The following is a 53,930-nucleotide window of genomic DNA, read 5'->3' on the forward strand; positions in this document are numbered from 1 at the left end:
TAGGTCGTTGCCTTTCTTTATAAACCTCATTACTTGATGTAATGAGGTTTTTTGTTTTATATGATTACTCTACTATTGCAACTAAAAAAGAGCCTATTTTAAGCCTTTTTTTATCCTCATATACCCAATCCTTTATTGTAAAGTCTACTTAGCTTAGAAAACCTGTTTGAATGATAAAATTTCATAAAAAAAGATTCCAACGAATGAGGAATTGGAAATTGCCAGACAGTCGTATGCGTTGTTAGAAAAATAAACTCCAAAGAAATTATAAGATAAATTAATAAAGTCAAAGACTTAAGTTGATAGCTTGTAACAAAAAGTACAGCTAAATATTTATTGATTAAGCTTGTGCTTTTAGCATTGCTATTATATGTGTATATCAAAGTTTAAACTTTGATTCTTTTTGTATGTCAAGATGAAATACATTAAAAAAATTAAGAGATTTTTACGCAAATATAGAACCATGTAATGGAGGTGTAGTTATGACTGTTAGTTTTTTTGACTAAGGTTCGATATTTCCACTTAAATTAAACATCAAATGATATATTTTTAACTCATTGTTATCTTTATCCGTATGAACTGAACTATAATGATATTCGAAGTCATTAATGAAAGAATCCTTAGTGATTTCTTGTCTTGTGACAATAGAAGAAAATGATGTCGTCAAAAGTGTATTGATGTTTTTTACATTTTCATCAATTTTTAAATCTTCAACTACAAAACCAATCATTCCATTCACTCGGTAATAGGACGAGTAATATTTAGTGATAAATCTATTAATCCCGTTCTCTATGTACTTAGCGTTTAGTCCACTAGTTCCTATTATATTGGTGTTATCCAATCTTTTGCATTCAAGGATATAATATGCTTCCTGTTTTTCGAATGTGTTTGGAGAGATTACTTTAATATCTGTTCTTCCAATGGAATGATCTTCTTGCACTTCTCTTTCGAAATGCCATTGAAGTAAGTCAACTTTTCTTCTGATTTCATTATTCTTGAGATAATTAAGTAAGAGAAGATCTCTAATTTTATTTTCATCATTTTCCAAAACAACTTTATCGACCTTCATTAATTGATAGCAGACACAAATCTTCGATAAGATTTCTTCAAATTCATTATCGTAAAATGGAACGGAGCCACTAAAGTGTGATGCATCTAAACTACCGAACATTGAATGTGTGTTTTTTGCCAGCAGTTAAAATGGCATCAGTAAATTCATTTAAATCAAGATGAGCAATTGCCTTATGCCATAGTCTTTTCTCGTTAGGCTTGACTATGTAAAATCCATCTTTTTCAAATCCTCGAATATCTTTTTGTATAAATAAACGGTCTGTTATTTTTTCATTTCCAAGAGTTGATAGTCTTTCTAGGACTTCATTATTGTTGGTGTTAACATAATTGATTTGTTCAATTTGTTCTTTTATTGGAACGAGTTTGAAAAACAACCCAATAAGTTGATTTGTATGATGAATTTCAACGATTAATTTGTGGTTATTTTTTTTAAATGAATCATTGAATCTATTTAAAAAAAGATTGATGTAGTTTTGAAGTGCCTGACTACTTTCAGGTAGAGGGTTGAAGATTTGTTCAAACCCTTTATGCTTCATTAACATAGGAATGACAATATCGTTTGCATAGTTTACCAAATCCTTTTCCTGATCAATTAAATGAAGTTCTGAAAGAATAATTTCATCTAATTCCTTAATCGACTTATCAATTGATATTTTGACAGTTGTATCTAATAATGAGTCAGGTGATAAAAATCTGTTTTTAAGTTCGATTATCTCAGATACTTTATTTACAATTCGCTCATTATCAATGAATGGAATGTTGAATTTTTCCCTGTCATGAGCTTGTTCTCTTTCGATTCCTGAAGAGCTAAATGTTTGTAAGTTCAAGTATGAAAAGAAAGAAGAATTGAGAAGACCGCAAATTTCAAGCAAAGTATCAATGTCATCAAAGCTTTTGGCTTTAATAGATGTTAATGCGTGTTTAAAAAGAATATCCTTTTTACAAACTGCTGAAACAGAACGAAAGTCATTTTTAACACCTGTTGTAACCAAGAGCATTGGTGCTTTAAAAAGATTTGCATTTCTAGGTCTATGAACTATTGGGTTATCCCAAACTGAGCGAGAATTCTCATTTACCCAAAATGGATCGATATCTTTTCTTGAGTCTAAATATTGTGATCCCACATAGTGAGAAACATCATTTTGATTTCCTCCCCCAACTTGAATACCCTGTCCTACAATAAATTTCTCTTCATTTTTTATAATTTCATTGATTGATTGATGTCGTTCTTTTACAGTTTTGATTAAATTAAAGTCCAAATAAGTACCATAAACCAGTACTTTCCATAGATAATCGAATTCCTTTAATCTGCTTTGGACTACTTTCTTATAATCCCCTCGTTGAATCGTAAAAACTTTGAAAAGAGAGAAGAATCGACTTGGTTTAAGTGTGATATGCTCGACAATATTTTCGTCTGTGGTTTTGTCAAAAGCGAATTGATAAAATAATACTACTGCCGGGGCTACGGCTTTATCATTTGACTTGTCAAAAACTTCCTTTCTCACAGGGGCAAGTTCAAAGACTTTTTCAATTGTAAACTGGTCTAGTAAGTACTTTCTAAATCCTTGTGCATTTAGATTATATAAGACCTTACTCGTAGCAATAAAACCAACCTTAGTCATCTCTTTACTAAAATCACTTACTCTAAGAATAAAGGCTTGTGCTATTTCACTATTGCTAATCTCTATTTCATTCGTGTATTTACCACTCTCTAGTTTCTTCCTTTTATTTATATATTGATCGAATAGAGGTTTTTTTTCTCCTTTTCCTCTTCTCCAAGGTGGATTACCCAAAATGAATTCAAAAGAAACTTTTTCAAGTTGTGTATTAAAATCAGCTTCTGTGTTAAAAAAATCTTCGGAGAAAAAGTTTCTATTGTATAAAAGAGGAAACTTGAAAGACTCAATATCTGATGGCTCTTGATAATCTAAGAGAGTCAGGTAAATTGAAAAAATAGCAACATTTACCGCATTTTGATCTTTGTCAATTCCAAAAATATTGTTAGAAGCTAACTGTTTTAACTGTTTCTTGTATTGATCCGGATTGTCTAAATATGCTGAATTATTTAACTGAAATTGCTCTATTATTTTTCGTAAGCTTTCAACCAAAAAAATACCAGATCCGCATGAGGGGTCAAGTACTTTACAATCATATGATGTTGGTTGAGTTCTAAACTTTTTCCCTACTGTTTCGGAGAGGATGTAATCAACTAAGAATAAAGGAGTATAATATGCTCCTTGATTTTCCTGTTGGTCTTGTCCAATGAATAATTCGTAAACATTACTAATAAACTCTACAGGAATAATAGAGAAGTCGTAAAGGTTGAATAATGATATTTGCCCAGAAGCGACTTCATCTCCTGATAACAATTTTACAATTATTGAAAGACTACTCGCAGAGACAGAATCAATGTCGTCATCAGATATTGGGAATAAATCTCCGTTAAACTTATTTTTTAAATACTTAAAAAATGCTTTAACATCTTGCTTGTCCGATAGCAGATTACAAAATTCGGAATTGGTCCATTTACGAGATGTACCTTCTTTTTCGAAATCTAATTTTACTTCTCGGTCAATTAGGTAACGAACGAAAATGACCTTTCCTAATAATGAATTTGTTAGTTCAATGGATAAGCCGTCAGCAATTAGCAAATCTCTTGCGGCTTTAATATTGTTTAAAAGATGGTAATCAATTCGATTACTATAGCTAAAGTCTTTTTGATACTTTTCCCAGGTCTTACCTGTTACTAGTTCAAAGTAAGAAAAATCGTTTAGTTGTTCTGTTTTACCAAACAATCTCAGCGAGTCTTTCTCCGTAATGTATTCGAATCCATTATAGATCTCTAATGAATCCCCTTCTGAAATAATGATAATTGGTGATTCATTAAAGTTCCAGATTTCTTTGAGTTTTTCTTTTTTATTCTCAGGTGAGTCAAAAAATAAAATGAATGGTTTATTATCAATAGAGAAAAATGCATCTGGTTTAATGATATTATTCAATAGTCTTTCTATACGATTTGAAAACAAACCTTTCCAGTTGTTTTCATTCGTAATAAAAAGTCCATTTCCTTTTGAAAGCTGGAGCTTATTAAATATTTGCTCTAAGTGTCTCAAATCAAATTATTATTTTTCAAGACAAATGTCTATTGGTAAATAATTTTTTATGTTTTGTCATTTGTTGAGATTAGCAATAGCCGAACATCAATTTCAAGTACTTTAGCTATATGGAAAAGGGTCTCAATTCTTGGTTGCATATCGTTTCTACACCATTTAGAAATAGTAGTTCTATTCATTTCCAGTTGGTCAGCTAACCAATTATTTGTTTTACCTTTTTCAGCCAAAACCGCTTTTATACGGTTGTAAACTTGTTTTTCCATAATGCATTAGTGCTTACGAAACAAATATACATAGTTGAAAATAAACTCCCTTAACATAAAAATATGCTTAAAAGTATTCATTTGAATGTTTTTATTATCTTTGTTATGCTTTTAAAGCGTAAAAATATACTATAAAAGTTTTTTTTGAATATTTAAAAATTAAAACATGAATAAAAGATACACGAAAGCAGATTTAGAACAAATTGTGTTTGTTCAACTGGAAAACCTAGACGCTATGCACGACCTTTTAAGTATTATGAAGCATCAAAACGAGCTATTGAAAAAGGCTAATAAGAAATTGAAAAGTGAAATCTCAGATTTTGAACAAAAGTTATATCCAATAGGTAAAAGAAGTCTTTAGTTATAAACTTCGCCGACATCGCTGAACGAACTATAGTTAATATAAAAGCTTCGCCGATGTCGCTGAAAGAACTATAGTAAGTATAAAAGCTTTGCCGATGTCGCTGAAAGAATTATAGTGTGTATAAAAGCTTTGCCGATGTCGCTGAAAGAATTATAGTGTGTATAAAAGCTTCGCCGATGTCGCTGAAAGAATTATAGTGTGTATAAAAGCTTCGCCGACGTCGCTGAAAGAATTATAGTGTGTATAAAAGCTTCGCCGACGCCGCTGAAAGAATTATAGTGTGTATAAAAGCTTCGCCGATGTCGCTGAACAAATTTTCCTTCGGGTTATCACGAAGGAGCGGTAACTAATAAGGTAATCTCTCGATTCAAAGAGACTGTCACAGCAAAAGTGTTTGCTTCGCAGTGACGGTGTTATTTTACAAAACGGAAATTTGTTCTACACTTTATCCTTCAATCTCTATGAAAAGGAGATTTTTGATAACGGTTTATTTACGAGGCGTTTAAATGTTAAATAATTGTTATTTTGTTTAGATGTTGGTTTTAATGCTATATATTTAAACACAGGTAGATAGCTAGGGTTTTAATCCAACTAGGCTTACCTAAAAAATATGCTATGTGCCTAAGGACACTCCGAATATTGCATCGGAGTATGTATAATCAAAAATTATAATTGTTATGTTTATTTCAGCATTTTTACAAAATTACAGGTTAGAAGAGTATATTCAGTTTATGGATGATGTGAGACAACTCTGCATAAACAATGATGTGGCAGCTTTGCAATTAGGAAAACGGTTTGAAGATTTTTCAACCCAATTTACCTTATTAGAAGCGGCGTATGCAAAGCCTAAACGTCATGAATTAACGGTAGTTATTGAGGAATTAGATGCACAACGCGATCGTCTTTTTTCACAAATCAATTTTTACTTGAATGCAAATTCGTTAGAAACCGATAACGAAATATCTCTGCCCGCCAGTCAATTACTTCAAAAGATTACAGATTACGGAGGGGTGGCAGAAATCAATAAATTAAACTACCAAGCTCAAACGGCAGCCTTACGAAATTTAATAGATGATCTTTTAAAAATGCCTCAGGTAGATCAATTAAGTACGGTAGTGAATTATCGTTTAAAATTAGAGGCTTTACAAAGTATTAACGAGGAATTTAGAATTACGTTTGTAGAACGTACACAAGACCGAGGTACGTTGAGTAACGAGGAGGCTTCGGCATTGTTAAGAGCACCAATGAACGAGGCTTATTACAAATTGTTGTTTAGAATTCAGGCATCGGCTGAATTGAACCAAGAACAGGAAACACCATTACCCAATTTTAAGTTAGTGGCAGATGGGGTTAACGATGCTATAAAAAGATTGAATTCATTAGTAGAAAGCAGGAAAACTCCTTCAGCAGGCAGCGGTGATACTTCGAATACTACAGGCGCATAATTATAGTAGGTACAATTTATACCTGGTACCAATGAAAAGCCCTCACAAGATTTTTAAATCTTGTGAGGTTTATTTTTTATAATTATTTTTCTTTTAATTTATAAACATTTTGGTTTTATCTCAGTTTGATAGATTAGTAATATTTTAAGTAATGTTTTTTGGGATAGTTTTTATTTATCCTTCAAACATCTACAAGAAAAGGCATTTTTTTTCACAAAAGCAGCATTATTTGAATAAACAGCTTTATCGCCTGGTCTAAACCAAATAGACATTCCATAATCAGCGAGCTTCCCTCCATATTTATCTCCAAATGCAGAATATAAACTTTTTTCCTCTTCTAGAGTTCCTTCTTTTTCAGAGCTTGTCCAATAAAAACCGTTCATTTTATAAAATTCACCATTTGGTTTTCTATTACCGGCAATTAAAATATGAAATTTACTTTCACCACCTTTGATTAGTTTAGCGTATCTTTTTTTATTACTTGGTAATAATCTGTATTTGGAGATTCATTTTCATTTTGAATTTCGTTAAGCATTTTTTCCCATTCTTTTTTACTGGGCAGATGCCATCCTTTTGGACAAGCTGTTAAAGAAGATTTCCAAGTGTATAACCTACCATATTTATTGCCGTTAACTTCTTCGTTTTCCAAGCAATAAGATTCATCGCTTTTAAAGTTTAGATTTGTAGCCATCCACCAATCATCTCCAATTTTAATAATAGGATATTCTTGGGAATCATGTTCATCAATTATGGTCTCTTTTTGGGTTTTGTTTTCATTTGTTGGCTTGCAAGATGTGAATATTAAAAAAATAAAAAAGAATGTAAAATTTAGATTCATGATGGTTCTATTAAGTTATAACTAGTGATAAAAATTTTATATTAATTTTACTCCTAAATTTTCTTCGCGAACTTAAAAATTAAAAAGCTTCTTTTATATCTATTTTTATGTTGTCTTTACCTCTTGTGCAACGGTTACTTTTGTTAGCAAATATTTTCTAACTCTTCTATAATTGATATGTTAGTCAAGTCAATAGAATTATTTTCTTTCCAATGACTAATATAAACATCGTTATCTTTTGTGATTAAAATAGTAAAAGACAACTCTTCATTATTTGAATATTTTAGAACAATCTCATTTTTACTATTAGTTGTTTTATTTGTTAAAATTGGTTTATAATTATTATAAGTTTTCCTTTCAATATTAAGTTCTCTTTTTTCAATAAATTTTTCTAGAGTAATATCGATGTTTTTGTTTAAGGTTCCTATTAGAAAAAAATTACCCGAATCCAATTCTATAGGGAATTTAGCTTTGCTGTTCTTTTCATTTACCGTTTTTTTTACAAAATGAAAAATTAGTGACGTAGTCATTATGCATAGAAATATTATTAAATGTAATTGACTTAGTTTTCTTGTATCTATTACTGCAATTATCAAAATGAATATTACAGCTGCATAAAAGAATGATAAAATTTTGTGTTTTAAATTAGTAATGATAGTATAGCAAAGAGTTAACAAAAACAAAAAAATAATTACAAATTTTTCTCTGAAACTCCTATTTTCAAGATCACTATATAATATTAAATTTGAAATGATAAAAATAACACAGTATATGAATGCATCCCTTATCGCTTTTGAGATTAGACTTATATTAGAATCATCATGCTGTTTTTGGTGCTTATTTTGAGAATTACTTTTTGATATTTCCAAAATATTTTCAATTTTTTCCATCAGTTTTGTTGCTTTTTATAAAGTGAAATAAAAAAGTAAAGAACCATAAAACTCCCTATTAATTGTAAAAAATTAATCAGAAAGCTTGGAATACCGAGAATTCTCCAATTAATTCCATTTAAGAATGAATGAAAAAAATATATAGCCTGAACTAATACAACTATAATACTTCCAATCATTCCGATTTTAGTGACATTTTTAAAATTCATCATTTTTTTAAATTTAGCTTACAACAGGACAAAAGACATATGTCCTTATATATCTTAGTTTATTTAAATAAAAGGAAACCAAAAGCTATTATCAAATATAACAACTATTTATTCCGAGGTACAAAAATAATATTAAATATTAACGAATTTACTTTATGAGTTTCAATATACTCTAAGAGATATCGCAAACTGACTAATTTTCTATGTGTTTTGTAGGAAATATCACTCCCGAGTTTTATGGGGTTAACGATGCTATAAAAAGATTGAATTCATTGGTAGAGAGTAGGAAAACTCCTTCAGCAGGCAGCGGTGATACTTCGAATACTACAGGCGCATAATTATAGTAGGTACAATTTATACCTGGTACCAATGAAAAGCCCTCACAGATTTTTAAATCTTGTGAGGGCTTTTTATACATCTGTTTTTATAATTGACTTTCTTGCCATTTCCATGCGGAATCGAGGGCTTCGTCTAATGTTTTTTCTGTTTTCCAATTAAGTTCTTTGCTGACTAAAGAAGTATCTGCATACGCAGCGGTAATATCTCCGGCACGGCGTCCTACAATTTTATAAGGTAATTTTTGTGAAGACACTTTTTCAAATGATTTTACTACGTCTAATACCGAGCTTCCTTTTCCCGTACCTACATTAAAAAACTCGAAGTTGTTAGCGTTCTTTTTATCCAACAAACGTTGCAATGCTGCTATATGTGCTTTAGCCAAATCTACCACATGAATATAATCTCTAATAGCAGTACCATCATGCGTAGGGTAGTCATCACCAAAAATGGATAATTCTTTTCTAATACCGGCAGCTGTTTGGGTAACAAAAGGAATTAAATTTTGTGGAACTCCTAATGGAAGTTCTCCAATTTTAATACTGTCATGTGCACCTATTGGGTTAAAATAACGTAAAGCAATAGCGTTTAGATTGTGAGCATTACAGGCTTCTTTAATAATTTCTTCTCCTACTTGTTTTGTATTACCATAAGGTGATTCTGCAGGTTTAATAGGTGCATTTTCAGTTATAGGTAATTCATCGGCTTGGCCATATACGGTACATGATGAACTAAAGATAAAATTATCAATATTTCTATCACGCATTTCTTGTAATAAATATACTAGGCTTCCAATATTATTTTCATAGTATTCCAGTGGTTTTTCAACACTTTCACCTACTGCTTTAAAAGCAGCAAAATGAATGATTCCATCAATTTTAGTATGATCAAAGAAATTTTTAACATCAGATTTAACGCGTAAATCTAATTGATGGAAATCAGGTTTTTTATGGGTTATTTCAGTAATACTGTTTAATACGTCGATTTTTGAATTGGATAAATTATCAATAATGACAACTTCAAAACCTTCGTTTTGTAATTCAACAACAGTATGTGAGCCTATAAAGCCTAAACCACCTGTAACTAGTATTTTTTTCATTTTTAATTTTATTTACTACGGATTAAAGATTTTTATTAGGTAGTTAGTTTAAAAAGTCGATTATCGTTTTTGTAATGTATTCCAGTTGCTCAGTATCTAATTCGGTATGCATAGGTAATGAAATCACTTCATCAATTAATTGATTGGTTACTTTGAAATCATTTTCATTATAACGTTCATCTTGATATGCTTTTTGTGCATGCAAAGGCACCGGATAATAAATAGCGTTTGGAATGTTTTTGTCTAATAAATGCTGATGTAATTCATTACGTTTTCCATTAGTAATTCGTAAGGTATATTGATGAAAAACATGTGTTGTAAACTCACTTATTGTAGGAGTTATAACACTTGGATGATTAGCTAACGCATTTGAATAATAGGCGGCAGCTGCTCTTCTGGCATCGCAATATTGATCTAATAATGGAAGTTTGGCTTTTAAAACAGCAGCTTGAATACTATCTAATCGAGAGTTTACTCCTACCACATCATGGTAATATCTTTTATACATACCATGGTTTACCATGCCTCGTAAGGTATGTGCTAGCGCATCATCATTGGTAAAAATGGCACCACCGTCACCATAACAACCTAAATTTTTAGAAGGGAAAAATGAGGTAGTTCCTACATGTCCCATAGTACCGGCTTTTTTAACAGTACCATTTGAAAAAGTATAATTGGCTCCAATGGCTTGAGCATTGTCTTCAATTACAAATAAATTATGTTCTTTAGCTATGTTTAAAACGGCTTCCATATTGGCGCATTGTCCAAATAAATGAACAGGTACAATGGCTTTTGTTTTAGGTGTAATTGCTTTTTTCAGCGCATTAATATCTATATTAAAAGTATCCGGTTCTACATCTACTAATACCGGAGTAAGGTTTAATAATCCAATTACTTCAACAGTAGCAGCAAAAGTAAAATCGGCAGTAATCACCTCATCACCCGGTTGCAATCCTAATCCCATCATGGCAATCTGTAAAGCATCTGTACCGTTTGCACAAGGTATTACATGTTTTACATCTAAATATTTTTCTAAGTCTGATTGAAATTCATGTACATAAGGACCATTAATATATGCAGAAGTGTTTAAAACTTCCTGAATAGATACATCTACAATATTTTTTATTTTTTGATATTGACTCTGTAAGTCAACCATTTGTATTTTTTTCATTGTACGAGTTTTGTCTTTTCAAAAATACGACTATAATTTATTATAAGAAGATTCATTTGACGAAGTTATTAATGTATATAATATGATAAACCTACATTTAAGGAATTTGAATAGTATAAGTTTTGTTGAAATAATTCTCCGTTAAGATGAATCGTAAAATACTTTTGTAGTTGAAAGTTAATTTTTGCTCTAAATCTTGAAAAGTATTCTGAGTAACTATCATAAAAAAACATACCGTCTAATAAAATATATGTTTTGTCAATATCTGTATTTAATTGATACTGTATTCCTCCTCCAAGATAATGTCTGTTTTTGGTCATCCAATATGGAATACCGTTTACGTTTGTACTTCCTATAGAGTAGGAGCTTTCTAATGATGTTCTTATTGTATTGGTATTGTATTTAAAAATTGGATAATTAGCAGTAAGCGATATGGTAAAATCTGCATTGTGATCTGTGTAATAATTACTTTCAATATAGGTAGCTGTATTGAAGTTGTTTTTAAAGTTTTTTTCAAAATAGACTCCTAAAGTATTTTGGTATAAATAATTTTGAAAGGCAGCAGTGTTTTTTACAGGATTGGCTTCATAACTTACAGATAATAATGTATTGTTTTGGCTATAACTACCCTTAACTCCTAGGGTATAAAAATATCTGTTATTATCGGTTTCAAAACCAACTTTTCCGGAGTATCTGAGTTTTTGATCAAATGATTTTGAGCTTATAAACTCATAATTAATTCCGTATAAATTAATGGCTTCTCCGTTTTGATTTACAATATTATTAACCAGTGAGTTTGATAAAGTGAAATTATGAACCTGATTTTTTTTAGAGATATGACTATAGGTGAAAGCTTTATCAAAAGTAGCAATATCGTTTCTGTTGGTGTTTACAGCAGATGTTATAGTGTACGAACTATTTTGTTCTAACATTATAATTCTTTGAATACTATCTTTTGTTTTTTCAAATAAAAAAGCAGGTTTTTCAGTAAGTATGTTTTTCTGTGTTTTTCTGTTTTGATAGATGAAAAATGTGTTTAATTTTTTTCGTATACTCTCATATTCATTATGAGTTTCCGGAATTGAAGAAGCCAAATCCCATGCTTTTAAAAATTGATTTTTAGCAAGGTATAAATCTATCATGGTTTTTTTAGCTTCAAACTCATCTTTAAAAGAAGTATAGTTGTAGTTTTTATAATACTCATCTAATTCTTCATATTTGCCTGCTTCAAATAACCAATATAATTGAGTTTCAATGGGTATTTCTTTTGAAAGTTCTGCCCACGCAAGTGCTTTGTCAATATGTTTGTTTTCATAAAAATACCAAGTAAGTTCTTTAGCGATAGCTTGGTAATCTTTGGTTACAGGTAAAATGTTAAGAACAGCAAATTTTTCAGGTTCATCTTTCCAAAGATAAGTGGCTATAAAGGCTACTTTGTTTTCAGGAGTGGGTTGTATTTCTGAAATTTCACGTAATTTATTGCGAATTTCTTTGCTGTTATTTTCGTTATTATAATTTTTTAAATATTCTTTTAAAAGTTCCAGTTTAACGGTTACATCGGTAGCCGTTAAAATTTGTCGTTCTAACCAAATTAGTTTGCTTTTTTCTGAAGGATACCAAATAATATCGGCCATTTCTTTTGCTAATAAGGCTGCTTCATAATTTTGTTTCAGATAATAAAAATGCTCAACATCTTCCCAAAATTTTTTTTCGAGTTTAGCCCAACTACAGTATTTAGCATACTCTTTCCAAATTTTAATAGAAAATGGATTTTTTCCGAATATTTTCTTACGAAGCATAGACAATTTATCAGATAAAATATCTTCCGGAGTTTCTTTAAAGTTTAAAAACTCGGAATACGCCGCTAGAATTTCAGATGTAGAAATAGTTGTAGATGCTGTATTGCTAAGAGGTATTTTTATTTGAGGTTTTTTTGTTTTGATATTTACCAAATATCCGTTTTGAAATGGAATTTGTGTGTACTGGCTTTTTTGGTTGGTTAAAAAATTAAAAAGGGTTGCTGCATGATTTTCATTGATATATAAAAACCAATTTTGGTCATTATGATAAGCTCCGGTATTAGTTACCTGATAAAATGAGCTGTCTTGCTCATGTTTAAAACTGCTGTTTCTTAAGTTAGCAACAAGTTTACCTCCTTTTTGTACATTTGGAAATGTAGCAAGAGGGTAATTTTTTTTATGTTCTTTAATAACTTTTTCAAATGAATTATACATGCCCGGAAGGTTGTTTTTGTTCGTTTTCTTCCAGTTTAGCTGAAGTTCATTTCTATAACTGAAATCTCCTTTAGCGTGTAAGTTATTTTCGTCAGGAATTTGATAAATATCATCCGGATGAAGAAAGTGTGTCCAAATTCCGGTATATAAGTAAATAGATTCCTTTTCATATTTTTTTAAATCATCTAAAAAAAAGCCGGAAGTAATTCTGGGAAAATCAAACATCGTATTAACGTAAGGTTCCGGATTAAATTCACGATTTCCACCGGAAGCAAACTCACCAAAATATAAACTACACATGTATTTTATAGAAGGGAGCCCTTGGTGTAAAGAATGTATACCTAATTTATCAATATAATTAGAAGGAGGAATGTAAGAAACCGGAAGAGCTCCGTAATCACTAACTCTCCAAATATTTTTAATGGTATTAAGGGCAATGTTAATATCTTCTTCATACCAATTTTCTTTCAGTAAAGAAACGTGATTATATCCATGAAACCCTAGCTCGTGGTTTTGTTTTAGTACATCTTTAGTGATAAGATGTGATATAGGGATGAAATTTTCTCTGGCTAAATTCCATTGTTTGTAAGAAAAAGGAGGTTCCGCATTTTCATCATAATCAAATATGATGGTTGTTGTGTATTTAATATCATACTTTTTAGCCATTGAAAGCATATCCGGCCACCATATGTTTTTTACAAAATCTTGGCTGGAAACATTGTATTCACTCAAAACAGGCTCTTTTATAAATGGGTAAACCGGACTAGGAAAATCATCAAGAAAAATTGTATTTATGTTGGCAACAGGATAAGGAATTCCTTCTAAGGTTGGGAGCAATGATGAAAATAAGACACCTCTTTCATACTTTGATATTTCTAAAGAGGTATTGTAGTATAATACATTTCCTAACCCTATATTTTTTTTGATAACAACCGGATAATTCTCTTCATTTTTTGCGGTTAAAATAACTTCTATCGAATTATCAAAACTTTTTCTATCGAGTCCAAAATGAGTAAAATTATTATGAATAGATAGGTTATTAAGGTTTGGTATAAAGTTGTTTTTAAACTGTATTCCTTTTGCTGTAGTATTGTATTTATGTTTAGATTTTTCTTTTTTTAAACCAATTAAAAAGTTAAAACGTTCATCGGCAATAGCATTGGTTATAATTAAATTTCCGCCTTTAGCAATAAATGTAATTAACTTATGGATTGCTTTGGTGTTTAACCCGTCTGTTTTTGAAATACAAATAGTTTTTAAAGTTGACGGAAATTGATAATTGGGAGTGTTAATTTCATTTTCTTTAACTATTGAAAATGGAATTTTTGTGTAATCACATAATTGTTTAATGTTTTCTGAAACTTTGTGAGATGACGATTTGTTTTCAGAAATGTAGGTTACAAGCGGAGTGCTACCGGTTAAAAAATAATCACTTTTTGAAAATGATTCTTCCTTACTTTTATTTGTAGCGTCTGTACTTTTGTTTTTGGGTAAAAAGCCATACGTAGAGCAAAAAAATAAAGCAAGTACTATAGATACTTTTAATAATTGGTTAATTCTTTTTTTCATAATCTTTTATCATAAAACAACATTTGGTCAACGTTGCTACTATTTTCATGATTAATTATTTTGTAAACCCTAAGTCTGTCTGTGTTTGTATAGAGTACAATTTCTCTATTTCTAGACTTTAAAATTTTTAGAATGCTGTCATTTTTTTTCAGCTGATTTTTATTCGTAAGAAAGCCTATTCTGCTCACGTTTTTGTCAACTCCCAATATTTCAAATAAAAAAATGCTATTAGGGAGGATTGCTTGTGGATTTTTTTTAAAAAAATCTTTTTCTTTTTTATTGAGATGAAAAACAGAATCTTTTTCTATGTAGCTTTTATTTAATTCTTTATAGTTTATAAAATAATGATTGGTTCTACTAAATACCATTGCTTTTTGATGGTTGGTAACCGCATAACTGTAGGGTAGATGGTTGGTAATAATTTTATCATAAACCGCAAGCAATTGCCTGTTCGTTTCATTAGAACTTTTAAGGTTTTGTAGAGGAGTCTTTTGAATATATATAAGCGAAAAAATAACAAAAACAAGCGCTAAGAATGCGGGATATTTTACCTTTTTAGAGGGTAACTTATTCATGACTAATTGAGTCATTGAAATTCCAATAATGATTGGAGTTAAAACACTAAAAATTAATAAGAATAAATTTTCATCAAACAAATAATAGTTGGTTTGGTATAGGGCTGATGTAGAAAGATATAATGAAGATATTACAACAGAAATAATGTTAATTTTTGTACTTAAAATATTTATGATAATAACCAACGTAGCTAATAAAGACGATAGTTTAATGATGTTTTTATAGGTAAAGTATTGGTTTTGTATTTTGGTAAAGTTTGAAACTTCAATAAAACTATTTTTAAAAAAGTAATTTAAATTAAACTGCCCGTAATTAAATAAAATAAAAAATAGAATAAGAGTACAACTTGCTATGAAAAAGGGAGATAGTATTAAAATTCCTCTTTGTTGTAACGTTTTAGATCCATCATATAAGAAGATAAATAAGAAAGCAGGAAGGATTAAAAAACCAAGACTGGAAAAGGCTAAAAAAGATATCGCAAATAAGGCTAAAAAAGTATAGATTAAATGTATTTTGTATCTGTAAAAGTGCTGTTTTTGTGCTAAACAAACTAAAACGGGTATAAGTATAAAAAGAACGGTAAATATTTTACGATGTTCAAATATAAAGGTAATGTCTATGGGAGTTATTACAAAACCACCTAAAAAAATTATGGCAGACAAAAGTGGAATTAAATTTTTATCCTTAAGGCTTACCGTTTTTACTACCCAATAAATAAGCATAGATAAAATAATGCTTTGTAAAAAACCAAACATTTGTAAACTCATTCCTGAACTTACTTTGAAAAAAAGGCTGAATAAACTTATTAAAGCATATTCTCCCATTTCAGTATAATCAATAGTAAACCATTGCTGATTTAAAATTTGAGTAACCTTTTCAAAGTCGTTAAACCAACTTTCAGAAAATAAAAATAAATCGTTGGTGTAAAATAGCATTCGAACAACAAACGAAGCCATAATAATAAATAGAATGATACTTAAATCATATAGTTCATTTGGAGTCAATTTTTTGCTTGAGAAAAACTGACGTATAATTTGTTTTTTATTTGGAGCCTCAATAAAACTAACAGATTCTATAGTAAGTTTTTCAAATGAGTTTTTTATTGAACTGTAAATAACTTTAGGAGAGTTGAAATTATATAAATCGAAAAGTAAAAAAACAGAAACTAAACTTAAATAATTAAAAAGATTATACGATTTGAATTGTACCAGTAAAAAAACAATTAAAATACTTACAGAGGCATATTTACTAATATTGATTAGTAAAAAGTCTGAAAAAAAATAATCCTTTTTGTCTTTTGAAGCTTTCTTTATGAAATAGAAAAAAACACCTATTAAAATAAACCGTACTAAAGCGTAAAGAAAACTGGTTTCATGTAATTTCATGGTTTACTATTTAAAAGAAGGTTTATTTTGTAAATCAATTTGTCCTATAAAAATGTTCCACTTGTATTTTCGTAACTTTCTGGAAATTTTATTATAGTCTCTTTTTCTATTAGCATATTCAATAATGATCAAAGGAATGTTGTACTTTTCTTCTATAGTTTTTAATTGACACACTTTTTGATTACATTCTTTTTTATCTCTAAACCTATATTCTTTGTCATCAAAATTGTAGTTGGTAACTATCGATTCTATAGCTATAGAATTAATATATTGATGAGTATGCTCAACTATTTCTAGTCCGGCATTTTGCATTAAATAAATAGAAGGAAATTGATTTTTAATAGAATGCAATAGCTTAAGAAATTCGTTTTGTTGGTGTTTTTGCTTTCCATAAGTACAGTAGTTGTCTACATTATCCAGAAAAAGACCATCAAATCCGTTCATGATTACTTTTTGCTTAATATCATTTAGTAAAATTTCATGTACAGGTTTTTGACTCAAATCTAAATAGTAACTATTCCATATGGTATTTTTACCTGAAAGGGCATAGTTTTTAGCACCTTCATAAAATGAAGTATATGTATTAAATTCTCCTAAAGAAAGGTAGCATAAAACTAATTTGTTGTTTTGCTTTAACACTGCTACTTCACTTGCTGAGTAATGACTAGCTTCAAGAATAACATATTCATAATTTATAATTTCGTGTACAGGAACTTTTCCATAGCACAAAAACACGTTTTTAGAATTAGCGGTTAATTTTGTTGAAAAAATAATACCGGCTAATACTATTAAATACTTAAAGTGTAGCATAGTAATCTATGTTTTTATAAATATTTAGATTTTCTTTTAAGGTTAAATAAGTAAATGCAACAGAAGCTATTAACATACCATAAACACTATCTTCATAAGAAAAAAGTCGGCTAATAATAAAACCTGATGAAATATTGAGTACGCATGCCAGCACTAGAATTTTAAGAACTTTCTCATGTCTTTTCATAGAAATAAGATAAGAGGAGTTTAGCATACCAAAGCATAAAAACAAATAGCCTAAAACGCCAATGTTTGCTATTTTAATATTGATGCTTTTTAAAGGTTCTGTAAAAAAATAATTATACCCCCATTGCCCGTAAAAAATATACAAGATCACCATATAAATAGGAATAGAGGCTAAAAAAATTACAGAGATATTTTTAATATATAGACTTAAAATCTTTTTTCGATACTCTTTTAAATTGGTTAAAGAAGTATACTTCTTTTCGGTATTTAAAAAATTAAATAAAGAGTTGTTACTATGTTCAAGAAAACCGGCAAGTAGTAAAAAGAAAATAATAGATAAATCCATGCCAATTTCGTAGTCTTTTTCATAATAAACCGGTAAGAAAAAATTACTGGTTTCATTACTTGACCAAGCAATAATTCTATCTATAAAAAAGAAAAAATTAATTAAAAATCCATATAGAAATGGGTAGATATTATTGTAAAACAGTGATCCTTTTTGAAAGGTAACATTTGAAGAAATACTAATTTTTCTTTTTCTTTTAAAATAGAAAATTAAAAACAATATAACTGAGCCTATAGCTGTGAATAATCCTAAAAAGTGTAATTGATAAATATTTACAGAAGTATTATTAATAAAAGGCAAACAAATTAAGGTTGCTGCCAACGTAGATAAAAAAATGACTTTTCGGTTTCTAATCACATGAAGTGGCGAAAAAACTAAAAATAATAAGCCTACACCAAAAGCATAAGAAACTATTAACAGCATAGTTTTATACGGGTAAATAGGAATTATTAAGTTTAAAACCATAATTACCAATAGGGTTAGAAAAATAAATACAACTCCTTTTTTAAGAAGAAAAAATGTCATTTGTTCTACTAACCGATAATCTTTTAAATAAAAATGTTTAGATACCTGGTTGCCGATAACTTGTATAAAACCACCGCTAATAATCATTCCAATGATAATACCTAATACAACTACGGTAGATTGTACATGATTGAATCCGGTATATACATATATAGAAAAACCATAAACAATTATTGACGTTAATTGTATGGCAAAAGCTAATAAATAGGAGGTGCTAAAGAAATATTGTTTAACAAACAAATAAGAGTTAAGTAATATTTTTTTAGGTTTTTCGGTTGATTTTAAATTGTTCTCAGGCCTAACAACCTTAAGAGGTTTTACAGCCAATTTTTGAAAAATATCAGAAGCTAACGTCCATGAATCATCATAACCAAAATCTTCAGGTACATTTTCACTTTTAATACCTAAAGATTCTAATGTGGCAAGAACTACTTCAACTGAAACCGGGGAACCTATTTTTTCTTTTACATTTTGTAATAATTCACTATTACTTTTTTCAAAGTTTGTTACCATTGTTCAACTACTAAATTTTTCCGTTCAATAATGTTGTTTTTAAATAGTAGTAGGTCGTCGTAAACTTCTTCATAGGATCTGATAATTTTTTCAATAGTGAAATTTTCTAAAACTCGTTTTCTTGATTCTTCTCCCATTTTAATTCTTGCATCATGATTTTGTAATAAGAAAACAACTTTTTCTCCTAAAGAAGTATAATCTTTGGGTTTGCACACAAACCCTGTTTCTTCAGTAATTGCTTCAGCCACACCGCCCACATCAGTGGCTACAACCGGAACGCCGCAGCTCATAGACTCAATAACAGTGTAAGGAAATCCTTCAGAAATAGAGGTTAAAATTGAAATATCACCTTCTAAAAAGGCTTTATTAGGCTGACTGTGATGTCCGGCCAGAATAAAGTTTTCGGATAATTTTAATTCTTTAATAAGTTTTTCACATTCATATACATACTCTAAGTCAGCTTGTTTATCACCATAGACTAAAAACTTTACATTAGGAATTTTATCCCTAACATAATTACAGGTTTTAATCATTGTAATAATGTCTTTTAATGCAAAAATTCTGGCAATAGCTACAACTGTTGGTGTGTTTTTAAGATGCTCCGGTTTTTCTCCTAAAGAAAATTTGTTTTCATCAACCCCATTGTAAATTACTTTTGATTTAACTTTATCTAAACCATAATGGAATTCCCACTTCGTATTAAACTGATTAACAGAAGTAACCAAGTCAGATTTAGCGTATGCTAATCTTGATACTGATTCAGAGCATTTTATTATTAAGTTTTTAACGAAAAAAGACAATGAAGAACTGCTTATGTTAATCATGTTTTCTCGTATAAAAACACCATGTTCTGTTGCAACAATGGCTGCATTGTACTGTTTTTTAGCTATTAAAGCCGGTAAAATAGGGAGTCCCGCAAGTGTAATATGAGCAATATCTACGGGCGGAACTGGAACAGCAAGTGTTATGATAATTTTATTAATGTATTGCAGAGCAAAAGCAATATCATTTAAAGTTGGTTCATGATCATTTCGCGCATAATTTTCTTCTATAATACCTTTAAATTCATTCCAAACGCTAACATTTTTCATGGTAATATCAAAGTCAAACTTCTGAAAATAATCCCATAGTTTATAGATGCTTTCTTCAAGAATATCTAAATCACGGTTATTACCTATTAAGTTAGAAACAAAGTCTTTAAAAGGAGCTAAGAAGTAATATCTGATATTGATATCGGAAGTGTTTTTCTTCTTACTTGCTATATGTTTGTAAGAGTGTCCATAACTCATAATATCACATAAAGCATAAGGAGCCCATAAAGGAACCTGGATAATTTCTTTTATGTTGGAATGAATGCTGTATTTTGGTTTTTCTTCAAAATAAGCATTTAATGAATAAATGATATAGTCAACCCCTTTTGTTAGATTACACAAGGTATGTGACCAACTTGAGACCCCGCCATAATTATAAGGATAAGTACCCTCAGTTATGAGTAGTACTTTTTTATTTATAACAGACCCTCTTACTTTTTGTAAATCCATAACAAATTGTTATTATTTAATTTTCAAATAAGAGTGAGGGGGTGCACAAATGTATAAAAAAATACACAATGTAGTTTTTTTAATTTTTAAGCACCTCTATTCCGGTAGGTTGTGTATGGTTTTTCCCCTTTGGATATATTTATCCCTCCCTTACGAGCATTAAGACACCTTGTTTATAAATAAGTCACTTTACTGAAGGATTGAAAATTAAACAATTGATTATTTTTTATTACTATATATTATTAATACAAAACCGCTATTTTTGAATAGAAAGAAAAGTAATTAAGAGGTCTTGTTAAGCTAATTATGATTATATGAAAGTTTTTAAAAAAATAATAAAAGTTATACTGGTAATAATTGTTTTAATCTTTTTAGGAGGATGGTTTTTTGCTATGAATCTCAAACCTCAATACAAAGGAGACTTAAATTTAAAAAACATTTCTAATGAAATAATAGTTTCTTTTGATGAAGTTGGTGTTCCGCATATAAAGGCAATGAATCAAAAAGATGCTTATGTGGCTTTAGGTTATGTTCATGCCCAAGACAGACTTTGGCAAATGGAGTTAATGAGAAGAATTGCTGCAGGAAGATTATCAGAAATTTTTGGAAAAGAATTAATAAGAGTTGATAAGTTTTTTTCGGGATTAGGGATTGAAGAAATGGCTCAAAAAAGTATTGAAAAATTAGATAAAAACTCAAAACCTTATCAATTAGCTGAGGCATATTTAAGTGGAATAAATCAATTTATTGAAAACGGAACAACACCCATAGAATTTTATTTAGTAGGAGTTAATAAAGAGAAATACACCTTGCAAGATATATACAATGTTTATGGTTATATGGCCTTTAGTTTTGCGGTAGCTCATAAAACAGATCCTATGCTTACGGAGGTAAAAGAAAAGTTAGGAGATGAGTATTTAGAAGAACTCTTAGGAGCAGAGCATAGCAACTTAACAGTAATAAGAAATGAAAAAAATCCGGAATTAAAAGGGGCTTTTGCTCAAGCAATGAATGAAGTAATGGATAAATTGCCGGTATCTCCGTTTATAGGAAGTAATTCTTGGGTAATTGGTGGAGAAAAAACAAAAAGCGGAAAAGTAATTTTTGCTAATGACCCCCATATAGGATATGCACAACCATCTGTTTGGTACCAATCACATATCAAAACACCTGAATATGAAATGTACGGTTATAATTTAGCCTTAACACCTTTTCCGTTGTTAGGGCATAATAGAGAATATGCCTACGGATTAACTATGTTTGAAAATGATGATGTAGATTTTTATTATGAAGAAGAGAATCCGAACAATACATTAGAATACAAAACCCCTTTAGGGTATAAAAAATACGAATTACTCACTAAAAGAATAAAAGTAAAAGGTGAAAAAGATACACTATATCAGGTGAAAGTTAGCAATCACGGACCTGTAATGAACGGACTTATTGAGTTTATAGATACAGATAAACCAATAGCCATGCAGTGGATTTATACAAAATTAGAAAACCACCTTTTAGAAGTTTCCTATGATTTATCTCATGCCAAATCGTTATCTAATTTTAAAAACGGAGCTAGTAAATTGCATGCGCCGGGATTAAATATTATGTATGGCGATGCAAAAAATAACATAGCATGGTTTGCTTCCGGAAAATTATATAAATACAGAGATAGCTTAAATAGAAAACTTATTTTAAACGGAGCTTCCGGAAAAGATGAAATACTTGAGTATTTAGATTTTGAGCAAAATCCTCAGGCTATAAATCCAACATGGAATTATGTGTATTCGGCCAACAATCAACCCGATTCAATAGACGGTATGTTGTATCCGGGTTACTATCTTCCCGAAGACAGAGCCAAAAGAATTGAAAATTTATTAGATGTAAAAAATGATTTTACAAAAGAAGATGTAGCACAGATGATTTATGATGTTACTTCAGTAACTGCCCCGGAAATAAGTGCTTTTTGGATACAGAGTATTGATAATGATGAACTGTCACCAAGTGAAAAGAAAGCCTTGTACAGTTTAAAAAATTGGAATGGATATTTTGGAAAAGAAGAAGTGGGGCCGGTTATCTATAATCGTTTATGGTATGAGTTTGTAAAAAACACGTTTAAAGATGAGATGGGAGAAGCTTTTGAACAATTTATAAATACACCTTTTGAAGAAAAAGTAGTAGCCTATCAAGTGAAAAAAAATCAATCTATTTGGTGGGACAATATTGCTACTAAAGATAAAATTGAAACCAAAAATGAAATTATAACCCAATCATTTAAAGAAGCTTTTTCTTTTTTACAAAACCAATTAGGTGAAAATGTAGAGGATTGGAAATGGAAAAGAGTAGCTTCAGTAGAATATGAACATGCTATAGGAAAAGCAGGAGGAATACTCAGGAAAATTTTTAATGTGGGTCCTTTTGAAACAATTGGAGGAGATCAGGTTATAAATAATCAGATTTATAAAATTGATAGTACAGGTTATTATAAAATTCATGCAGGTCCTTCAACTCGTAGGGTCATTGATTTTTCAGATATAGAAAATAGTATAACCATTATTCCTACCGGGCAATCTGGAAATGTATTGAGTCCTTTTTACAAAAATCAATCACAAAAATACCTAGATGGAAAGTTTGTTCCAATGAAGTTAAATGAAAAAGCTATAGAGCAAACAGGTAACATTTTAAAAATCAGTCCATCTAAAAAGTAAAATCTTGACATATAAAAATAAAAACGGCTTGTTAAAAATTTATTACTAAAATGCTTTTTGTGTTTAAAAAGTATTAAAAAAGCTGTTTTATTTTATTTTTTATCATAAAAAAATAGAGATAACGTTACTTATATGATAAAAATCAATATTTCCTTTGATTAAATACGTGTAATTTCTATTAGAATATTGGGTTATTTGTAGCAAACAATTAAATTCTATTTTTATGAAAGTTAAGATAACAAATGTTAAGCTTCTTATTGTCATGATTATGATAATGGTGAGTTGTAAGAATGAAACAGAGGTGCTTAATATAGACGCAACTGTTGACCCTCCGTTAAAAGGCGTTGATGTACAAGAGTCTACTTTAGGATATGAGGCAATGGGAAGATCAGAATCTGATTGCCACTTCGAATATGAAGGAGAGTTAGGGCCTGATCATTGGGCTAATTTATGTAGTGGTGTATGGTCTGACTGTGCCGGAAACACTCAATCTCCTGTTAATATTGTAACTAGCAATACTAGAGAAAATGATGATTTAGATGAACTGTACTTAGGGTATAAAAACAGTTATGTGTCTATTTTAAACAATGGTCATACCGTACAATTTACTTATAGTCCGGGAAGTTATAGCTATTTAAATGGTAAAAAGTATGAGCTTAAGCAATTTCATTTTCATACAGAAAGTGAGCACACAGTAAATGGAAAACATTATCCAATGGAAGTTCATTTTGTGCATAAAGATGTTAATAGTTCTAACTTAGCAGTTGTAGGTGTATTTTTTGTAGAGGGTAGAGAGAATAAAGTATTAGCACAATTTATGAATACTATACCAACTCATGCAGGAGATACCTATGATAGCAATTATATATATAATGCAAAAGAATTTTTCAGATATAGTGATGAAGATACTTTTGAAGAGTATTATACGTATGGCGGATCTTTAACTACGCCACCTTGTAGTGAAATAGTTACTTGGTATGTTTTAAAAGAACCATTACAGGCTTCTGCTTCTCAAATTGAGAACATACGAAATGCTGAACACGAAAATAATAGACCTACGCAACCTTTAAACGGAAGAGTTGTTGAGGTTTCTGAAGACTAAGATTTACACGTTTTTAATATTGTAATTAATGTGCATTTTCGTACGAAAATGCACATTTTTTAAATTACTTACAGGAAAATATTGCTTTTATTTCTAACATTTTTAACACAATAATTATGGTGAATATAAATTCAATGTTCCCTTATAAGAGGTTTAAATTTAAAAGTGAAAAAATTTTTGAAGATTTATCAGATGAATGTAAGGGATTAATTTTAAGAGAAAAAACAACTTTAAAAATACCTAAAGGACAATCGTTATTTTATGAAGGAATGATACCTCAAGGAGTATTTTTATTGAAAAAAGGAAAAGTAAAAAAATTTACAACAGGACTGGAAGGAAAGATGTATATATTTCAAATTTCCATAAAAAACGAATTGATAGGTTATCAAGCTCTTATGAGCAAGGCATCGTATCCGTATTCAGCTTCTAGTTTAACAGATTGTGAAATCGATTTTATACCCAAATCAACGTTTATGAAACTAATAGATTTAGATAAGCTCTTTGGGTATAGGCTACTAGAAGTAATGGCTCATGAATTTGGAGTTTTTGTAAATAATATGAAAATACTTTCACAACATTCAGTAAGAGAAAGAGTGGCTCTATCTCTTATTGAATTAAATGAATGTTTTTCTGATATAAATGAAGGGATTAAAATATCAAGAAGAGATCATAGTAGTATGATTGGAACTTCTGTAGAATCTCTTACAAGAGTGCTTCATGATTTTAAAGAAGAGCGTATTATCAAAGTAGAAAAGGGAGAAATTTTTGTGAATGATATGAAAAAGTTAATTAAAGTTTCTAATTATGTATAAGTAAATCAGAAACTTTATAACCCTTATTTTACCCCCACTTTGTTAAAAAACGTAACTGTTTTAATTTTCCTTTATAAGGAGCGTATCTTGTTGGAATGTCTAACCAAGTTCCCCTAGTAACTACTCCTTTATGGTGAGAAAAAGTATCAAAAGTTTTTTGTCCATGATAGCTGCCAATACCGCTTTCTCCAACGCCGCCAAAAGGAAGTCTGTGATTTGCAAAATGAACTGTAGTGTCGTTTATCGTGCCACCTCCGAAAGAATATTTTTCAATAATTCGATTTGCAAACTTTTTTCTATTTGAAAAAAGATACAAGGCTAAAGGTTTGTCGTACTTAGAAATAACGTTGTCAATATCATTTTCGGTTTCATAAGTAATTAAAGGTAAAATTGGACCAAAAATCTCCCCTTTCATTACTTCACTGTCTAATTTAGGATTGTCTATAAGTGTTGGAGCAATATATTTCTCCTCTCTGTTAGTGTCACCTCCGGTTAAACAAGTTACGTTTTCAAGCATTAATGCCAATCGATCAAAGTTTTTGGTATTCACAATACGCGGAAAATCCGGTGAATCTTTTGGCTGGTCTCCGTAAGCAATTTTTAACTCTTCTTTAAAAGAGGAAACAAATTTGTCCTTAACAGAAGAGTGAATTAATAAATAATCAGGAGCAATACATGTTTGCCCTCCGTTAATAAATTTACCCCAAATAATTCGTTTTGCGGTTAGTTTAATATTGGCAGTTTCATCTACAATACACGGACTTTTTCCTCCTAATTCTAAAGTGATTGGAGTGAGGTGTTCGGCAGCAGCTTTGGCTACAATTTTTCCTACAGGAACACTACCGGTAAAGAAAATATAATCCCAACGTTGAGCTAATAGCTCTTGAGAGACAGCTACACCACCTTCAATAACAGAAACATGATTTTTATCAAAAACAGCTTCAATAATTTCTCGGGTTATTTTACTTGTGTGCGGTGTTAATTCAGAAGGTTTTAAAACAACTGTATTTCCGGCAGCAACAGCACCTATTAAAGGAGCAAAAGCTAATTGAAAAGGATAATTCCAAGGAGCTATAATTAAACTTACTCCATAAGGCTCTTTGTGTATTTTTGCTGATGAAGGAAAGTTAAGAATAGCAGGTAAAACACGTTTAGGTTTACTCCATTTATAAAGATTTTTAAGAGTCTTTTTCAATTCAGATAAAACAATGGTAGTTTCTGTCATTACAGCTTCGTATTCAGACTTTTTAAAATCATTATACAATGCGGTAACAATTTCGTGTTCACGATTTATAAGTTCATTTTGAAGTTTTTTTAGCGCTTTTTTTCTGAAAGCAATGCTTTTAGTTTGTTGTGAACTAAAAAAAACTCTCTGATTTTGAATAATTTGTAGGGTGTTCATTGTTTTTAAAGATCTTCAAGTTTTTTATTCATAAATTTAAACCACAGAGGAGGAAACAAGGCCAGTAACATCATTCCCGGATATCCGGTTGGCATTTGCGGACTTTCAGGTAATGTTTTTAAAAGTTGATAATGTTTGCTTCCATTATAATGATGGTCAGAGTGTCTTGATAAGTTAAATAACATTAGTTTACCAATAACATGATCAGAGTTCCAAGAATGGGTTCTTTTCACGCGTTCATATCTGCCATGTTCATTTCTCTTTCTCAATAGTCCGTAATGTTCTATATAGTTTACAGTTTCCAGTAATAAAATTCCAACAATGCAAGCTGCTAAAAAAGCAATGAGCACATTTATGGTAAAGAAAAATAAAATTGACGTAAGTAAAATGCAGTTACAAATTGAATAAATAATCATTCTATTTTGATAATGAAACCAATTTCTTCCTGAATTAAGAAGCCTTTTATTTTCTTCCGTCCACGCTTGGTAATAGCTTTGGAAATGTGAGCGAATCCAGAAAAAGTAAACAATTTCATTTTTTCTTGCAGTAGCGGCATCATTAGGAGTTGCTACATTAAAATGATGTCCTGCATTATGATAGGGTAAAAAATGGGTGTTTAGTGAAGTTAATAGAAGTAACTCTCCTAAAAATTCATCTAATCTATTATTTCTGTGGCCTAATTCATGCCCAACGTTAATACCTATAACTCCGCACATTAACCCCATAGCAAATATTTTGCCTATATAATCGAATGTGCTTAAACCGGGCTCCTGTATAATGATAAAAAACCAGTATAAAAAACCTAATTGAATAGGTATGGTTAAGTATAAAATATAGGTATATAGCTTATTTTGTTTTTCTATTTCTTCTTGTTCTTTTGAAAAATTCATTTTATCCGGAGAAAAAAGAAACTCAACTAAAGGAACGATAATAAAAAAAGTGAAAATAGGTAAAAAGGTAAGCCATCCCTTTTGAGTAAATGAGATATATACTGTTATAGGTAAAATTAAAATCGATAAAAATTTGAGCGCTTTCATTAATTATTAATTTCCCTAAATATACAAATTTAGAGACAAGCATCCCAAATAGAATCTTTTGGAGTTGATGCAGTTACTTTTATAAGCTCTTTACTAACCGGATGTATAAACTCAACTTTACGTGCATGTAAATGAATGCTGCCATCTTTGTTGCTTCTGTTAAAACCGTATTTTAAATCACCTTTAATAGGGCTGCCAATGTTTGATAGTTGTGCTCTAATTTGATGATGTCTTCCTGTTTCTAAATTGATTTCGAGTAATGAATAACTATCCAGTTTTTTAAGAACTTTATAATGTAAAATAGCTTTTTTACTTCCGGGAATTTCTTTGTTGTAAGCAAACGATTTATTGTTTTTCGGATTCTTTTTTAAGAAATTAATTAAGCTGTCTTGTTCTTTTTGAGGTTGGTTTTTAACAATTGCCCAATACGTTTTTTGTATTTCTTTGTCTTTAAGCATTTTGTTTAAACGTTCAAGAGCCTTAGAAGTACGGGCATAAATAACCACACCCGAGGTGGGTCTGTCTAAACGATGAACAGTTCCTAAAAAAACATTTCCAGGTTTATTGTATTTGTCTTTTATATACTCTTTGATAATATCGCTTAACGGGGCATCTCCGGTTTTGTCTCCTTGGGTGATGTCTCCTGCACGTTTATTAACAATAATTAAATGATTGTCTTCGTATAAAACCTGAAGCGTTTCTTTGGTAGAGTGCATTAGAATTATTTAAAATCTTGAGCTACATCTTGATTAACCTGATTAATAAAATTCAAAAACTCATCACGACCTAAACTGCTGCTTGATGAGGTGATAAATGACATAGGTGCTTCTTCCCAGAATTTTAATAACTCTTTTTTATAGCGAGCTATTTGTTGGTTAAGTTTAGAACTTCCAAGTTTATCCGCTTTGGTAAATACAATACAAAAAGGAACTTGATGTTCACCTAAGAATTGCATAAATTCCAAGTCTATTTTTTGAGGATCATGTCTTGAGTCTACTAAAACAAAAGAACAAACTAATTGTTCTCTTTCTTTAAAATAGTTTTCAATAAAACCTTGAAATTTAGCTCTTTTTTTCTTTGAAACTTGAGCGTAACCATACCCGGGTAAGTCAACTAAAAACCATTCATTATTAATTTTAAAATGATTTATGAGTTGCGTTTTTCCTGGTCTTCCTGAGGTTTTGGCTAAGTCCTTTCGTTCCATTAACATATTTATTAATGAAGATTTTCCAACATTTGAACGACCGATAAATGCGTACTCAGGAATGCGCTCTTTAGGGCACTTTGTAACATTGGTATTGCTGATTATAAATTCAGCAGATTTAATTTTCATTAGTAAAAATATAAGTTAAATATTACGTTTAGTCAGCCACTCTTCTAATATAGAATTGAATTCCTCAGGTGTTTCCATCATAGCGGCATGACCACATTTATCAATCCAATATAAATCAGAATCAGGTAACAATCTGTGGAAATCTTCAGCTACTTCCGGTGGAGTTACTGTATCTTGCTTACCCCAAATTAAACAAGTAGGTTGATGCATGTTAGGTAAATCATTAGCCATATTATGTCTAACCGCACTTTTTGCTATAGCAAGAGTTCTTATTAAAGAATTTCTGTCGTTAATAACATCATAAACTTGGTCAACTAACTCTTCTGTAGCAATTTCAGGATCGTAAAAAACATCACGAGTTTTATTTCTAACAAACTCTTTGTCTCCTCTTCTAGGGTAATTATTTCCCATTGAGTTTTCATAAAGTCCGGAACTACCTGTTAAAACTAAAGCAGAAATATCTTTAGGGTACTGTTTTATGTAATATAAAGCTATGTGACCTCCCAAAGAGTTTCCAAGAAGAATCGAATCTTCTAAACCTTTATATTCAATAAACTCATGTAAAAACCTAGCTAAGTTTTTAACATTAGTTTTTAATAAAGGGAGGGTGTATAATGGAAGCTCGGGTATGAATACTTTATATCCTTTTTTTGAAAAATAATTAAAAGTTGCGTCAAAATTACTCAAAGCCCCCATGAGTCCGTGTAAAACAATAATCGGTTTCCCTTCACCTGCTTCTGCGTATGTAAATTTGCCTTCTTTCTTTAAAAATTCAGTCATAAAAAGTTTGATTTGACTTAACGACAAATGTAGTTTTTTTTTACCACTTTTTCATTTTTATTGACTCATAACTGTTTTTGATTGGTAATGAATTGGTATTTAGATATTTAATTGTAATGGTAAAACTTATTAACAAAGTGGTAGAAAGTGGTAAAAGGTGGTGTTTTTTTTGTATTTTTGATGCAAACTATCAATTTATTACGTGATAAGCTTAATTGGGACATATGAGTGTAAGATGGATGCTAAGGGGCGGTTGATGATGCCAACAGCCTTTAAAAAGCAGCTTTCTACTGTGTTGCAAGATGGTTTTGTTGTGAAACGATCTGTTTTTCAGTCTTGTTTGGAAGTGTATCCTATGCAGGAGTGGAATTTGGTGATGGCGAAAATAAATAAATTGAATCGTTTTGTTAAAAAGAATAATGATTTTATACGAAGGTTTACGGCGGGTGTAAAAATAGTTGAAGTTGATGCAACAGGAAGAATGTTGATTCCTAAAGATTTGTGTCAGTTTGCAGAATTGAGTAAAGATATTGTATTGTCTTCTGCTGTGAGTATAATTGAAATTTGGGATAAAGAAAAGTACGAAAAAGTAATTGATGATTCTGTTGTTGATTTTGCTGATTTAGCAGAAGAAGTGATGGGTAATATTGAGTTAGATGAATTATCATAGTCCGGTATTATTAAAAGAGAGTGTTGATGCTCTGGATATAAAAGAAGATGGGGTGTATGTTGATGTAACCTTTGGAGGAGGTGGGCATTCCAGAGAAATTTTGAGTCGATTAGGAGAGAAAGGAAGGTTGTTTGCTTTTGATCAGGATCCGGACGCTCAACAAAATAAAATTGAGGATAGCCGTTTTGTGTTGATAGGAGAGAATTTTAGGTTTATTACTCGCTTTTTGAGGTTTTATGGAATAAAGAAAGTTGATGGTGTGTTGGCTGATTTAGGGGTCTCTTCTCATCAGTTTGATGCTGCAGAAAGAGGGTTTTCAACGCGTTTTGATGCAGACTTAGATATGAGGATGGATCAGAAATCACAGTTGTCAGCTAAAAAAATCATCAATAAATATGAAGAAAAAGAATTGGCTGATATTTTGTTTTTGTATGGTGAGTTAAGAAATGCAAGAGCATTAGCTAAAGCCATTGTGGAGGCAAGGAGTGATAAAGAAATTAAGACAAGCTTTCAGTTGAAAGAAGTGTTACAGAAGTTTCTTCCGAAAGCAAAAGAACATAAGATTTTAGCTCAAATATTTCAAGCAATACGAATTGAAGTAAATCAAGAGTTGGAGGTTTTAAAAGAGTTTTTAGAGCAAATGCCTCAGCTTTTAAATACTGATGGGAGATTAAGTATTATATCGTACCATTCTTTAGAAGATAGATTGGTTAAAAGATTTATCAGAACAGGAATGTTTAGCGGAGAGCCGGAGAAGGATATGTATGGAAATACAGATGAGCCGCTTAAAAAGGTAGGGAAGTTAGTGGTGCCAACCTCTAAGGAAATAAAAGAGAATAACAGGGCTAGAAGCGCAAAATTAAGGGTGGCAACACTAAAATAAATATATGTCAAAAGTTAGAAATAGTATTTATGATGTTTTAAGAGGAGGTTTCTTAACAGATGAAAGCTCCTTGAAAAATTGGAGAATGCTAATTTTTGTAGTGTTGCTTCTACTGGTTATGATTTCGAGTGCTCATAGTGCTGATGCTAAAGTTGTAAAAATAGCAGAGCTAAATAAGGAGAAAAGACGATTGAGAGCAGAGTATATTGATACAAGTACAATTTTAATGCGGATGAAACTGGAAAGCAGCATTAGAGCTAAAGTAAAAAATGAAGGATTGAATCCTGCAGAAAAACCCCCGAAAAAAATAAAAGTAACAATAAAACAAGATTAAAAAATGGTAATTAAAAAAAGCATATTAAATAAACTCTATGTAGTTGTGATTTTAATGACGCTTTTTTTTGTGGTTATTATTTTCAGAATCTTTAAACTTCAATATATAGAAGGAGATAAGTATCGAAAATTATCTCAAGAAAAAACCGTTAAAAACGACACTATTTTTGCTAACAGAGGGAATGTGTATGCTTCTGATGGTAATTTATTGGCTACTTCAATGTCAAAATTTACCATTAGAATGGATGTAATGGCGGTAAAATCAAGTGTTTTTGAAAGAAATATACGAGCGCTTTCTGAATCCTTATCAGGATTGTTAGGGGGAAGTACAGAATCGTATCAGAAAAAATTACGGGAAGCCAGAAAAAGGAATAATCGCTACTTGTTAATTGCTAGAAATGTTGGGTATAATGATTATGCAGCTATGAAAACCTTTCCTATTTTCGAGTTAGGGGTTTATAGAGGTGGTTTCATTGCAGAACAACAAACCGTTAGGGTGCATCCTATCGGAAAAATAGCCGAAAGAACTATTGGGTATGATGATTATAGGGGAGGAGCAGGAATAGAAGGTGCATTTGCTGAATATATGCAAGGGGAAAATGGATGGAGGTTAAAACAAAAGATAGCTAAAGGTCAGTGGAAGCCTATTAATGATGTTAATGAGAAAGAACCTATTGATGGTCATGATATTATTACAACAATTGATGTTAATATTCAGGATGTTACCCATCATGCTTTGTTGAAACAAATGCAAAATTTTGAAGCAGAACATGGTTGTGCTGTTGTGATGGAAGTGGAAACCGGAAAAATAAAAGCAATTTCAAATCTGGGAAGAACTTCAAACGGAAAGTATTATGAGAAAAGAAATTATGCAGTTTGGGAAAGTCATGAGCCGGGATCTACTTTTAAATTAGCAAGTTTAATGGCTGCTTTAGAAGATAAAGTAGCAGATACATCAACGGTGGTTGATTGTGAAAAAGGGCGAATATTTATTAACGATAGAAAAGTTGAAGATAGTAGAGCAGGCGGGTATGGAAAAATTTCATTAGCAAGAGTTTTTGAAGTTTCTTCTAATGTTGGAATTGTAAAAACGATTAAAAAGCATTATGATAAAACTCCTGAAAAATTTGTAAAACGAATCAAGGCTTTTGGGTTAGATCAGCAAACTGGAGTAAAAATTAAAGGAGAAGGAAAGCCATATATACCAAACCCGTCAGAAAAAAGTTGGAGTCCAATATCGTTAGAGTGGATGGCGTGGGGTTATGGAGTTTCCCTAACACCTTTACAAACATTAGCTTTTTATAATGCTGTAGCAAATAATGGTAAGTTGGTAAAGCCGTATTTTGTAAAAGAGTTAAGAGTAGGTAATAAAGTAGATAAAAGTTTTGGAACGGTAGTTTTAAAAGAAAAAATTGCTTCACAAATTACACTGAATAAAGTAAGAAAAGTAATGGAAGATGTAGTGATAAAAGGAACTGCAAAAAACATTTACTCGTCTAACTTTTCTATGGCTGGTAAAACAGGAACGGCTAAAAAATGGATTCCAAGGCATAAAGATGCTAATGGTAAAATTATAGGAGGGCATTATTCAAGTACAAAGTATGTAGCTTCTTTTGCAGGATTTTTCCCGGCAGATGAGCCAAAATATTCATGTATAGTAGTGGTTCATGAACCTAAAAAAGAAAAAGGCTATTACGGAGCTCAGGTAGCGGCACCTATATTTAAAGAAATAGCTCAAAAAATATATACAACTACACCTATAAATAATCAATCGGTAACAGATACAATTTCATATGCAAGTATAGATAAAGAATATGATGAGTATTATACAAAATTGAAGAAATATAAAACAATTATGCCTAAGGTTTTAGGTATGAGTGGTATGGATGCTATTTCTCTGTTGGAAAATATGGGGTTAAAAGTAAGATTTACTGGCATGGGTAAAGTTGTAGAGCAATCTGTTGAAAGCGGAATAAAAGTATCTAAGGGGGCAACTATTTATTTAAGGTTATCATAATTGAAGAATTTAAAAGACATATTATATAAAGTTTCAGTAAACGCTGTTTTTGGAAGTACAGACGTTTGGGTGGATGATATTGAGTTTGATAGCCGTAAGGTAAAAGAAAACAAGCTGTTTGTAGCTCAAAAAGGAGTAACAGTTGATGGACATAAGTTTATTGACAAAGCAATAACGTTAGGCGCTAAGGTAATTGTGTGTGAAAATACACCTGAATATAAGCAGGAAGATGTAACGTATGTTGAGGTAGAAAATTCAAGCTCAGCATTAGCAATTATTTCAGCAAATTTTTATGATAACCCGTCAACTAAATTAAAGTTGATAGGGGTTACCGGAACTAATGGAAAAACTACGGTAGCTACACTTTTATATCAGTTGTTTAAAAAAGCCGGATTTAAATCTGGATTACTCTCAACGGTGAAAATATTAGTTGGAGAAAAAGAATATAAAGCCACACATACAACACCCGATTCTGTAATGATTAATAAGTATTTACATGAGATGGTTGAAGAAGGGGTAGCGTATTGTTTTATGGAGGTAAGTTCTCATGGAATTCATCAAAAAAGAACAGAAGGTTTAGCTTTTGTAGGTGGAGTGTTTACCAACTTATCACATGACCATTTAGACTACCATGAAACATTTGCAGAATATAGAGATGTAAAAAAATCATTTTTTGATTCGTTGCCCAAATCGGCATTTGCTTTAACCAATATTGATGATAAGAATGGGCTGGTTATGTTACAAAACACCAAGGCAGAAAAGCAAAGTTATGCCTTAAAAACCATAGCAGATTTTAAAGCAAAAGTTTTAGAGAAAAGTTTTTCAGGGAGCTTATTATCAATTAACGGAGTGGAGGTTTGGACCAAGTTAATAGGAGAGTTTAATGTATATAACTTATTAGCTATTTACGGAGTGGCAAGTTTATTAGGGTTAGAAAAAATAGAAATTTTAAGACTGTTAAGTGAGTTGGAAAGTGTTAGTGGTAGATTTCAATATACCATCTCTGAAGATCACGTTACGGCTATTGTCGATTATGCTCACACTCCGGATGCACTGAAAAATGTATTACAAACTATTAACGATATCCGAACAGGAAATGAGCAGGTAATAACTGTAGTAGGTTGCGGAGGTGATAGAGATAAAACAAAGCGACCTAAAATGGCGCATATAGCATCACAGCTAAGTACGCAAACTATTTTTACTTCAGATAATCCTAGAACCGAAGATCCACAACGTATTCTTGAAGATATGGAAGAAGGAGTAGCTGCTGAAAATTATAAAAAAACACTATCAATTTTAGATAGAAGACAAGCTATTAAAACAGCCTGTAAACTGTCTAAAACAGGAGATATTATTCTGGTAGCCGGAAAAGGACATGAAAACTATCAGGAAATCAATGGAGAACGATTTCATTTTGATGATTTAGAAGAAGTGAAAAATTGTTTTGAGCAACTAAAAAAACTATAGGGAATGCTGTATTATATTTTTGAATATTTAGAAAAAGAATTCAACTTGACAGGAGCAAGTGTATTTCAGTTTATAACTTTCAGAGCAGCTGCAGCATTTATAACATCGTTGCTGATTTCTATGATTTTCGGAAAAAAAATCATCAATTTTTTAAGAAGACAACAAGTAGGTGAAACGGTTCGTGATTTAGGGTTAGAAGGTCAAGTGCAAAAAGCTGGTACACCTACCATGGGGGGTATTATAATTATTCTTAGTACACTAATTCCTGTTTTATTACTAGCAAAGCTGGAAAATATATACATAGTGATTTTATTAATCACTACCCTATGGATGGGAGTTATAGGTTTTACTGATGATTATATAAAGGTGTTTAAGAAAGACAAGCAAGGCTTAAAAGGAAAATTTAAAGTTTTAGGTCAAGTAGGCTTGGGAATAATTGTAGGAACAATGCTTTATTTTCATCCAGATGTAACCATTAAAGAGCAATTACCCGTTGCACAACAAATCGTTCAAAACGGAAAGAAAAAAGTGTTTGGAGAAGAACATAAATCAACCAAAACAACGGTGCCATTTTTAAAAAATAATGAATTAGAATATGCTAAAGCATTGAGTTTTTTAGGAGAGGGGTATGAAAAATATGGATGGATTGTATTCATTTTCGTTGTAGTATTTTTAGTTACCGGAGTTTCTAATGGAGCTAATTTAACAGATGGAATTGATGGTTTAGCCGCTGGTTCATCAGCAATTATGGTTGTTGCGTTGGCAATTTTTGCATGGATATCCGGAAATATCATTTTTGCAGACTACTTAGATGTAATGTATATCCCAAAATCCGGAGAAATGACCGTGTTTATTTTTGCTTTTGCTGGAGCTTTAATAGGTTTTCTGTGGTATAATACATATCCAGCTCAGGTTTTTATGGGAGATACCGGAAGTTTAACCATAGGAGGCGTTATAGCTGTATTGGCTATTGCAATTAGAAAAGAACTGTTACTACCTGTGTTAGCAGGAATCTTTGTGGTAGAAAACTTATCGGTAATACTGCAAGTATCATATTTTAAATACACGAAAAAGAAGTACGGAGAAGGAAGACGTATTTTTAAAATGTCACCATTACACCATCATTATCAGAAATTAGGATATCATGAAAGTAAGATTGTTACTCGTTTCTGGATTGTTGGAATTTTATTGGCAGTATTTACTGTTGTAACACTAAAATTAAGGTAAATGAAACGGTTGGTAGTATTAGGTGCTGGTGAAAGTGGTGTAGGAACAGCCATTTTAGGAAAGCAAAAAGGCTATGAAGTTTTTGTGTCAGATAAAGGAAAAATAGCAGAAAAGTATAAAAAAGTTCTTTTACAAAATGAAATTCCATTTGAAGAAGAAATGCACACCGAATCTGAGATTTTTAAGGCAGATGTAGTAATGAAAAGTCCTGGTATTCCGGATAAAGTGGCGCTAATTCAAAAAATAAAAGAAAAAGGGATTCCGGTTATTTCTGAAATTGAATTTGCCTATGAATATACCAAGGCAACTCTTGTAGGTATAACAGGAGCAAACGGAAAAACCACCACCACATTAATTACACATCATTTGCTTAAAAGAGCAGGGTTTAATGTAGGACTGGCAGGAAATATAGGTGATAGTTTTGCAGAACAAGTTGCTAAAGAAAACTATGATGAATATGTGTTAGAGCTAAGCAGCTTTCAGTTAGATGGAATTAATGAGTTTGCCCCTCATATTGCTATTATAACGAATATCACACCAGATCATTTAGATCGATATGAATATGATTTTAATAAATACATAGCGTCAAAATTCAGAATAACAAAAAATCAAACAGAAAATGACTTTTTGATTTATGATGGAGATGATGAGGTTATAAATAAATGGTTACAAGAAAATAAAACAAAAGCGACACTTGTACCCTTTTCATTAGAAAGAGAATTGGAATTTGGAGCTTTTGTAAAAGATAATAAGATAATGATGAAATTAAATTCGGAAGAAGTGTTAATGAATATTGCAAACTTAAAATTACAAGGTAAGCATAATACTAAAAACGCAATGGCAGGAGCAATGGCAGCAAAGTTGCTAAAAGTAAGAAAAGAAGCTATAGCAGAGAGTTTATCTGACTTTGAGGGAGTAGAACATCGTTTAGAAAATGTGCTTAAAATAAACGGAGTACAGTATATCAATGATAGTAAGGCAACTAATGTAAATGCAGCATATTATGCATTAGAATGCATGGATAGTCCTACTGTATGGATTGTTGGGGGGATTGACAAAGGGAATGATTATGCTGATTTACTTCCTTTAGTGAGAGAAAAAGTAAAAGCAATTGTTTGTCTTGGATTAGATAATAGTAAAATCATTGAAACGTTTCAAAATGTTGTAGACATTTTGGTAGAAACGGCAGGAGCAGAAGAAGCTGTAAAAGTTGCGCATAAAATAGCAGAAAAAGGAGATGTAGTATTATTGTCACCGGCTTGTGCCAGCTTTGATTTATTCAGTAATTATGAAGATCGAGGAGAAAAGTTTAAAGAAGCTGTAAGAAATTTATAAGAAGTAAAGAATAAGAAAATAATTATGAAATCTGTTTTTCAACATATAAAAGGAGATAGAGCAATATGGGCAATAGTGGCTGTATTAGCTATATTTTCATTTATGCCGGTATACAGTGCCAGTACAAACCTAGTATATGTTGTAGGAAATGGGTCTACCTTTGGGCACTTGATTAAACACATCGTATTGTTATTATCAGGGTTTGCTATTATTTACGGAGTTCATAAAATACCGTACCGTTATTTTAGCGGAGGTTCAGTATTAATGTTACCTGTAATTGTATTGCTGTTAATTTTTACAATGGCTCAAGGTACAGTAATTGGTGGGGCTAATGCAAGTAGATGGATTCGCATTCCGTTTGTAGGAATAGGTTTCCAAACTTCTACTTTGGCAGGTTTAGTATTAATGGTCTATGTAGCTAGGTATTTAGCAAAGCATAAAGAAAAGCCAATACAATTTAAAGAAAGTTTATTACAAATGTGGTTGCCGGTCGGGGTTGTGTTAATGCTAGTGTTGCCGGCTAACTTTTCTACAACAGCCATATTTTTTACCATGATTTTACTATTGGCATATCTTGGTGGATATCCGTTGAAATACATAGGGTATATATTAAGTATAGGTTTATTTTCTTTGCTGTTCTTTATTTTGGTGGCAAAAGCTTTTCCGGATGCAATGCCTAACCGTATTCATACATGGCAAAACAGGTTAGAAAGTTTTTCTAAATCGGAAGGTGAAGAAAATTACCAAGTAGAAAAAGCAAAAATAGCCATAGCAACGGGAGGGCCTATAGGAAAAGGTCCCGGAAAAAGTGTGCAAAAGAATTTCCTGCCACAATCATCTTCCGATTTCATATATGCAATAATTATTGAAGAATATGGGTTGGTTGGAGCACTTTTAGTTGTGTTTATTTACTTCCTTTTACTGTTTAGAATATTAATAACAGCTAAAAAAGCAAATACCGTTTTTGCAACATTAATGGTAATAGGGGTGGGAATACCCATTGTATTTCAAGCGCTGATTAATATGGCGGTAGCAGTTAATATTTTACCGGTTACGGGACAAACACTTCCGTTAATTAGTAGTGGAGGAACTTCTATTTGGATGACCTGCTTTGCTTTGGGAATGATACTAAGTGTTAGTGCTTCTAAAAACGAAACGGAAGAAACTATTTTAGATGACAATCCTTTAGATATTTTACATGAAACTATTTAAAAAAGTAATAAAGGACTGAATTAATAATTGAGAAATATGAAACAATCAATTAATGTCATAATAAGCGGAGGAGGAACCGGAGGTCATATTTACCCGGCAATTGCGATTGCCAATGAATTAAAACTTCGATATCCGGAAGCTACTATTTTGTTTGTTGGTGCTAAAGATAAAATGGAAATGGAAAAAGTGCCGCAGGCCGGATATGATATTAAAGGATTGTGGATTTCAGGGATACAAAGAAAACTAACGTTAAAAAATTTAATATTCCCTTTTAAACTACTTAGTAGTTTATGGAAAGCACACTCAATTATAAACACATTTAAACCAGATGTGGCTATTGGAACCGGAGGATTTGCAAGCGGACCTACATTAATGGCAGCTACTAAAAAAGGAATACCTACCCTTATTCAGGAACAAAATTCATATCCGGGAATTACTAATAAAATGTTAGGTAAAAAAGCCAAAAAAATATGCGTGGCATATGATAATTTAGAACGTTTTTTTCCGTCAGATAAAATTATAAAAACAGGAAATCCGGTTAGACAAGATTTACTGTTTATTCATACAAAAACAGAAGAAGGAAAACAGTTTTTTAAGCTAACTCCGGCAAGAAAAACATTATTAGTTTTAGGAGGAAGTCTTGGGGCTAGAAGAATTAACCAATTAATTGAGTCGCAACTCGACTTTTTTGAATCTCAAAATATTCAACTTATTTGGCAATGTGGAAAACTATATGTTGAAGAGTATGAAAAATACAATAAAAGAGCTCATGTTCAGGTTCATCAATTTTTAAATAGAATGGATTTAGCCTATGCTGCTGCCGATTTTATCGTGTCAAGAGCAGGAGCCAGTTCTGTTTCAGAATTATGTATTGTAGGAAAACCAACTATTTTTATTCCGTCGCCCAATGTAGCTGAAGATCACCAAACTAAAAATGCAAAAGCCATTGTAGATAAACATGGCGCAATTTTGGTTAATGAAAATGAATTGGAGACTTTTCCTATAGTATTAGAAACCTTAATGAAAGATAAAGGAAAACAAGAAAGTTTAAGTGAGAATATAAAAGTATTAGCATTGCCTAATGCAACGAGTGACATAGTTAATGAAATAGAAAAAATTATTAAAAAGTAACGATAGGAACGAGTTAATGAATTTAAATAAAATACATAACGTTTATTTTATAGGAATTGGCGGAATAGGAATGAGTGCTATTGCCCGTTACTTTAAAGCGAATGGGAAAAAAGTAACAGGGTACGATAAAACAAGAACACCTATTACTGATTCATTATCAGCATTAGGTATTGAAATACATTATGACGATGCTGTGAAAAATATTCCTATTTCATTTCTTGATGCAAAAGAAACTATTGTGGTGTTTACACCGGCAGTTCCAAAAGATCACGAAGAACTTGCCTATTTTAAAAGCAACGGTTTTACAGTTGTGAAAAGATCTGAGATTTTAGGAGAAATTACCAAGAATACTTTTTGCTTGGGAGTTGCCGGAACACATGGTAAAACAACAACCTCTTCTATTCTTGGTCATATTATGCAACCTGAAGAGGCAACAGCATTTTTAGGAGGAATTGCTGAAAATTATAATTCTAATCTGATTTTAGGAAACGATAAAGTTTCTGTAGTGGAAGCAGATGAATTTGACAGATCATTTTTAAGATTATCGCCTAATATAGCCTGTATAACCTCAATGGATGCTGATCATTTGGATATTTACGGAGAAGCGGAAATGTTACAGCAATCATTTGTAGAATTTGCAAATAAAGTTACGGATACATTAATTATAGCTAAAGGGTTGCCGCTTGTAGGTCTTACATATGCTGTTGAAGCAGCAGCAGATTATAAAGCATACGATATTCGTATTCAAAATGGAGCATACTTATTTAATGTAAAAACACCTACCGGTAATATAAACGATATTGAGTTTAATCTTCCCGGAAGACATAATGTAATGAATGCGTTAGCAGCATTAGCTATGGCAGATGTTTACGGAGTTTCAACAGAAGTTATAAAAAAACAATTGCAATCTTTTAGAGGTGTGCAAAGAAGGTTTTCATATAAAATAAAAACAGACGCTATCGTATTGATAGATGATTATGCTCATCATCCTACAGAAATTAAAGCAGTTGAAAACTCGGTAAGAGAAATGTATCCTACTCAAAAAGTATTGGCAGTATTTCAACCTCATTTATTTAGTAGAACCAGAGATTTTGCTGACGGTTTCGCCGAGTCATTATCGAAGTTTGATGAAGTATTATTGTTAGATATATATCCGGCAAGAGAAAAACCAATACAAGGAATTACTTCCTCTTGGCTGTTAGATAAAATGAATATTGAAAACAAACAGTTAACCACAAAACAAAAAGTAATAGAGGACGTTCTAAAATCTGACGCAAAAATTGTGGTGTTAATAGGAGCCGGTGATATTGGTTTGTTAGTTGATGACATAAAAGTAAAATTAGAAGAAAAGTATAATGTATTAACGTGAAAAAAATAGCAGCTTACATATCGTTTATACTTCTCATAGCTTTTTTAAGCTTTTTATACGGGTTTACTTCAAATAGGAATAACCATAAAAAAGTGAAAAATACGGTGGTTGAATTTGAGGAAGGAGATAATAACTTTCTCACACACAGTATGGTTGATAAAATGTTAATACAAAATCAAAAATTTGTTGAAAACCAACCAAAAAGAGTAGTAGATTTACACTTTCTAGAAACAAACGTTTCGGCAAACCCTTATGTAGAAAAAGCAACTGTTTTTTTAACTATTGATGGGGTGTTGAAAACACTCATAAAACAACGCAGGCCAATAGCTAGGGTTGTTGATAAAGATTCGATTTATTATGTTGATAAGTACGGAGTTAAAATTCCTTTATCAGCAAATTTTTCGGCTAGAGTTCCGTTAGTTTCCGGGGTAGGGAATGCTGAAGAAATCAAAGAACTAATACAGTTAATACATATCATTTCAAGTGATGATTTTTTTAAAAAAGAAATCATTGCAATTGAAAAAAATGCTCAAAATGAATATATGTTTACTGTTAGAACCGGTGATTATCAAATAGCATTTGGGAAATTTGAAGAGGTAACAGTTAAATTTAAAAAGCTAAAAGCATTTTATAATAAAGCTCTTATAGATGGGTCTATAAAAGAATATAAAACAATCAATGTAAAGTATCACAACCAAGTTGTGTGCACAAAACATAATCAAGATGGAAAACAATAAAATATCAGTTGGGTTAGATATTGGTACAACCAAAATTGTTGCCATGATTGGTCGTAAAAACGAGTACGGAAAATTAGAAGTTTTAGGTATTGGTAAAGCGAAGAGTTTAGGTGTAAAACGAGGTGTGGTAAATAATATAACCCAAACAATACAATCTATTCAACAAGCTGTTGATGAGGCACAAAGTGTGTCAGGACACCAAATAAAAAATGTAGTTGTAGGAATTGCCGGACAACACATAAGAAGCCTTCATCATAGTGATTATATTACTCGTGAGAAATCAGATGAGGTTATAAATATTACAGATATTGAAAATTTAGTGGGGCAGGTACATAAACTGGTAATGTTACCGGGAGAAGAAATTATCCATGTATTGCCTCAAGAATATAAAGTAGATAGTCAGCCGGATATAAAAGAGCCTATAGGTATGTATGGAGGTAGACTTGAAGCTAATTTTCATGTAGTTGTTGGTCAAGTATCATCAATTAGAAATATAGGAAGATGTGTTAAAAGTGCAGGATTAAGTCTATCAGACATAACATTAGAACCTTTAGCATCAGCATCAGCTGTATTAAGTCAGGAAGAAAAAGAAGCCGGAGTTGCATTGATAGATATCGGAGGAGGAACAACAGATTTAGCCATTTTTAAAGATGGAATTATAAGACATACGGCAGTTATTCCTTTTGGAGGTAATGTAATTACAGAAGATATTAAAGAAGGTTGTTCTATTATAGAAAAACAAGCAGAGTTATTAAAAATAAAATTTGGTTCTGCATGGCCGGGAGAAAATAAAGAAACTGAAATAGTTTCTATACCCGGATTAAGAGGAAGAGAACCTAAAGAAATTACATTAAAAAATTTATCTAAGATTATTCATGCGCGTGTTCAGGAAATTATTGAACATGTGTATTTGGAAATAAAAAATTATGGACACGAAACTCAAAAAGGTAAACTAATTGCAGGTATTGTATTAACAGGAGGAGGATCACAATTAAAACACCTACGCCAGTTAGTAGAATACATTACCGGAATGGATGTTCGTATCGGTTATCCGAACGAACATTTGGCAGGAGACTCTGATGATGTTCTTTCAAGCCCGGCCTATGCAACAGCGGTAGGTTTGTTAATGGAAGGCTTAGAAAAACACCAAATTGAAGAAGATATCCTAAAAGAAGAAGTTCCGAAAGAAGAACCTGTTTTTGAGAGAAAAATTGAAATAGAAGAAGAGGAAGAAGAAAAACCCGTTGTGAAAAACGAAAAACCGAAACAAAAATCTAAATCATTCTTTGATAAGTTTACCGAACGATTTAAAGAATTTTTAGATAATGCAGAATAGAATCATAAAAGAATACAAACTCTTGTTAATCCCCTGTAAGAGTTTAAATAATAAAAACAATTAAAAAGAAAAGTTATTATGAGCGCAGAATTTGATAACATTTCATTCGACATGCCAAAAACACAGTCTAATGCCATTAAAGTTATTGGTGTTGGAGGGGGAGGTAGCAATGCCGTTAATCACATGTACAGTAAACAAATTCACGGAGTAGACTTCGTAATTTGTAATACCGATGCACAAGCATTGGAAAACAGTCCTATTCCTAATAAAGTTCAGCTTGGAGCACATTTAACATCAGGATTGGGAGCCGGAGCGAACCCAGAAGTAGGAGCTCAGGCAGCAGCCGAAAGTATTCAGGAAATCCAGCAAATGCTAAATACCCATACTAAAATGGTATTTATCACTGCCGGTATGGGAGGTGGAACCGGTACAGGTGCTGCACCAATTATAGCTAAAATTGCAAAAGATATGGACATTTTAACAGTAGGAATTGTTACTATGCCATTTCAGTTTGAAGGAAGAATGCGCTCAAAACAAGCTCAACAAGGAATTGATGAGTTACGTAGACATGTTGATTCGTTAATTGTTATTAACAACAATAAGTTACGAGAAGTATATGGTAATTTAGGGTTTAAAGCAGGTTTCTCTAAAGCAGATGAAGTATTAGCAACTGCTGCCAAAGGAATTGCAGAAGTAATAACCCATCACTATAAGCAAAATATCGATTTACATGATGCTAAAACAGTATTATCAAATAGTGGAACTGCTATCATGGGATCAGCTAGAGAATCCGGAGCAAATAGAGCAAAAAATGCCATTATAAAAGCATTAGATTCTCCTTTATTAAATGACAATAAAATTACAGGAGCTAAAAATGTATTGTTATTAATTGTTTCCGGAGCTAATGAAGTTACACTAGATGAAATCGGTGAAATCAACGATTATATTCAGGAAGAAGCCGGATATGATGCCAATATTATTATGGGTATTGGTGAAGATGAGGTTTTAGAAGACGGAATAGCGGTAACAGTAGTAGCTACTGGTTTTGCTGCGGACCAACAAGGAAATATAATTAATACGGAAGTAAAAAAAATTGTTCATACGTTAGAAGATGAGCAAAAAGCTACCTATACTTTTGACGAAAAAAAAGTAGAGAAAGCACCAACAATTAATGAGCCCTTAACAAATAAGGCAGAACCCAAAGTTGTTCATGTATTGGAAGAAGAAAAAGCTCCTAAGCAACCTGAGCTTAATTTAATTCCAACAACAGAAGCAATTAAAAATATTAATGTTGTTTATGATGAAATTGCTATAGAAACCATATCTGAAGATGATTTCATTATAACAAATGTAGTTTCAGAAACACAAGAAGAAGTAAAAGAGGTAAAACAAGAATATATACAACAAGACTTGTTATTTGATTTACCTTTAAATTCTTATGAAGAGATTAAGCCAAGTGCTCATTTGGTTGAAACTACGGAAACAATAAAAAATATAGAAGTAAAAGCTGAGGAAGTAAAACCAGTTGTTACTGAAGTAAAAAAACGTTATGTTTTAGATGATTTTAGTGCTGAACCAACCATTGGTAAAAGTTCAACTCCTTCTATAAAAAAAGAAGAAGATGAAGCATTAAACTTTGAAGTTAAAACAAGAAATGAAGGAGGAGCAGATGTTTCAAATGAAGAAGTATCTCCACTAAGCTTAACAATTTCTGAATTACAAAAAAGAGCACAGGAAAGACGTGAGAAAATGAAGGGGTTTAATTATAAGTTTGCTGATCAGGTAAGTAAAAATATTGATGAAATTGAACGTCAGCCGGCTTATAAAAGATTAGGTGTAGATATTGATGTAAACAGAGAAATAAGTAAAACAGATACTGCATTAAACACAGATAATAATGACTTATTACGATCTAATAATTCATTTTTACATGATAATGTAGATTAATTATAAAAAAATAAATAATTTTAATTCCCGATTCATTCGGGAATTTTTTACATCAAAAACAGTTACAATGAGTGTACAACAACAAGTTATGGATAAGATGAAAGAAGCTATGAAGTCGAAAGATGCTGTAGCTTTAACGGCTTTAAGAGCATTAAAGTCGGCATTTATGTTAGCCAAAACTGAAACCGGTGCAGGAGACTTATCGTTAGAAGATGAATTAAAAATTATTCAAAAACAAGTAAAACAAAGAAAAGATAGTGCTGTTGTTTATACAGAACAAGGAAGAGCTGATTTAGCAGAACCGGAATTAGCTGAAGCAGCAATAATAGAGCAGTTTTTACCTGAAGCATTGAGTGATGAAGAGATAGAAAAAGTAGTTGAGCAAGTAATTGCTGAAGTTGGAGCAGATGGAATGAAAGATATGGGAAAAGTTATGGGAATTGTATCTAAGCAATTGGCAGGACAAGCAGACGGAAAAACAATTTCAGCTATTGTAAAAGCTAAACTTTCATAAGGAAGCAATTACCGCTATATATTGACCTTGTAGTTCAACTGGATAGAACATCAGATTTCGGCTCTGACGGTGAGGGTTCGAGTCCTTCCGGGGTCGCTTTTATAATTTTAAAAACCTTGAATTTCAAGGTTTTTTGTTTTTATTATACTCTATAGGTTTAATAGCCTTCAAATTGTAATTTTTAAGAATAATAATTTAGTGAATTGCATTTTTTAAATAAAAAATAAATATTTGATTATTAAGTATTTATGTTTAATGCTTATATTTATTAGAACTAACTTTAACTTTTATTTAATTATGAAATTTACTTTTTTTAAAAAGCTGGCTATAGTTATGATAGTTGGCGCAGGTTATTTATTTACAGGATGTAGTAATGACACTTTTACAGAAGAAACAACAACTTCACAAACTAGTAAAACAGTTTTAAAAACAGTTGGAAAGAATAGTTCTTTTATAGAAGAACTACAACAACGAAAAAACCAATTTATTTATTTTAAAAATAAATTAGATGGTGGAGATACTAGTACTCAAGAATTTGAAACATTTGTAAAAAATGAAGCTACGCCTAAGTTTATTAATGAAACTGCTTTTAAATTAGTTAAAAAAGCAGTTTTAATGGCCATTGACCCAGATGTATATGCCTGTGGAGAAACACCTGAACTAGATGCTTATTTAAGTGCTTCAACAGCAGATTGGACATTTATAGATGTTTTATATTATTATTTTTTAAGTTATCATCCAACGTATGATGCTTACCTTTTAGCTGATCCAAATGATAGAGGAATTTTTGGCCCTAATGGAGAGTACACTAACGAATTGCAAAGAAACTTTAAGAGCTTAAAAAGATTTTGGGATATTAATAGTGGAAATATAGGAATGGTACCTATGACAGGAAGAGTATATAGAGATATTGAACGTCTAATTACAATTGAGCGTATACTATATCCATCCCAAACAGAAGAAGAAAATCGTTATTTTGCTGAGCTTGTAAATGAAATTTTTGGGCAAGATCAGTTTTGGAACCACACACATCCGTTACTTTCTTTCAATGCTGTAGCCATTTCTCTTGACGGAGAAATTGCCGGGTATTATGTTGGCGATAGAATAGCAATGGGTGATGGAATTATGATGGCTTATGAAGCTATTGGTTTGGGAGATACCGGGCCTTCGGCTATTTTAGCACATGAGTTTGGACATCACATTCAGTATGATAATGGATATTTTAATGAGGTAACTCCTGAAAATGAACCGGAGGAAACCAGAAGAACAGAACTAATGGCTGATGCTTTTTCAGCTTACTATTTAACGCATAAAAGAGGGGCAACAATGAACTGGTGGAAAGTTAATCAGTTTATGAATGTTTTTTACAATATAGGAGATTGTAGCTTTACCAGTCCCGGACATCACGGTACACATGCACAACGTATGGCCGCGGCACAATGGGGGTACAATGTTGCAAATAATCATCAAAAGAAAGGTAAAATTATGGGTGCGCATGAATTTTACTTGCTGTTTGAAGCCGAGTATGATGGTATTATTAATTGTACAGACTGTTTATAAACATTATAATAGTATAGAACTAAAAGTCGGGATATACATCCCGACTTTTAGTTCTATTAGTTTTTAATTTTAAAAACTTTTGCTAAAATATCATCCATCAAACACCATTTAGTAAATGATGATTGTAGTAAGTTAGCACCTACAAAAGCAGTAAACCATAACCAATTTATGTTTACTTTAATTGCCAGTAATACACTGATTAAAATAAAAGTTCCGGCTATTCCTTTAATAATTCTATCTCTCATACTTATATATATTTTTCAATAGGAACTACAACAGCTCGTATTGGGTTATTTGTTTCTAAATGGTTATTAAATACTTCAATTAAACTGAAAAGTTTTTCAATTTTATCTGTTTCTGTAAATGAAAAATACAGATGTGATTGTGTTGTGTTTGTTGAACTTGCAAACCAGTTTTCCGAAGAAATTACCGGAATAGCATTTCTAAACCCATCAATATCCGAAGCACTAAAATTGGTAATGTTTGCTTCTTTTAAAAGTTGTGCAACTTCTTGCTGAAGTCCTTCAACTACTGTTATGATTAGTAACTTCATTCTATTTATAATTTTTTCTTTCAATTAAATAATATACTAACGGAACCACCAATAAGGTTAATACAGTTGAAGCAATGGTACCTCCCATTAAAGAAATTGCTAATCCTTGAAAAATAGGGTCAAATAGAATTACAAATGCTCCAATAACTACGGTTCCGGCTGTTAGTAAAATAGGAGTGGTACGCACAGCTCCGGCCTCAATTACTGCTTGTTTTAACGGAATGCCTTCAGCCAAACGTAGGTTTACAAAGTCTATGAGTAATACAGAGTTCCTAACCATAATTCCCGCTAAAGCAATCATACCAATAAAAGAAGTAGCGGTAAAGAAAGCACCCATCATCCAGTGTCCTAAAACAATACCAACCATAGATAAAGGTATGGCAACCATCATTACAATAGGAGCTTTAAAGTTTTGAAACCAACCAACAATAAGCATATAAATAATAATAATTACTCCTAAAAAGGCTACCCCTAAATCTCTAAATACTTCTAAAGTAATTTGCCATTCACCATCCCATTTTACGGTATAATTATCTTCATAATCCGGTTGCTTAATATAAAGTTCATCCATTTGGTACCCTTGAGGTAATTGAATGTTGTTTAATTTATCGGTCATACCTAAAATAGCATACACAGGACTTTCTAAGTTTCCGGCCATATCTGCCATTACATATACTACTCGTTTTTGGTTTTTTCTATAAATACTCTTAGCACTTATTTTCTGATCAATATCGATTAAATCACCAATAGCAACCATGTTTCCGTGTTGTGAGGTAATTTGTAATTGTGAGATATCTTGAATAGTTGATTTTTCCTTTTCATCTAAAGCTAGCACAATACCTACTTGATGAGAGGCTTTTTCATCATACAAAGTAGTAACGGCTCTATTGGCCATAGCTGTATGTAAGGTATAGGCAATTTGTTGCGGAGCTACGCCATAAAGCATTGCCTTTTCTTTATTAATTACAAATTCATATTCTGTTTGATTATCTTCAACCATCCAATCAATATCAACTACATCATCTGTATTCTTTAAAATCTTTTGAACTTCGTTTGCAATCGCAATTTGTTGGTCATAGTCAGGACCGTATACTTCTGCAACGATGGTAGATAATACAGGAGGTCCCGGTGGAACTTCCACTAATTTTACATTGGCATTAAACTTAGCAGCGATGGCTTGAATTTCCGGTCTGAACAATTTTGCAATATCATGACTTTGCTCACTTCTATCATGTTTATCCGTTAAGTTAACCTGAATATCGGCCATATTACTACCTCCGCGCAAATCATAATGTCTTACCAATCCGTTAAAGGTAATAGGGGCTGAAGTACCCACATAACTTTGATAATTTACTACTTCCGGTCTGGAAGCTATGTATTGTGAAATTTCTTTGGCAACTACAGCTGTACGCTCTAAAGTAGTTCCTTCTGGCATATCAATAACTACTTGAAACTCGTTCTTATTATCAAAAGGAAGCATTTTTACGGCAACCGATTTTGTAAAGAACATAACCAATGACCCCATTAAAAGTACTACGGTGATACCTAAAAAGATAGTACGTTTACTTTTACTCTCAATTAACGGACGCTCAAACTTTTCATACAGTTTGTAAATAAGCGTGTTTTGCATCGCTTTGGTTTCATCTGCTTCAAAATGAGTTTCTTTACTGTATTTTTCTTTTTCTCGAAGAAAAATATAGCCCAAATAAGGAGTAATAGTTAAGGCTACAAAAAGAGACAAAAGCATGGCAATAGAAGCCCCAATAGGCATCGGACTCATATAAGGTCCCATTAAGCCGGAAACGAACGCCATAGGTAATACAGAAGCAATAACTGTAAAGGTAGCTAGTATGGTTGGGTTTCCTACTTCATTAATAGCGTACAAGGCAGCTTGTTTAAACGGTAACCGTTTCATTTTAAAATGCCTGTGCATATTTTCGGCAATAATAATGGAGTCATCTACTACAATACCGGTAACAAATACTAAGGCAAATAGGGTAATTCTGTTAAGTGTATAATCTAACATATAATAACTTAACAAGGTTAAAGCGAAGGTGATAGGTACTGATAAAAATACCACTAAACCACCACGCCATCCCATAGCTAACATAACTACTAAGGTAACCGCAACAATTGCCCCGATAAGATGCATTAATAGTTCAGAAACTTTTTGGGAAGCAGTTTCACCATAATTTCGAGTAACTTCTACATGAACATTATCCGGGATTAAAGTTTTACGCAAATGTTCTACTTTACTGATAATTACATCAGCTATTTGCATAGCATCGGCACCTTTACGCTTTGCTATTGAAATTGTAACTGCTGGATATTCAGACGGATGATTGGTTGCTTTTGTAGAAGCTTGTCCATACCCGAAGCTTACATAGTTTTTAGGTATTTCCGGACCGTCTAGAACCTGTGCTACTTGTTTTAAATAAACAGGTTGGTTTTGGTAAACACCTACCACCAAATTTTTCACATCTTCTGCCGATTCTAAAAATTTTCCGGTAGTTACCATAAATTCGGTATCATTAGCGTCATAACTACCGGCGCTCATTTGCTGATTGTTAGCGGTTATCATTTTTGATACCGTTAAAAAATCTAATTTACTGGCAGCCAGTTTTTCTTTATCTAAAACTACACGAACCTCTCTGTTTCTACCTCCTATTTTATGAGTAACCGCTACATCATTAACCTTTTCTATTTCATCAGTTAACTCTTGTGCAATTTGTTTTAGTTGAAAGTCGTCATAATTCTCACTCCATAATGTTAATCCTAACATAGGAACATCATCAATCGCACGGGTTTTTACCAAAGGCATGGTAACACCTTTAGGCATCTGATCCATATGCTTATTAATTTCATTATAAAGTTTTACAAAAGAGCGTTCAATATCTTCTCCTACATAAAATTGGACAATAACCATTCCTTGCTCTTTCATAGAAGTAGAGTACACATATTCCACTCCTTTGATGTTAGAAATTAACTTTTCAAGCGGTTTGATAACTCTTGATTCTACTTCTTTAGGGCTTGCTCCCGGGTAACCTACAAAAATGTCGGCCATCGGAACATCAATTTGTGGTTCTTCTTCTCTTGGAATTAAAAAAGAACTATACACACCAATGACCATAAATACGACCATTAGTAAAACGGTAAGCTTTGAGCCAATAAAACTCTTTGCTATTTTTCCTGCTAAACCTTCTTTCATCTTTTAATAGTATTAAGCACCAATCTTTTATTGAATGGTAATTTTTGCTCCGTTGTATAATTTACCTTCAGCTGAAACAATGTATTTTTCATTGGTTGTTAACCCTGATAATACTTCTATTTGATCACCAAAAGTTCTTCCTAATCGTAACCAACGTAATAGAGCGGTATTGCTTTGGCTTACGGTATAAATTCCTGATAATTGACCTTGATGAATTAAAGCATTTTTAGGAATTAAGATGGTATTTGTAGTTTCTTGTGTTTTTTCTACAGGAAATTGTACGGTAGCAAACATTCCTGAAAGTATTTTAGTGTCGGTAGCATCTAAATCAATTTTAACTAAATACTGTCCTCCCGTATTCTTAGCAGAAGTACTTACTTCGGTTACCGTACCAGTTACCATTTTGTCAATTGATTTAATAGTAACGTTTACTTTCGTCTGATTTTTAATTTTTGAAATATCACTTTCCGGTACCAAAGCGGTTACTTCCAGTTTCTTTGGGTTCTCTATGGCTAATAAAGGCGCTCCTGGATTAGCCATATTGCCTTTTTCTATGAACTTATTGATAATAGTACCAGCAAAAGGAGCTTTAATATTGGCATAGGCAAATTGCGCATTAATCTCATTTTTCATTTGCTTGGCGGCTTCTAAGCGAGCTTTTGCCATATTAAAACGAGCAGACATATCATCCATTTCTTTCTGAGAAGCACTATTTTGTGCTAATAGATTAGAGAAACGTTGGTAATCTTTTTCAGCATTTTGATAAGCTACGTTAGCTTCGGTAATATTGGCATTTACTTGGGCTCTTTTTGCTTGTAAGTCTGAATTATTAATGGTTAATAATAATTGTCCTTTTTGTACCTTATCGCCTACATTTACATATACATTAGTTACGTAGCCCATCATTCGTGTACTTAATTCTGCGCTATTACTAGCCTGTACTTTTCCGCTAGCGGAAATAAAAGGTTGCTCATTGTTAGCGGCAATTGTATTTACTTTTACGTTTACAGCCGGAGTATTATCTGCCAATGCTGTTTTGTCTTTCTTTCCACAACCGGTAAAAACTAGAGTTGTAATAAGGGTTATGATATATAGTGTTCTCATCTTGGTGTTATTTTTAGTTAACTGTCTTGGATGTTGCCCAAGAGGTGTTTAAAAGAAATTGTTAAAACATTTCGACAAAAGTGTCGGAGTACACAATCTTAGTTTAGTGCGTTAAAAAATCTAAATAAGTTTGAGTGGTATTATATTGAAAAATAGTTTGATAATATTCTAATTGTTTTTGAGCGTATTGAGTTTCAGCCATTAGTAAATCAGAGGTTTTTTCTAAACCTTCTTTAAATCGGTTGGTTCGTATTTTCAATGATTCTTCTGATTGCTCCAAAGCTAATTGTGTAAGTTTTAATTGCTCTTCTGCATCTTCTAAGGCACGTTGAGTTTGGTTAATTTCTAATTGATTTTTAGCCTTGTATTGAGAAAGCTCTAATTGAGATTTTTCATAACTGGCTTTGCTTTTTTGTAGTTTTCCAAAGCGTTTATATCCTTTAAAAAGATCCCAGCTTAATTGCGCACCAATAACGTATCCGTTAGCGTCTGCATTAAATAAAGTGTTGTCATACAATTCATAGCTACCAAAAGCATTTAATCTAGGTAAAAAACTCATTTTATCTGCTTTGTATAGTTGTTCATATGCATGAGTAGCCAGTTCCATTGCTTTTATATCTGATCGGTTTTCTGATAAAATAGCACTCTTACCCATTGGTAATTTATGTAACGTTAAACTGTCTTTAGGTTGATAAATGGTTTCGGTAGATTCATTCATTAAAAATGATAAATAGTTAGAAGCATTTAACACATTACTTTTAGCAGTTTGTAACTGTTTTTTAACTTCTGTAACTCGTACTTCTACAGAAAGTACATCAGCTCTTTGTAAAAAGCCTTGTTGATAGCTGTTTTCTGCCAGTTTTTTATTTTCATTGGCAGCTTTAACAGCCTGTTCCAGTACAGTTACACCTTTGTAAGCTAATTGCAATTGCATATAAGCTTTTTCAATTTCAAATGTTAAGTACTCTTTAGTTCGTTGTTGTTGAAAAGCAGTAGCTTCCATTTTCTGTTTGGCTGCTTTACGTTGAAAAATACCGTCAATATTAATTATAGGTTGTTGAATTTCAATTTTAGTAGCAAAGTTTTGGGTACGTTTTGGGTTGTTTAATAAATCCGGATTAAAATCTGCCGGAGTAAGTATTGCTTGATTAAGTTTACTACCAAAAGCCATTAACGGATTGGTGGTTGAAATTCCGGTATGAGAGGCAGTAATATTAGGCAAGAAAATACTGTTTGTTTGCCTAAAATCTGCTTGTGTTTGTTTTACATCTTGTTCTGATATTTTCAGAGAAAGATTATTGCTAGTCACTTTTTTTAACACCTCTTCTTTTGAAATAAGCTGTGTAGTTTGAGCATGCGCTACAAACAAAGTAAAAAACGATAGTATATTGAAAAAATGTGTTTTCATTGTTAATGTTTTATCGATAGCAAATGTAGTGGTGATATTGAGTGTAGTCAGTAACTGATGTTACAGAGGGAGAAGTGAAAAAATGTAACTATAGTTTGTTAATAAAATTAGTTAATTATAACTGGTCTTTTATATTTTTACGTACAATTTTATACAAAACTGCGTACAAACATGCAAATTTTGCAAAAATTATACAAAAAAGTAAGTCAGTGACTTACCAAAAGTAAGTCGTTGACTTACTCAGTTTTGTTTTTATGGTATTATATT

43 protein-coding genes and 1 tRNA gene are annotated in these 53,930 nt (G+C 31.6%); 21 read left to right on the forward strand and 23 right to left on the reverse strand.

Features of this window, described 5'->3' with window-relative positions; translation table 11 throughout:
* Positions 1 to 502: 502 nt before the first annotated feature.
* Genes ACQY1Q_RS12755 through ACQY1Q_RS12765 form a run of 3 tightly spaced genes read right to left on the reverse strand, consistent with a single transcriptional unit; the run spans position 503 to position 4,447 of the window.
* Positions 503 to 1,171 (reverse strand): hypothetical protein, encoded by a 669-nt coding sequence (locus ACQY1Q_RS12755; RefSeq protein ID WP_431005706.1) that lies wholly within the window; start codon positions 1,169 to 1,171, stop codon positions 503 to 505.
* Positions 1,161 to 4,184 (reverse strand): Eco57I restriction-modification methylase domain-containing protein, encoded by a 3,024-nt coding sequence (locus ACQY1Q_RS12760; protein WP_431005707.1) that lies wholly within the window; start codon positions 4,182 to 4,184, stop codon positions 1,161 to 1,163. Before ACQY1Q_RS12760 ends, ACQY1Q_RS12755 begins: the two co-directional genes overlap by 11 nt.
* 47 nt (positions 4,185 to 4,231) lie before the next feature.
* The gene (locus ACQY1Q_RS12765) at positions 4,232 to 4,447 is read right to left on the reverse strand and encodes a helix-turn-helix transcriptional regulator (RefSeq protein WP_431005708.1); all 216 of its coding nucleotides are present in this window, start codon (positions 4,445 to 4,447) and stop codon (positions 4,232 to 4,234) included.
* A 166-nt stretch (positions 4,448 to 4,613) separates the two neighbouring features.
* Between ACQY1Q_RS12765 and ACQY1Q_RS12770 the strand changes: the two genes are divergently transcribed.
* Together ACQY1Q_RS12770 and ACQY1Q_RS12775 are read left to right on the forward strand one after the other, a co-directional pair.
* On the forward strand, positions 4,614 to 4,808 hold the full coding sequence (locus ACQY1Q_RS12770) for a hypothetical protein (RefSeq protein WP_431005709.1): 195 nt from the start codon (positions 4,614 to 4,616) through the stop codon (positions 4,806 to 4,808).
* Positions 4,809 to 5,488: 680 nt separating this feature from the next.
* Positions 5,489 to 6,256 carry a DUF6261 family protein gene (locus ACQY1Q_RS12775; protein ID WP_431005710.1) on the forward strand — a complete coding sequence of 256 codons (768 nt, stop codon included), beginning with the start codon at positions 5,489 to 5,491 and terminating at the stop codon, positions 6,254 to 6,256.
* Between the two features lie 170 nt (positions 6,257 to 6,426).
* Here the strand turns inward: ACQY1Q_RS12775 and ACQY1Q_RS12780 are convergent, their stop codons facing one another.
* The 10 genes from ACQY1Q_RS12780 to pelF all read right to left on the reverse strand — a co-directional run bounded on the left by ACQY1Q_RS12780 (position 6,427) and on the right by pelF (position 20,484).
* Complete coding sequence (locus tag ACQY1Q_RS12780) at positions 6,427 to 6,639, reverse strand: hypothetical protein (protein ID WP_431005711.1); 213 nt, start codon at positions 6,637 to 6,639, stop codon at positions 6,427 to 6,429.
* A gap of 71 nt (positions 6,640 to 6,710) precedes the next feature.
* On the reverse strand, positions 6,711 to 7,094 hold the full coding sequence (locus tag ACQY1Q_RS12785) for an FISUMP domain-containing protein (protein ID WP_431005712.1): 384 nt from the start codon (positions 7,092 to 7,094) through the stop codon (positions 6,711 to 6,713).
* Positions 7,095 to 7,237: 143 nt separating this feature from the next.
* On the reverse strand, positions 7,238 to 7,984 hold the full coding sequence (locus ACQY1Q_RS12790; RefSeq protein ID WP_431005713.1) for a hypothetical protein: 747 nt from the start codon (positions 7,982 to 7,984) through the stop codon (positions 7,238 to 7,240).
* 633 nt (positions 7,985 to 8,617) lie between these two features.
* Positions 8,618 to 9,628: a UDP-glucose 4-epimerase GalE gene (gene galE / locus ACQY1Q_RS12795; RefSeq protein WP_431005714.1), complete on the reverse strand. Its 1,011-nt coding sequence runs from the start codon at positions 9,626 to 9,628 to the stop codon at positions 8,618 to 8,620.
* A gap of 43 nt (positions 9,629 to 9,671) precedes the next feature.
* Entirely contained in the window at positions 9,672 to 10,799 is a 1,128-nt protein-coding gene (locus ACQY1Q_RS12800; RefSeq protein WP_431005715.1) for a DegT/DnrJ/EryC1/StrS family aminotransferase, read from the reverse strand.
* Positions 10,800 to 10,867: 68 nt separating this feature from the next.
* Complete coding sequence (locus ACQY1Q_RS12805) at positions 10,868 to 14,602, reverse strand: DUF2194 domain-containing protein (RefSeq protein WP_431005716.1); 3,735 nt, start codon at positions 14,600 to 14,602, stop codon at positions 10,868 to 10,870.
* The gene (locus ACQY1Q_RS12810; protein ID WP_431005717.1) at positions 14,599 to 16,563 is read right to left on the reverse strand and encodes a hypothetical protein; all 1,965 of its coding nucleotides are present in this window, start codon (positions 16,561 to 16,563) and stop codon (positions 14,599 to 14,601) included. The genes ACQY1Q_RS12805 and ACQY1Q_RS12810 overlap by 4 nt, the downstream gene beginning before the upstream one ends.
* 6 nt (positions 16,564 to 16,569) lie before the next feature.
* Entirely contained in the window at positions 16,570 to 17,373 is an 804-nt protein-coding gene (locus ACQY1Q_RS12815) for an endo alpha-1,4 polygalactosaminidase (RefSeq protein ID WP_431005718.1), read from the reverse strand.
* Positions 17,360 to 18,943, reverse strand: coding sequence for a hypothetical protein (locus tag ACQY1Q_RS12820; RefSeq protein ID WP_431005719.1), 1,584 nt, complete (start codon positions 18,941 to 18,943; stop codon positions 17,360 to 17,362). The genes ACQY1Q_RS12815 and ACQY1Q_RS12820 overlap by 14 nt, the downstream gene beginning before the upstream one ends.
* A complete protein-coding gene (gene pelF, locus ACQY1Q_RS12825; protein ID WP_431005720.1) occupies positions 18,937 to 20,484 on the reverse strand; it encodes a GT4 family glycosyltransferase PelF in 1,548 nt (515 codons plus the stop codon). Before pelF ends, ACQY1Q_RS12820 begins: the two co-directional genes overlap by 7 nt.
* Positions 20,485 to 20,798: 314 nt before the next feature.
* Here pelF and ACQY1Q_RS12830 point away from each other — a divergent pair, with 314 nt between their 5' ends.
* The 3 genes from ACQY1Q_RS12830 (at position 20,799) to ACQY1Q_RS12840 (ending at position 25,100) form a co-directional block, all read left to right on the forward strand.
* On the forward strand, positions 20,799 to 23,186 hold the full coding sequence (locus ACQY1Q_RS12830) for a penicillin acylase family protein (protein ID WP_431005721.1): 2,388 nt from the start codon (positions 20,799 to 20,801) through the stop codon (positions 23,184 to 23,186).
* A gap of 223 nt (positions 23,187 to 23,409) precedes the next feature.
* On the forward strand, positions 23,410 to 24,288 hold the full coding sequence (locus ACQY1Q_RS12835; protein WP_431005722.1) for a carbonic anhydrase: 879 nt from the start codon (positions 23,410 to 23,412) through the stop codon (positions 24,286 to 24,288).
* Between the two features lie 116 nt (positions 24,289 to 24,404).
* Positions 24,405 to 25,100 carry a Crp/Fnr family transcriptional regulator gene (locus ACQY1Q_RS12840; protein WP_431005723.1) on the forward strand — a complete coding sequence of 232 codons (696 nt, stop codon included), beginning with the start codon at positions 24,405 to 24,407 and terminating at the stop codon, positions 25,098 to 25,100.
* Between the two features lie 28 nt (positions 25,101 to 25,128).
* On the opposite strand, the gene ACQY1Q_RS12845 is transcribed toward ACQY1Q_RS12840, so the two are convergent.
* Genes ACQY1Q_RS12845 through ACQY1Q_RS12865 form a run of 5 tightly spaced genes read right to left on the reverse strand, consistent with a single transcriptional unit; the run spans position 25,129 to position 29,652 of the window.
* A complete protein-coding gene (locus ACQY1Q_RS12845; RefSeq protein ID WP_431005724.1) occupies positions 25,129 to 26,502 on the reverse strand; it encodes an aldehyde dehydrogenase in 1,374 nt (457 codons plus the stop codon).
* Positions 26,503 to 26,507: 5 nt separating this feature from the next.
* Positions 26,508 to 27,539 carry an alkane 1-monooxygenase gene (locus tag ACQY1Q_RS12850; RefSeq protein ID WP_431005725.1) on the reverse strand — a complete coding sequence of 344 codons (1,032 nt, stop codon included), beginning with the start codon at positions 27,537 to 27,539 and terminating at the stop codon, positions 26,508 to 26,510.
* 29 nt (positions 27,540 to 27,568) lie between these two features.
* Positions 27,569 to 28,255, reverse strand: a complete 687-nt coding sequence (locus tag ACQY1Q_RS12855; protein WP_431005726.1) for an RluA family pseudouridine synthase — start codon at positions 28,253 to 28,255, stop codon at positions 27,569 to 27,571.
* A gap of 5 nt (positions 28,256 to 28,260) precedes the next feature.
* The gene (yihA, locus tag ACQY1Q_RS12860) at positions 28,261 to 28,872 is read right to left on the reverse strand and encodes a ribosome biogenesis GTP-binding protein YihA/YsxC (protein ID WP_431005727.1); all 612 of its coding nucleotides are present in this window, start codon (positions 28,870 to 28,872) and stop codon (positions 28,261 to 28,263) included.
* Between the two features lie 15 nt (positions 28,873 to 28,887).
* Positions 28,888 to 29,652, reverse strand: coding sequence for an alpha/beta fold hydrolase (locus ACQY1Q_RS12865; RefSeq protein ID WP_431005728.1), 765 nt, complete (start codon positions 29,650 to 29,652; stop codon positions 28,888 to 28,890).
* Between the two features lie 202 nt (positions 29,653 to 29,854).
* Between ACQY1Q_RS12865 and mraZ the strand changes: the two genes are divergently transcribed.
* The 16 genes from mraZ to ACQY1Q_RS12945 all read left to right on the forward strand — a co-directional run bounded on the left by mraZ (position 29,855) and on the right by ACQY1Q_RS12945 (position 47,390).
* Complete coding sequence (gene mraZ / locus ACQY1Q_RS12870) at positions 29,855 to 30,322, forward strand: division/cell wall cluster transcriptional repressor MraZ (protein WP_431005729.1); 468 nt, start codon at positions 29,855 to 29,857, stop codon at positions 30,320 to 30,322.
* Complete coding sequence (gene rsmH, locus ACQY1Q_RS12875) at positions 30,309 to 31,205, forward strand: 16S rRNA (cytosine(1402)-N(4))-methyltransferase RsmH (protein ID WP_431005730.1); 897 nt, start codon at positions 30,309 to 30,311, stop codon at positions 31,203 to 31,205. The genes mraZ and rsmH overlap by 14 nt, the downstream gene beginning before the upstream one ends.
* A gap of 4 nt (positions 31,206 to 31,209) precedes the next feature.
* The gene (locus tag ACQY1Q_RS12880) at positions 31,210 to 31,539 is read left to right on the forward strand and encodes an FtsL-like putative cell division protein (protein WP_431005731.1); all 330 of its coding nucleotides are present in this window, start codon (positions 31,210 to 31,212) and stop codon (positions 31,537 to 31,539) included.
* 3 nt (positions 31,540 to 31,542) lie between these two features.
* Complete coding sequence (locus ACQY1Q_RS12885; RefSeq protein ID WP_431005732.1) at positions 31,543 to 33,555, forward strand: penicillin-binding protein; 2,013 nt, start codon at positions 31,543 to 31,545, stop codon at positions 33,553 to 33,555.
* Entirely contained in the window at positions 33,556 to 35,022 is a 1,467-nt protein-coding gene (locus tag ACQY1Q_RS12890; RefSeq protein ID WP_431005733.1) for a UDP-N-acetylmuramoyl-L-alanyl-D-glutamate--2,6-diaminopimelate ligase, read from the forward strand.
* Between the two features lie 3 nt (positions 35,023 to 35,025).
* Positions 35,026 to 36,249, forward strand: a complete 1,224-nt coding sequence (gene mraY / locus ACQY1Q_RS12895; RefSeq protein ID WP_431005734.1) for a phospho-N-acetylmuramoyl-pentapeptide-transferase — start codon at positions 35,026 to 35,028, stop codon at positions 36,247 to 36,249.
* Positions 36,250 to 37,584, forward strand: coding sequence for a UDP-N-acetylmuramoyl-L-alanine--D-glutamate ligase (gene murD, locus ACQY1Q_RS12900; protein ID WP_431005735.1), 1,335 nt, complete (start codon positions 36,250 to 36,252; stop codon positions 37,582 to 37,584). It abuts the gene before it with no gap.
* A gap of 24 nt (positions 37,585 to 37,608) precedes the next feature.
* Complete coding sequence (locus tag ACQY1Q_RS12905; protein ID WP_431005736.1) at positions 37,609 to 38,796, forward strand: FtsW/RodA/SpoVE family cell cycle protein; 1,188 nt, start codon at positions 37,609 to 37,611, stop codon at positions 38,794 to 38,796.
* Positions 38,797 to 38,832: 36 nt separating this feature from the next.
* On the forward strand, positions 38,833 to 39,927 hold the full coding sequence (gene murG, locus ACQY1Q_RS12910; protein WP_431005737.1) for an undecaprenyldiphospho-muramoylpentapeptide beta-N-acetylglucosaminyltransferase: 1,095 nt from the start codon (positions 38,833 to 38,835) through the stop codon (positions 39,925 to 39,927).
* A 16-nt stretch (positions 39,928 to 39,943) separates the two neighbouring features.
* Complete coding sequence (gene murC / locus ACQY1Q_RS12915) at positions 39,944 to 41,296, forward strand: UDP-N-acetylmuramate--L-alanine ligase (RefSeq protein ID WP_431005738.1); 1,353 nt, start codon at positions 39,944 to 39,946, stop codon at positions 41,294 to 41,296.
* On the forward strand, positions 41,293 to 42,033 hold the full coding sequence (locus ACQY1Q_RS12920; protein ID WP_431005739.1) for a cell division protein FtsQ/DivIB: 741 nt from the start codon (positions 41,293 to 41,295) through the stop codon (positions 42,031 to 42,033). Before murC ends, ACQY1Q_RS12920 begins: the two co-directional genes overlap by 4 nt.
* Positions 42,020 to 43,369, forward strand: a complete 1,350-nt coding sequence (gene ftsA / locus ACQY1Q_RS12925) for a cell division protein FtsA (protein WP_431005740.1) — start codon at positions 42,020 to 42,022, stop codon at positions 43,367 to 43,369. Before ACQY1Q_RS12920 ends, ftsA begins: the two co-directional genes overlap by 14 nt.
* A gap of 78 nt (positions 43,370 to 43,447) precedes the next feature.
* Positions 43,448 to 45,316 (forward strand): cell division protein FtsZ, encoded by a 1,869-nt coding sequence (ftsZ, locus tag ACQY1Q_RS12930; RefSeq protein WP_431005741.1) that lies wholly within the window; start codon positions 43,448 to 43,450, stop codon positions 45,314 to 45,316.
* 67 nt (positions 45,317 to 45,383) lie between these two features.
* A complete protein-coding gene (locus ACQY1Q_RS12935) occupies positions 45,384 to 45,830 on the forward strand; it encodes a GatB/YqeY domain-containing protein (protein ID WP_431005742.1) in 447 nt (148 codons plus the stop codon).
* Between the two features lie 23 nt (positions 45,831 to 45,853).
* Positions 45,854 to 45,926 (forward strand) — tRNA-Arg (locus ACQY1Q_RS12940).
* 201 nt (positions 45,927 to 46,127) lie between these two features.
* On the forward strand, positions 46,128 to 47,390 hold the full coding sequence (locus ACQY1Q_RS12945; RefSeq protein ID WP_431005743.1) for a hypothetical protein: 1,263 nt from the start codon (positions 46,128 to 46,130) through the stop codon (positions 47,388 to 47,390).
* A 56-nt stretch (positions 47,391 to 47,446) separates the two neighbouring features.
* Here ACQY1Q_RS12945 and ACQY1Q_RS12950 read toward each other — a convergent pair whose 3' ends face one another.
* The 5 genes from ACQY1Q_RS12950 to ACQY1Q_RS12970 form a co-directional block, all read right to left on the reverse strand.
* Positions 47,447 to 47,635 carry a YgaP family membrane protein gene (locus ACQY1Q_RS12950; protein ID WP_431005744.1) on the reverse strand — a complete coding sequence of 63 codons (189 nt, stop codon included), beginning with the start codon at positions 47,633 to 47,635 and terminating at the stop codon, positions 47,447 to 47,449.
* Positions 47,636 to 47,637: 2 nt separating this feature from the next.
* A complete protein-coding gene (locus ACQY1Q_RS12955; protein ID WP_431005745.1) occupies positions 47,638 to 47,943 on the reverse strand; it encodes a hypothetical protein in 306 nt (101 codons plus the stop codon).
* A gap of 1 nt (position 47,944) precedes the next feature.
* Entirely contained in the window at positions 47,945 to 51,151 is a 3,207-nt protein-coding gene (locus ACQY1Q_RS12960) for an efflux RND transporter permease subunit (RefSeq protein ID WP_431005746.1), read from the reverse strand.
* Between the two features lie 27 nt (positions 51,152 to 51,178).
* Positions 51,179 to 52,255, reverse strand: a complete 1,077-nt coding sequence (locus ACQY1Q_RS12965) for an efflux RND transporter periplasmic adaptor subunit (RefSeq protein ID WP_431005747.1) — start codon at positions 52,253 to 52,255, stop codon at positions 51,179 to 51,181.
* A 103-nt stretch (positions 52,256 to 52,358) separates the two neighbouring features.
* Positions 52,359 to 53,663: a TolC family protein gene (locus ACQY1Q_RS12970; RefSeq protein WP_431005748.1), complete on the reverse strand. Its 1,305-nt coding sequence runs from the start codon at positions 53,661 to 53,663 to the stop codon at positions 52,359 to 52,361.
* Positions 53,664 to 53,930 lie beyond the last annotated feature (267 nt).

Origin of the sequence: Tenacibaculum sp. TC6 (assembly GCF_050606265.1) — a bacterium.
GTDB lineage: Bacteria > Bacteroidota > Bacteroidia > Flavobacteriales > Flavobacteriaceae > Polaribacter.

Bases quoted from the DNA above. Each gene is read 5' to 3' on its own strand.
- ACQY1Q_RS12755 (WP_431005706.1), bottom strand. From the start codon at position 1,171: ATGTTCGGTAGTTTAGATGCATCACACTTTAGTGGCTCCGTTCCATTT.
- ACQY1Q_RS12765 (WP_431005708.1), bottom strand. From the start codon at position 4,447: ATGGAAAAACAAGTTTACAACCGTATAAAAGCGGTTTTGGCTGAAAAA.
- ACQY1Q_RS12770 (WP_431005709.1), top strand. From the start codon at position 4,614: ATGAATAAAAGATACACGAAAGCAGATTTAGAACAAATTGTGTTTGTT.
- ACQY1Q_RS12775 (WP_431005710.1), top strand. From the start codon at position 5,489: ATGTTTATTTCAGCATTTTTACAAAATTACAGGTTAGAAGAGTATATT.
- ACQY1Q_RS12780 (WP_431005711.1), bottom strand. From the start codon at position 6,639: ATGAACGGTTTTTATTGGACAAGCTCTGAAAAAGAAGGAACTCTAGAA.
- ACQY1Q_RS12785 (WP_431005712.1), bottom strand. From the start codon at position 7,094: ATGAATCTAAATTTTACATTCTTTTTTATTTTTTTAATATTCACATCT.
- ACQY1Q_RS12790 (WP_431005713.1), bottom strand. From the start codon at position 7,984: ATGGAAAAAATTGAAAATATTTTGGAAATATCAAAAAGTAATTCTCAA.
- galE (WP_431005714.1), bottom strand. From the start codon at position 9,628: ATGAAAAAAATACTAGTTACAGGTGGTTTAGGCTTTATAGGCTCACAT.
- ACQY1Q_RS12800 (WP_431005715.1), bottom strand. From the start codon at position 10,799: ATGAAAAAAATACAAATGGTTGACTTACAGAGTCAATATCAAAAAATA.
- ACQY1Q_RS12805 (WP_431005716.1), bottom strand. From the start codon at position 14,602: ATGAAAAAAAGAATTAACCAATTATTAAAAGTATCTATAGTACTTGCT.
- ACQY1Q_RS12810 (WP_431005717.1), bottom strand. From the start codon at position 16,563: ATGAAATTACATGAAACCAGTTTTCTTTACGCTTTAGTACGGTTTATT.
- ACQY1Q_RS12815 (WP_431005718.1), bottom strand. From the start codon at position 17,373: ATGCTACACTTTAAGTATTTAATAGTATTAGCCGGTATTATTTTTTCA.
- ACQY1Q_RS12820 (WP_431005719.1), bottom strand. From the start codon at position 18,943: ATGGTAACAAACTTTGAAAAAAGTAATAGTGAATTATTACAAAATGTA.
- pelF (WP_431005720.1), bottom strand. From the start codon at position 20,484: ATGGATTTACAAAAAGTAAGAGGGTCTGTTATAAATAAAAAAGTACTA.
- ACQY1Q_RS12830 (WP_431005721.1), top strand. From the start codon at position 20,799: ATGAAAGTTTTTAAAAAAATAATAAAAGTTATACTGGTAATAATTGTT.
- ACQY1Q_RS12835 (WP_431005722.1), top strand. From the start codon at position 23,410: ATGAAAGTTAAGATAACAAATGTTAAGCTTCTTATTGTCATGATTATG.
- ACQY1Q_RS12840 (WP_431005723.1), top strand. From the start codon at position 24,405: ATGGTGAATATAAATTCAATGTTCCCTTATAAGAGGTTTAAATTTAAA.
- ACQY1Q_RS12845 (WP_431005724.1), bottom strand. From the start codon at position 26,502: ATGAACACCCTACAAATTATTCAAAATCAGAGAGTTTTTTTTAGTTCA.
- ACQY1Q_RS12850 (WP_431005725.1), bottom strand. From the start codon at position 27,539: ATGAAAGCGCTCAAATTTTTATCGATTTTAATTTTACCTATAACAGTA.
- ACQY1Q_RS12855 (WP_431005726.1), bottom strand. From the start codon at position 28,255: ATGCACTCTACCAAAGAAACGCTTCAGGTTTTATACGAAGACAATCAT.
- yihA (WP_431005727.1), bottom strand. From the start codon at position 28,872: ATGAAAATTAAATCTGCTGAATTTATAATCAGCAATACCAATGTTACA.
- ACQY1Q_RS12865 (WP_431005728.1), bottom strand. From the start codon at position 29,652: ATGACTGAATTTTTAAAGAAAGAAGGCAAATTTACATACGCAGAAGCA.
- rsmH (WP_431005730.1), top strand. From the start codon at position 30,309: ATGAATTATCATAGTCCGGTATTATTAAAAGAGAGTGTTGATGCTCTG.
- ACQY1Q_RS12880 (WP_431005731.1), top strand. From the start codon at position 31,210: ATGTCAAAAGTTAGAAATAGTATTTATGATGTTTTAAGAGGAGGTTTC.
- ACQY1Q_RS12885 (WP_431005732.1), top strand. From the start codon at position 31,543: ATGGTAATTAAAAAAAGCATATTAAATAAACTCTATGTAGTTGTGATT.
- mraY (WP_431005734.1), top strand. From the start codon at position 35,026: ATGCTGTATTATATTTTTGAATATTTAGAAAAAGAATTCAACTTGACA.
- murD (WP_431005735.1), top strand. From the start codon at position 36,250: ATGAAACGGTTGGTAGTATTAGGTGCTGGTGAAAGTGGTGTAGGAACA.
- ACQY1Q_RS12905 (WP_431005736.1), top strand. From the start codon at position 37,609: ATGAAATCTGTTTTTCAACATATAAAAGGAGATAGAGCAATATGGGCA.
- murG (WP_431005737.1), top strand. From the start codon at position 38,833: ATGAAACAATCAATTAATGTCATAATAAGCGGAGGAGGAACCGGAGGT.
- murC (WP_431005738.1), top strand. From the start codon at position 39,944: ATGAATTTAAATAAAATACATAACGTTTATTTTATAGGAATTGGCGGA.
- ftsA (WP_431005740.1), top strand. From the start codon at position 42,020: ATGGAAAACAATAAAATATCAGTTGGGTTAGATATTGGTACAACCAAA.
- ftsZ (WP_431005741.1), top strand. From the start codon at position 43,448: ATGAGCGCAGAATTTGATAACATTTCATTCGACATGCCAAAAACACAG.
- ACQY1Q_RS12935 (WP_431005742.1), top strand. From the start codon at position 45,384: ATGAGTGTACAACAACAAGTTATGGATAAGATGAAAGAAGCTATGAAG.
- ACQY1Q_RS12945 (WP_431005743.1), top strand. From the start codon at position 46,128: ATGAAATTTACTTTTTTTAAAAAGCTGGCTATAGTTATGATAGTTGGC.
- ACQY1Q_RS12950 (WP_431005744.1), bottom strand. From the start codon at position 47,635: ATGAGAGATAGAATTATTAAAGGAATAGCCGGAACTTTTATTTTAATC.
- ACQY1Q_RS12955 (WP_431005745.1), bottom strand. From the start codon at position 47,943: ATGAAGTTACTAATCATAACAGTAGTTGAAGGACTTCAGCAAGAAGTT.
- ACQY1Q_RS12960 (WP_431005746.1), bottom strand. From the start codon at position 51,151: ATGAAAGAAGGTTTAGCAGGAAAAATAGCAAAGAGTTTTATTGGCTCA.
- ACQY1Q_RS12965 (WP_431005747.1), bottom strand. From the start codon at position 52,255: ATGAGAACACTATATATCATAACCCTTATTACAACTCTAGTTTTTACC.
- ACQY1Q_RS12970 (WP_431005748.1), bottom strand. From the start codon at position 53,663: ATGAAAACACATTTTTTCAATATACTATCGTTTTTTACTTTGTTTGTA.